Raw genomic sequence first — 56,477 nt, 5'->3', positions numbered from 1 at the left:
CGGACTCCCTGCTGACGCGGACCTCGTCGTCGAGGCCGTCCCCGAGGACGCCGGGCTCAAGGCCCGTGTGCTCGCGGCGGCCGAGCAGGCGGTGGGCGCGACGACCGTGCTGGCCACCAACACCAGCTCGCTCTCGGTCACCGAACTCGCCGCCGTACTCACCCGGCCCGGCCGTTTCCTCGGCATGCACTTCTTCAACCCGGTGCCCGCTTCCGCGCTGGTCGAGATCGTCGTAGCCCCGCACACTGAGGCCGCCGTCGTCAGCGCAGCCCTCGACTGGACGCACGCCCTGGGCAAGAAGGACGTGACCGTCAAGGACTCGCCCGGCTTCGCCAGCAGTCGCCTCGGACTCGCGCTCGGTCTGGAGGCGATCCGCATGGTCGAGGAGGGCGTCGCCGAGCCGGAGGCGATCGACGACGCGATGAGCCTCGGCTACAAGCACCCCATGGGCCCGCTGCGGCTCACCGACCTGGTCGGTCTCGACGTACGCCTGGCCATCGCCGAGTACCTGCACTCCACCCTCGGCGAGCGCTTCGCACCGCCACAGCTGTTGCGCGACAAGGTCGCCCGCGGTGAGCTGGGCCGAAAGACGGGACAGGGGTTCTACGCGTGGAAGTGAGCGAATCTCCGGACGGCGTCGGCTATCGCCTGGACGCCGGTGTCGCCACCATCGAGTTGCGCGGGCCCGCGCTCGATGTCGCCCTGCGGAGTGGGCTGTTGGCCGCCGTACGCCAGGTGCGCGATGACGGGGACGCCGTCCGTGCCGTGCTGCTCACCGCGCGGGGCAAGCACTTCTGCGTGGGGCAGGACCTCAAGGAGCACGCCCGCGCGCTGGAGGCCGAACCCGAGTCCGCCTTCGCCTGTGTGCGGAATGAGTACAACCCCCTCGTGGAGGCGCTGCACGCGCTGACCCAGCCGGTCGTCGTGGCCGTCGAGGGCGCGTGTGTCGGGGCCGGGCTCGGGCTGGCGCTCTGCGCGGATGTGCGGGTCGCGGCCGAGGGGGCACGGTTCGCGACCGCGTTCACCGGGATCGGGCTGGCCGCCGACAGTGGGCTGAGCGGTGCGCTGGCGCAGGCGGTGGGTCCGTCGCGGGCCGCCGCGCTGATGCTGCTCGGGGACCGGTTCGGCGCGGAGGACGCGCTGCGGTGGGGGCTGGTGCACCGGGTCGTGCCGGACGGGGACGCTACGGCGGAGGGGCTGGCCCTGGCCAGGCGGCTGGCCGCCGGGCCCACCGTCGCGTACGCGGAGGTGAAGGCGCTGCTGCGGGACGCGCCCGGCGCGAGCCTCGCCACCGTGCTGGAACGGGAGGCGGCGGCGCAGGAGCGGCTGGGGGCGACGCGGGACCACCGGGCGGCCGTAGCGGCGTTTCTCGCTCGTGCGGAGCCGTCGTTCGAGGGCCGGTGAGAAGGCTGGTGACCAGCCTTTCACTCGGCAGGTCTTGCCTCGCAGGGGGAAACCCATCAGACTAGGTACCGAACGAATGGTCGGTAGGGAAGTTGGTGTGTCGATGACCAGCACAGGCACGGAGGCGTCAGCCGCCGGCTGGGACGAAGCGCGGCTCTCGGAGCAGTTCGATGCCACGATCGCGAAGGACCAGCGGATCGAGCCCCGCGACTGGATGCCCGACGGCTATCGCAGGACCCTGATCCGGCAGATCGCGCAGCACGCGCACTCCGAGATCATCGGGATGCAGCCGGAGGGCGACTGGATCACCCGCGCGCCCTCCCTGCGCCGCAAGGCGATCCTCTTCGCGAAGGTGCAGGACGAGGCCGGACACGGACTGTATCTCTACTCGGCCGCCGAGACCCTGGGCGCGGACCGCGCGGAGCTGACCGACGCGCTGATCGAGGGCCGGCAGAAGTACTCGTCGATCTTCAACTACCCGACGCCGACCTTCGCCGACGTCGGCGTGATCGGCTGGTTCGTGGACGGCGCGGCGATCTGCAACCAGGTGCCGCTGTGCCGCTGTTCGTACGGGCCGTACGCGCGGGCCATGGTGCGGGTGTGCAAGGAGGAGTCCTTCCACCAGCGCCAGGGCTACGAGTTGCTGCTCACGATGATGCGCGGCACGGACGGCCAGCGGGCCATGGTCCAGGACGCGGTGGACCGTTGGTGGTGGCCGTCGTTGATGATGTTCGGCCCGCCCGACGACGACTCGCCCAACTCGGCGCGTTCCATGGCCTGGAAGATCAAGCGGCACAGCAACGACGAACTGCGTCAGCGCTTCGTCGACATGACGGTTCCGCAGGCGGAGAAGCTCGGAGTCACCCTGCCCGACCCGGAGTTGAGCTGGAACGAGGAACGTGGTCACCACGACTTCGGCACCCCGGACTGGTCCGAGTTGCAGCGCGTGATCAGCGGCGACGGACCGCGCAACGTCGAGCGGGTCTCCCGCCGCCGGGCCGCCCACGAGGAGGGCGCCTGGGTCCGGGAGGCGGCCACCGCGCACGCGGCCAAGCAGGCCGCCCGTACACAGGAAACGGCCCGTACGCAGAAGACCGAAGGAGCGGCGGCATGACGCAGGAGTGGCCCCTGTACGAGGTGTTCGTCCGCGGCAAGCGCGGCCTGAACCACGTCCATGTCGGCTCGCTGCACGCCGCCGACGACGCCATGGCGCTCACCCACGCCCGCGACCTCTACACGCGGCGCAACGAAGGTGTGTCCATCTGGGTCGTGCGCTCCGAGCACATCGCCGCCTCGACCCGCGACGAGAAGGACCCGTTCTTCGCGCCGAGCGCCGACAAGGTCTACCGCCACCCGACCTTTTACGACATCCCCGACGACGTCCCCCACATCTAGGAGCAGGGAATGAGTGACGACCACGTCTATCTGTCCCTGGCCGAGGGGCACGACGACAGCGACGCCCGCTGGGCGTTCGGCACCGGTTTCGAGGACCCGCTGCACGGCGTCGACCAGACCGTGCCGGAGGGTACGGACTCCGCTCAACTGGCCGCGTTCTGCCTGGCACTTGGTGACGACGCACTCGTGAGCGCGCAGCGGCTGGCCCAATGGTGCACGGCCGCACCGGAGTTGGAGGAGGAGGTCGCCCTGGCCAACATCGGGCTCGACCTCCTCGGCCAGACCCGCCTGCTCTACGCGCGTGCCGGCCAGGTCGACGGCACCGGACGCGGCGAGGACGCGTACGCCTACTTCCGTGACGCGGACGACTTCCGCAACGTACGGCTGGCCGAACTCCCCAACGGAGACTTCGCGTTCTCGATCACTCGACTCCTGGTGCTGTCCTCCTGGCGACTCGCCCTCTTCGAGCGACTCGCCACCACGGCATCGGACCCCGTGCTCGCCGCCATCGCCGCCAAGGGCGCCAAGGAGCTTGCGTACCACCGCCAGTACGCCGCCGAGTGGGTCGTCCGGCTGGGCGACGGCACGGAGGAGTCGCAGCGCCGGACGCGGGACGCGCTGGCCGCCATCGCGCCGTACGTGGACGAACTCTTCGCGGACGACGGTGAGTTGAGGACCGAGGTCCTGGCCGTGCTCCGCCAGGTCACCGATGCCGCCGGGCTCGTCCTGCCCGAGGTGGCACCGGTTCCCGGACACGGCCGCGACGGCGACCGCACCGAACACCTGGCCCCGCTGCTGGCCGAACTCCAGAGCGTGGCCCGCGCCCACCCGGAGGCGACATGGTGACCGCACTCGTGTCGGTGGACAGCCGGCGGGCCTGGCGCATCGCCGCGCAGGTGCCCGACCCCGAGATGCCCATGCTCACCCTCGCCGACCTCGGTGTACTGCGCGGGGTGGAGATCGGCGCGGACGGCACGGTCGTGGCGAGCCTGACGCCCACCTACTCCGGCTGCCCCGCCATGGCCGAGATGCGCGCCGAGGTGGCCGCGCGGCTGCGGGACGCCGGGTTCGCCAAGGTGGAGATCCGGACCGTGCTCGACCCGCCGTGGAGCACCGACTGGATCACCCCCGAGGGCCGCCGCAACCTCTCCGAGCACGGCATCGCCCCGCCCGGCGCGGCACCCAGCGGCCCGATCAAGCTCACGCTGTCGCCTACCCGCCGTACGGTGCCCTGCCCCCGCTGCGGATCGGCGGACACCGAGGAGACCTCGCACTTCGCCGCGACCTCCTGCAAAGCCCTGTGGCGGTGCCGCGTCTGCCGCGAGCCGTTCGAGTACGTCAAGGAGATCTGATGGCGAGCCCCCAACGCCTGCTCGCGGCGAACCCCCAACTCCCGCCCGTGGAAAGGACGGTGGACCAGTGACCGCCCCGGCCCCGACCACCCCTGCCCGCCCGGCGCGTCGCCGGCCGGCCTTCCACGCCCTGCGGGTCGCCGCCGTCGAGTCGCTGTGCGAGGACGCCGCCGCCATCAGCTTCGACATCCCCGAGCACCTCGCCGAGGAGTTCGCGTACCGGCCCGGGCAGTCGCTCACGCTCCGCCGCGAGGTCGAGGGACGCGACGAGCGCCGCTCGTACTCGATCTGCTCCCCGGCGGGAGCGCGCCCGCGCATCGGCGTACGGGTCGTCCCCGGCGGCCTGTTCTCCTCCTGGCTGGTCAACGACGTACGCCCCGGAGACACCGTCGAGGTGATGGCCCCCACCGGCGCCTTCACCCCCGACCTGACCCTCCCCGGCCACCACGTCCTGATCGCGGCCGGCTCCGGAATCACCCCGATGCTGTCCATCGCGGAATCCGTCCTCGCCGCCGACACCCGCTCCCGCGTCACGCTCTTCTACGGCAACCGGCGCAGCGACACCGTGATGTTCGCGGACGACCTCGCCGACCTGAAGGACCTGTACCCCGGCCGTTTCCAGCTGGCGCACATCCTGTCCCGCGAGCCGCGCGAGGCGGAGATCCTCTCCGGCCGCCTCGACGCCGACCGGCTCACCACGCTCGTGGACGCCCTCGTCGACGTGGAGACCGCCGACCACTGGTGGCTGTGCGGCCCGCACGGCATGGTCCGCGACGCCCAACAGGTCCTCACCGGCCTCGGCGTCCCCGCCGGACGCGTCCACCAGGAACTGTTCTACGCCGACGACGAGCCCGTGCGGACCAACGAACACATCGACAAGGCCTACGAGGGCCCCGTCAGCCAGGTGAGCATCACGCTCGACGGCCGCACCACCAACTCCGCTCTGCACAAAGACAGTTCGATCCTCGACGGCGCCCAGAAGACCCGCCCCGACCTGCCCTTCGCCTGCAAGGGCGGCGTCTGCGGCACCTGCCGCGCACTGGTCACCGAGGGCACCGCGGACATGCGGCGCAACTACGCCCTCGAACCCGCCGAGGTCGACGCCGGGTATGTCCTCACCTGCCAGACCTTCCCCGTGTCCGACACTCTCGCCGTCGACTACGACAGCTGAGGCCGGCCATGACCCTTCACTTTGAGGTCACCGAGGGCGTCGGCACGATCCGGCTCGACCGGCCACCGATGAACGCGCTGGACACGGAGACACAGGACGGCCTGCGCGCACTCGCCGAGGAGGCCTCGCGTCGCGACGACGTGCGGGCGGTGGTGATCTACGGCGGGGAGAAGGTGTTCGCTGCCGGCGCGGACATCAAGGAGATGCAGCGGATGGACCATGCGGCGATGGTCGTGCGGTCGCGGGCGTTGCAGGAGTCGTTCACGGCGGTGGCCCGCATTCCGAAGCCGGTGGTCGCGGCGATCACGGGCTACGCGCTGGGCGGGGGTTGCGAGTTGGCCCTGTGCGCGGATTTCCGGATCGCGGCGGACAACGCGAAGTTGGGGCAGCCGGAGATTCTCCTCGGGTTGATTCCGGGGGCGGGTGGCACGCAGCGGCTGGCGCGGCTCATCGGCCCCTCGAAGGCGAAGGACCTGATCTTCACGGGTCGGATGGTCAAGGCGGACGAGGCGCTCGCGCTGGGGCTCGTCGATCGACTCGCCCCCGCCGCCGAGGTGTTCAGCGAGGCGCATGCGTGGGCGGCGAAGTTGGCGCAGGGTCCGGCGATCGCGTTGCGTGCGGCGAAGGAAGCGATCGACACCGGTCTGGAGACGGACCTCGAGACCGGGCTCGCCGTCGAACGCACGTGGTTCGCGGGGCTGTTCGCGACCGAGGACCGTGAGCGCGGGATGCGCAGCTTCGTCGAAGAGGGCCCCGGCAAAGCCAAGTTCAGGTGATGCAGGCGACGTGAAGCGCGGGCCGGGAGTGATTCCCGGCCCGCGCTTCATTCATCGGTGTTCAGCTACTGGCATCGGAGGTCAGTCAACGGAGGTCAGCCGAGCAGCTTGGTCTCCAGGGTCGCGGCGTTGTACGAGCCCCAACCGCTGGTGAAGTCCCAGCCGCTGGCCGCGGAGTAGGCGCCGTTGCTGCCACTGGTGATGTCGTGGAAGCCGGTGCCGCTCGCCGTGTACAGCGCGGGGTTGGCGAAGCCGAGGTTGGCCTTGCCGGCCGCCGCGGCCCGCTGGTTGTAGAGCGCGCCGAAGGCCGCCCACTCGGGCGCGGCGGCGCTGGTGCCGCCGACCGTGCCCCAGCTGCCCTGCGAGTAGATCGAGACACCGGGGCTCGGGTTCGCGAGCGCCGACACGTCGGGAACCTGCCGGTAGCCGCCGCCCGCGGTCTTCTGCACCGCGGTCTGCCAGCTCGGGATCTTGAAGACGGAGGACTTGCCGCCGCCACCGCCCGACCAGGCCGTTTCCTTGCTCCACGCGTTGGCGGAGGTGACGGTCAGCGTCGTGCCGCCGACGCCGGTGACGTAAGGGTCGCTCGCCGGGTAGTCGACGGTGGTGGTGCCGTCGCCCGCGTCGTCCGAGCCGTCGTCGCCGGAGGCGGCGTAGAAGCCGAGGCCCTCGGCCGCGCCCGCCTTGAAGACGGCGTCCACAGCGTTGATGTTGGAGGTCGTGCGCTGGCTCTCGGACGCGCCCCAGCTGATGGAGGTGGTCGGGATGCCGCTGTCGACGATGGCCTGGTAGGTGTCGACCTCACCGGCGTCGGAGTTCGGGCCCTCGAAGACCGTGACGTTCGCCTTCGGGGCGATCGCGTGCAGGACCTCGATGTCCAGCTCGACCTCGACCTGACCGTCACCGAGCGCGCCGGAACCGCCGTCCACCTTCGACACGGTCGGAGTGGGGGAGCCCAGGCTGTAGTTGGTGTCGTACTTGGTGATGTTGGACTGCGCGAAGCCGTCGAACTCGAGCAGCGCGATCTTCTGGCCGCTGCCGGTGTACGTGCTGGAGACGTTGTAGCCGCCCTTGATCTGGGCCGGGGTGTAGCCGCCGCCGGGGCCGTTGTGCGGGTTGACCTTGGCGGACCCCTGGTGGTGCAGCTGGGCGCGGTTGTTGAGGCCGGTCACGTCGCTGACCAGGCCGGCGATGCCGGTCGGCAGGGTCGGCGCGGTCTCGTTGGCGTAGAACGCGCGGCCCGACTTGGCGTCCTTCCACGTCGACAGCTTGGTGCCGAACGCCTTCTCCAACTGCGCGGCGGTGCCACTGGCGTCGACCAGCAGGTTCCCCGAGTGGACCTTGCCGACAGTGAGACCCTGGGCGCGCAGGAAGTCCTTGACCTGCTTCACCTCGGCGTCGGTCCGGCCGAAGCGGGCCGCGAACTGAGCCTTCGTCAGATAGTGGCCGTAGGAACTCGACCGCGGATTACTGACGTTGGCGATGAAGGTGTCGAGTGACTTGTCGTTTCTCGGGGTCAGGCTGATGGCCACCGATATGCGCTTGGCGGCGGAGACGGCGCCGGTGCGGGCCGCGTCGTGGTTCAGGCCCTTGAGGACATCTCCCGCGATGGCGGCGCGAGTTGTGTGCGGCTGGGCGGCGGCGTAGGCGCTGGGGACGGCGGCGGCGAGCAGAGCCGGTACGGCGACCAGACCGACCAGTTTCAGTCGTGACATCACTGAGGTCCTCCGAGGAGTGGGGGGTTGGCGTCCCGGAAGGGGAACGGCTTCACCGTAGGAACACCGGCCCCACCCGCATAAGCGGGGGAACCCTTGCGTTGTGTGTTAACTGCGCATGTCACGTGAACCGCGGATGACAGGTCAGCGGCGGTTTTTGAGTGTGCGGGGAGTCCGGATCCGACCGGACTGACTGACCGTCACCGCCGGTGTCGTGAGCTGCTGTTGGTCGTCGTCGCCGATGCCCACGGTCGCCGCGCCGGACGCGATGACGGCGACCGCCATGGCGTGGGCGAGCGCGGTGCGCGAACGGACCCCGACCTTGCGGTAGATCCGCGACAGCGTGCCCTCCACCGTCTTGACGCTGATGAACAGCTCCGCGGCGACCTCCCTGTTGGTGGCCCCGCCGCCGACCAGTTCGGCCACCCGCGTTTCCGTGGGCGTGAGTTCGGGCCGCCCCTCACCGTCCCGGTCACCGGCCTCCAGCCGCGCCAGTTCGTCCCTGGCCCGCGCCGCCAGCGGAACGGCGCCGATCCGCGTCGCCGTCTCCAGCGCCTCGCCGAGGGCGGTCCGTGCCGCGTTCCGGTGCCGGGCCCGACGCTCGACGGCACCGAGCGCGATCAGAGCACGCACCAGGTCTACGGGCAACGGGAGTTGACGCAACCGGTCCACGGCGGCGTGCAGCCGTACCGCCCCCTCCTTCGCCCGACCGAGCCCCGCCTCGCGCAGCCCCTCCGCCCGTTCCAACGCCGCCAGTACGCTCCCGGGCGCATCGACGGACACCCGCGTCCGCGCCTCGTCGATCACGACACCGGCCGCGTCCGTCTCGCCCAGCACGACCAGGGCCTCGGCCAGGTCGCTGTACCAGTGCAGCAGGGGCGGATCGGCGGCGGACATGGCCGCGCCGAGTTCCTTCACGCGGTGCAGCGCCTCGACCGCGGCGGCGGCCCCACGCGGGTCACCGGTCAGCAACTCGGCCTGCCCCAGCACCGCGAGCGCCCGTAGCAGGAACAGCCGGTCGCCGTCCGCCTCCGAGGCCCGCACCGCCTGCTCGGCGAGGTGCCGCGCCTCGTCGGCGGTCCCGCCCACGGTCGCCGCGAGCGCCGCCGCGTACAGCGCCGGAGCGGCCTGTACGCCGGTCTCGGCCACGGCGCGTGTGCAGCGGGCGGCGGTGGTCAGCGCCTCCCGGCAGTGTCCGGCGCGTACTTGGATCCGGGTGAGCGCGACCAGGGTCGCCATGACCTCCTCGACCCCGGCGAACTCCCCGATCTCCGTGAGGAGTTGAGTGACCCGCTCCTGGGCCTCGGTGACCTTGTCGGAGTCCAGGGCGAGGATCGCCCGCATCCGGATCAGCCCCCAGCTCTCCGGCCCGGCGTCGGCGCCACCGGTCAGTGCGAGCGCCTCCTCCAACGCGACGTCGGCGGCGACCGGTTCACCGCCCAACGAGCGCACCCGGGCGAGGGTGGCGAGCGCCCCGATCCGGGTGTCGGTGTCACCGGCCACGGCCGCCTGCCGCGCGGCGCGCCGGGCATGCCGGGCCGCGTCCTCCAACTCCCCGCACAGCAGGCCCCGTACAGCGGCCCAGTGGTGCAACCACGCCTCGGCCTCCGGATCGCCGTCCGCGTCCCGGAGCCCCTCCTCGATCAGGGCCTGCGCACCCTTCAACGCCTGCCCGGCGTTGCGCAACAGGACCAGCCGCGCCCGCACCCGCTGCCGTGCGGAGCCCGAGCCGGTGAGCACGGTCTCGGCCGCCTGCCCCGCCTCCTCCAACTGCCCGGCGTCACAGGCGTATTCGGCCGCCATGAGGAGTCGATCGGCGTGCTCCGTGGGACGGCCGCCGGGTGTGCGCCGGGCCGCGAGCCCGGCCAACTCGAAGGCGGCGTCGGGCGCGCCGTCGCGACGGGCGTACTCGGCCGCGTACATCAGCGTGCGGGCGGTGGCCTCGTCCTCGTACGGGTGGGCGAGCGCCAAGTGCCGTGCGTGCTCCACGGGTTCGGTGACCGGACGGGTCAGCAGCGCGTGCGCCTCTCGGCGGTCCTGCTCAGGAGCGTCGGCGTAGACGGCGGCCCGGACCAGCGGGTGCCGGAAGCGTACGGTCCCCTCGGCGTCGGCGGTCGCTATCCCGAGCCGCTCCGCCTGCGCGAGGTCGGCGGCGGGGTCGTGGAGTCCGGCGGCGCGCAGCAGCGTGAGGGTGGGGCGGGCGGCGGCGCTCGCGACGAGGAGGGTGCGGCGCGCGGACTCGGGCAGTGTGCGCACTTGGTCCAGGAGCAGGGTGCGCAGCCGTCGCGGTACGGGCAGGGGCCGGCCGAGGCCGACGGCCGCTCCGTCGCGCGGGGCCGCCTGGCCCAACTCCCGGGCGTACCAGGGGTTTCCGGCGGCGGTGTCCTGCACGGCGCGCAGTACCGCCGGTGGCAGGTCGGTGGGGAGGAGCTGCGTTATCTCGTCGTCCGTCAGGGGTGGCACGGGCAGTTCGACGGTGCCGGGTGGGCAGCAGCGCGGCCGTTCGGGCTGCTCGCCCTCGGCCACCCGCTCGGCGGCCACCACCCGTACGTCGAGGCCCTCGACCCGCCGTACGGCGAAGGCCAGCACCTCGGCGGTCGGCTCGTCGAGCCACTGGAGGCCGTCGAGGACCAGCAGCACGGGGCCGGTGGCGGCGAGGGTGCCCAGCACGTCGAGAACGGCGACACGGAGCGCGAGCCGGTCCCGGTCGCCGATCGGTGGCTCGCCGCGCAACAGGGCTGTCCGCAAAGCCACTTGGGGCTCGGGTGCCAAGGTCGCCAGGCAGCTCTCCGGCACCCGTGCGAACAGGTCGACGAGCCCGGCGAAGGGGAGACGCGCGTCCGCCTCGGCGGGGGAGCAGTGCAACACCGTTCCGGACGGCTGGAGATGAGCGGCCGAGGACGCCATCAGGGCGGCCACCAGCACGGACTTGCCGATCCCCGCGGGGCCGTGGAGAAGCACTCCGTGACGGTTTGTCAACTCGGCCCGGACGGTGTCGAGCAGCTCGCTGCGCCCGGTCAATGACCGTACTTCCACGGCGAGTCCAGGAACGGACCACAACCGGAGCCGAGGGCGGGGCAGGCGGACCGGCGCGTGAGGCGCGTGAGGCGGGTGTGTCGGGGCCCCGGATATTTCGGCATGTGTTCATGACAACCGGTACGGAATCGGCTTGTCAATGACGGTCGGTGTGTCGCGGGTCCGCGAAGGAACCGCGGCAGCGGTCCGGCAGTCGGCTTCGTCGAGCAGTTGGCGCATGATCTCGATCTGCGTCTCAGTAGTGACGTACTTCCTGCGATGAAAGACGCCAAAAATGTGCGAAACAGCTATCCGCCCGTACAAAAGCCTGGTCAGCGGATGTGACCGAGGAAGCGGGAGAGAACGATGACTGATCACGGAGCCGACCTGGTGATCCGGGCCGAAGCGATCCACACCCTGGTGCCCGGCCAGGCGCCGCAGCGGGCGCTCGCCGTGCGGGGCGACCGCATCGCCGCCCTCTCGCCCGACCCGAACGGACTCGACGACTGGGTGGGCCCGCACACCACCGTCCACGACCTGCCCGGCACCACGGTGCTGCCCGCCTTCGACGACACCCACACCCACCTCATCTATGCCGCGCTCGGCGCGCACGACGTACCTGTCCACCAGGCCCACGACATCCCCGAGTTCCTCGACCTGATCCGGCAACGCGCGAAGGTGACCCCCGAGGGCGAGTGGATCCGCACCACCACCAACTGGCAGGAACTCAACCTCGCCGAACGCCGTATGCCCACCGCGGCCGAACTCGACCGGGCCACCGACCGGCACCCCGTCCTGGTCAAGCGCGGCGGCCACAACGACATCGTCAACAGCTACGCGCTGCGCCTGGCGGGCATCACCGAGGACACCCCCGTACCGCCGGGCGGTGTCATCGGCCGCGATGCCGACGGCAAGCTCAACGGCAGGCTGATCGACAACGCCATGGGACTCGTCGAGCGTCTGATCCCGGGTCCGGACCGGAGCCGGCGCATCGACGGGCTGCGCCTGGCGACCGCCCAGTACGCCGCCACCGGCATCGGCACCGTGCGCGACTGCGCGGTCAGCCCCGAGGACTACGCCGTACTCCTGGCCGCCCGCGAGGCCGGAGCGCTCAGCATCCGGATCCGCGCCCTGATCTCGGCGCTCGGCATGACCAGCGCGGCCCAGGTGGAGGACCTCCTCGACGTCATGGAGGACTGGCGGGACGGTTCTGACCCGTGGCTGCGGGTGTGGGGCGTGAAGTTCGGGCTCGACGGCGGACTCGAAGCCGGCGCCACAGAGGAGCCGTACGCCTGTGACCACGCCTTCTCCGGGACGCTGATCTGGGAGCCCGACGCGCTGGTCGAGGCCGTCGAGGCCGTGGTCCGGCGCGGCTGGCGGGTCGGCACCCACGCCTACGGCGACCGCGCGGTCCGCACCCTCCTGGACGTCTATGAGTGCGTCCTCGCCCGCAACCCCGGCCTCCCCGCCGGCACCCTGGTGATGGAACACGGCGGGCTCGCCGGTCCCGAACAGCGCGCCCGCGCCGTCGAGTTGGGCATCCCGGTCACCATCCAGCAGCCGCTGCTGCACGACACCGCCGAGGTGGAGGAGGGCTTCTGGGGCCCGGAACGCGTCGCCCGCCTCTTCCCCGCCCGCGGCTGGATCGACCTGGGCGCCCAGGTCAGCGCCGGATCGGACTTCCCCGTGGGCCAGTTCGGCGCAATGCGCTCCGTCTACGGCATGACCACCCGCCAGACCGTCATCGGCGTCAAGGGCCCCGAGCACGCCATCACCTACGACGAGGCCGTCACCCTGCACACCGTCAACGCGGCCCGCCTGTGCGGCGATCAGGATCTGCGCGGCACGCTCAGCCCGGGCCGCCTCGCCGACCTCACCGTCTGGGACCAGGATCCCGCCCGCTGCCCGAGCGGCGCCCTGCGCGATCTGAACCCCGTCCACCCGATCGTCGGCGGCCGGCTCGTCACCCCGTAGCGGGCCGCGCGGAGCGGAAGCGACTGGGAAACGACCGGAAACTCATGACTCGCCCGGCACGCAGCGACACGGCGCCCGGGCGAGCAAACGTTCCGTCAGGCGGCCGGCGTCGTCCGGATCGCCGCTATGTCGAACTGCAGCCGCACCTTCTCGCTCACCATCGCGCCGCCCTCGGCCAGCCGGGCGTTGTAGATCAGGCCCCAGTCGGAGCGGTCGATGGTGGTGGTGCCGTCGAAACCCGCGCGCTCGTAGCCGAACGGGTCGGTGACGTGACCGATATAGGTGAGTTCCAGGACGATGGGACGCGTGACGTCCTTGATGGTGAGGTCGCCGAGCATGCGATAGACATCGTTGCCCGCCATTTGCACCGCGGTGCTGGCGAACCGCATCTGCGGGAACGTCGCCGAGTCGAGGAAGTCACGGCCGACCAAGTGGCCGTCGCGTTGTTCCACACCGGTGTCGACAGTGCCGGTGGACACCACGATCTCCGCCTTCGAACGGGCGGGGTTGCGGCCGTCGAAGTAGAGCCGGCTTTTGTATTCGGCGAAAGACCCGCGCACGGTCGTCACCATCGCGTGCCGGACGGAGAAGCCGATCCGGCTGTGCGCGGGGTCGATCATCCACTCTCCGGTCAGCTCGGCCAGGGTGGGATCGGGCAGGCCGGAGGAGGTGAAGGCCGGTGGGGCGGCGGGGCGTTGCGGGGCGGCGGGGGGTGCCGAGCGGCGGAGGGGCGCAGCACGGTTGAACAGGTTCATGTATCACGTAGTTACTGCACGCCTGATATCGCCGCAAGCCTTGATAGGGAACCGACAGCAGCGCGAATCGGCACCCACACGCTTAAATACCGCCACCTCGCGGGCCGTTACCACATTTCCCACACACATTCGTCACCCGGAATACGGCGAACACCAATGGAGCGCACTGTTCAGCACGCCCCTGCTCAGCGCACGGGGAATCCGAACGAATAGCCCTGCTGCTTCAGCCACGGCAGGATCTCGCGCAGCGCGGCCACGGTCTCCGAGCGGTTGCCGCCGGCGTCGTGGAACAGGATCGTCGGCCCGTTGGACAGTTCGGACTTGACGGTCGCGATGATGGCGTCCGTGCCCGGGAGTTCGAAGTCCTTGGAGTCGACGTTCCAGCCCAGCGGACGCATCCCCTGCGAGGCGGCCAGGTGCCGGCTGTACGGCGTGAAGGCGCCGCCCGGCGCACGGTAGTACTCCGGCCGGACACCGCCGGACGCCTTGGTGATCATGCTCGCGGCGTTCAGGATCTCCTGCGACTGGTAGGCCTCGGACTTCTTGTCCATCGTGGTGTCGTGCGACACCGTGTGGTCGCACAGCCGGTGCCCGGCCGCGACGACCGCCTTGACCAGGTCGGGGTGGGCCTCGGCCTGCGGGCCCACCATGCAGAAGGTGGCCTTCACCCCGTACTCCTTGAGTACTTGGAGCACCTCCGGCGTCCAGGTCGGGTCCGGCCCGTCGTCGATCGTGATGTTGACGGCGTGGGCGCCCTTGTCGGAGGCGTGCACGATCTCCTCGGACACGGTGGTCATCCGGGCGGGACCCGAACTCCCGGCGGAGGGACGCGAGTTCCCGGCGCCCTGCCTGTCGACGACACCGGCCTGCGCGGTCCACACCGAGGTGGCCGCCGCCACCGCGGTCACACCGACCGCCGCCGCGAGTACCCGCCCGTACCAACCCCGCCCACCGTGCCGCGCCATGTCAGCCCTGCCCTTGTCCTGTTTGATCGACTCCGTGCACTCGTCAGGACGGCGTAAAGGCGGGGAAGGATCCGCCTGTTACGGATCACGGACAATTTCGCGGGAGTTCCGAGACGCAGGCTCAACGAGCGGACGCCCAGGAGGTTTCGCTAGCGCAGGGCGAGACGCCCCCGGAAGTCCTCCGGCACCGGGGCGAAGCGCAGCGCCATCGAGAGGTTCTCGGGGTGGTCGACGGTCAGCCGGTACCGGGTGCACAACAGCTGGCACAGGCCCATCAGTTGGACGGTCCCGATGTTGGCGCCGACGCACTTCTTGGGCGCCCAGCCGAACGGCACATAACAGGTACGGTCCGCCGGACCGTGCGGGGCGCCCGGCAGGAAACGGTCCGGGTCGAAGACGTCCGGCTGCTTCCAGACCCGCTCGTCACGGTGGATGAGATGCGGGCTCAGCAGATACCAATCACCGGGCTCCAGCCGGGTCTTGCCGAAGTCGAAGGGGAAGTGGTTGCGCCGGACCAGCAGCAACGGCGGGCTCCACAGCCGCAGCACCTCCTTCACGAACCGATGGGTCACCGGGGCCGCGTGCGTGGGTGCCGTACGGAACTCCACCGGGTCCACGGCGGACAGTTCCTCGGTGAGCCGCTCCTGCCACTCGGGGTTGCGGACGAACTCGTACAGCAGACTCGCGGCGGCGGTGCCCGGCGGCCCACCGATCGCGGTCAGTACGGCGGTCACGACATCCAGCGCGCGGTCCATACCGAGTTCGGGCAGCATGTCGACGAACGGATCGGCGAGATCCGGCTCCCGCCGCCGCTTCCCGTGCGCGCGTTGCCGCAGCACCCGGCGTACCACAAGACCGGACCGTAGTTGTACGACGATGAACCGCAGATGATGCCAAGTCCCGCCCGGATCCGGTGAGATGAGCCGCAGCAGCTTCATCTCCAGGTCCCGGCGCACCAGTTCGGCCTCGCCCGAGGTGAGGCCCGTCAGCGCGACCGGCAGCATGGACCGCAACGCCACGTCCTGGGTGAGCATCACCAGGTCGACGTCCTCCCCGAGCCGCTCGTCGATGATCCGCTCCATGCGGTCGATCAGGCTGCCGTGGTGTTCCGCCGTGGCGAGCGTGTGCAGTTGGGTGAGCCACGCCGAACGGACTTGGCTCCACCGCACCTCGGGACTGTGCCGCCGCCGCACCATGTCGATCAGCCGGTCGTGCATCACGAACCGGCGCCAGTTCGTGGCGCTGACGTGGCGCGCCGCCTCCGGCTCGAACACACCGAGCCGGGTGTCGTCGACCCAGAAGATCCCGTCCTCGGTCGCGCTGCGCATCCGCATGAAACGCAGGAAGTCCTCGGGGTGCTGCGGAGTGGTCATCGTGAACGTTCCCCCTCGTGGGGCGCGGGGCGCCGACCGTGCGGCGGCTCCCCGCGCCGGGCCGGTCAGATGTGGTGGTAGAGGTACCAGAAGTACTCGTACTGGCCTCGGATGTTGAGGACCGACTTCGCCTTGAGATACAGGGCGCGCATGCGCGTTCACCTCCTTCCGGGACAGCCGGTGCGGGCGCTCAGCACCGCGGTGAAACGCGGCGGAGCCAGCGCCGGGCCCACCTGAGGACCGGCGCCGTCATGGGTGACCGACAACTGCCAGTCATGGGTGATGAGGTGGACGAGGTCTTCGAGGAGCCGCATGGTGACGGTCGCCCCGGCGCAGGTGTGCGGCCCGTGCCCGAACGGCAGATACGCCGCCTCCGGCGCGCCCTCCGCCCAGCGCTCCGGCACGAACTCGTCCGGCCGCTCCCAGTACCCGGGATGCCGGTGCACCAGATAGGTGCATACGGCGAGCCGGTCGCGCGGGGTCACCTCCTTCCCGCCGAGCGCCAGCACCCGGCTCGGCGTCCGCGCGAACAGCCATGCCACCGGCCACAGCCGCAAGGTCTCCCGCACCGTCCAACTCGGCTCCGCCGCAAGGGAGTCGGGATGGGTACCGAGCGGATACACCGACCAGCCGAGCGTGAAGCCGACCGAGCCGACGGTGGCGAACAGGAAGGAGAGATACACCTCGGCGAGATCCCTCGGGTCCGCCCCGGGCTCGCTCTCACCCACGATGACGTCGAGCAGATCCCGTGGCTCGCGTGAACCGGCCGACTCCCGCTGCCGGGCGCGTATTTCGGTGTGCAGCACGCTCAGCGCGCGGCGCCGGAAGAGCAGCCGGGACGCCGGCGAGTGACGGTGCCGCGCGCCCGCCAGGACCGCCCGGTGCACGATCTGCTCGACGGTGACGTGCAGTTGGGGCGGTGCGTCCCGGTGCAGCAGGACGTCTCGCAGATGGCGGAGGACGAGCAGGTTGCCGGCGTCGGGCCATATGGCCCTGGGGGTGAGGAGTTCGGCGACGAGACCGGGCAACTCCGCTCGCCGCGCGAAGTGATGACGGAGCATCAGGGCGCGGGCCGCGCGGCCGATCCGGATCTGCGCGGCACGGGGCCCGAAGTCGCCGTGCCGGGTCCGGTAGAAGTCGGACGTCTCGACGACGGCCGCCTCGCGGTTGCCGAGCACCGCCCGGGCGGACTCCGGCCCGGCCACACACACCGTGCCCGCGGCCGACCGCCACACGTCGTGAACCCCGTCGAACTCCCCGCTGAACAAGGCCAACGGGTCGCGGGGGCGAGCTCGCCGGCGAGCGCGGGCGGCCCCGCCGTACTCCTGACGCGTCCCGGACGACTCCATGGCTGCCCCCTTCGCGAGTGCGGAAGGGCGGCCCACGTGGTGCGGTACGCGTGACGCCCCGACCGATGGGAACAGCCTGCTGGCGGGTCGGCGACGTGTCGCGTGCTGTGCCGGTGAGCGGAACAGCGGGGTGTGCCCACATGTGGCGCCGGCACATGTGGCGCCGCCATATGTGGGCACCCGCAGCGGACGTCCTGCCCGCCGCGATGAGTTTCGGCCGCACCCGGAGTCTGATCCGGTGAGCGCTGTACTACGTCGTACGACGCTGCCCGGAACAACTCCGGAACGACACACCACGGAGGATCCCATGACGACCACACCCGGCACCGCGAGCAGTGACCTCCCCGGCAAGCCGCCCGTCGTAGACATGGCCACCTGGAACGCGGCGCGCGACGAGCTGCTGATCCGCGAGAAGGTGCACACCCGTGAGGGCGACGCGATCGCCGCGGCCCGGCGGCGGCTGCCGATGGTCGAGCTCGACGGGAAGGTCGAGGTCATCGGCGCCGACGGACCGGTACCGTTCCTCGACCTGTTCCAGGGGCGCGACGAACTTGTGGTGTACCAGCACATGTGGCACGACCACGCACCGCACCAGGGCCAGTGCGAGGGCTGCACCACCACGGCCTGGCACATGAAGGACGCCGTCTACCTCAACGCCCGGGGTGTCTCGTACGCCGTCCTGACCACGGGCGCGTGGGAGGAGGTCGCTCCCTACGCCGAGTTCATGGGTTACACCCAGCCCTGGTACTCGGTGCGGGGCCTCGACGCGCCGATCGGCGGCGGGATGGGACACATCCTCGCCTTCCTGCGCGACGGCGACCGCGTGTTCCTCACCTACTCCACGACGGGCCGCGGCAACGAACCGGTCAACGGCTCCCTCGCCCTGCTCGACATGACGCCCTACGGCCGCGGCGAGGCCTGGCAGGACAACCCCGAGGGCTACCCGCCCGGCCGCGACGCCTGCTGGTACTGGCGCTCGGACGCCGACGGGAACGCCACCTGGGGCGGGACCAGCCGTCCCGTCCCGCAGTGGATCCGTCCCGGCGCGACCCCCGTGGAGACCCTCGGCCGCCACGGCGACTGCCACTGACGCGCCCACGCTCCCCTTGACGCCCGTTACCCCCACACCTAGCCTCGACTAAACACGTCTAGACAGGTAGGTCGACGATGGCGGACTCCTCCCAGACTTCCCAGTCCCGGCAGCTCCAGGTCGAGACGCACGGCCTCGATGTGATCGGCGACGCCGAACGCAAAGGCACTCCACGCACCTTGTTCTGGCCGTGGTTCGGGGCCAACGTCTCGATCCTGGGCCTGAGTTACGGTGCCTTCGCGCTCGGTTTCGGGATCTCGTTCTGGCAGGCGCTCGTCGCCGGCGTGATCGGGATCGTCTTCTCCTTCCTCCTCTGCGGCTTCATCGCGGTCGCCGGCAAACGCGGCTCCGCGCCGACGATGGTCCTCAGCCGCGCCGCCTACGGCGTGCGCGGCAACCGGCTGCCGTCGGTGATCTCCTGGGTCCTCACCGTGGGCTGGGAGACGGTCCTCACCGCCCTCGCGACGATGGCCACCGCGACGGTCTTCAGCAGGCTCGGCTGGGGCGGCGGCACCGAGACCAAGGTGGTCGCGCTGATCCTGGTCGGCGCGCTGACCGTCGTCGGCGGAGTGATGGGCTTCGACCTGATCATGCGGCTGCAGACGGTCATCACGGTCGTCACCGGCGTACTCACGATCGTCTACATCGCGCTCGTCGCCGACCACATCCACTGGAGCACGGTGAGTGCCGTACCGGCGGGCTCCGCGCAGGAGTTCATCGGCGCGCTGGTGTTCATGATGACCGGCTTCGGCCTCGGCTGGGTCAACGCCGCCGCCGACTACTCCCGTTATCTGCCCCGGAGTTCGTCCGGCAGAGGTGTGATCGGCTGGACCACCTTCGGCGCCTCCGTCGCCCCGCTGCTCCTGCTGGTCTTCGGCCTGCTGCTGGCCGGTTCGTCCAGCACGCTCAACAAGGCGGTCGCCGCCGACCCGATCGGCGCGCTGACGACGATCCTGCCCACCTGGTTCCTGGTCCCGTTCGCCGTGGTCGCCGTCCTCGGCCTGGTCGGCGGCGCGGTCCTCGACATCTACTCCTCCGGCCTGGCCCTGCTGTCGGCCGGACTCCGGGTACCGCGCTATCTCGCCGCGCTCGTCGACGGCGTCCTGATGATCGCGGGCTCCGTCTACATCGTGTTCTTCGCCGACGACTTCCTCGGCCAGTTCATGGGCTTCCTCACCACCCTCGGCGTCCCCATCGCCGCCTGGTGCGGCATCATGCTTGCCGACCTCCTCCTCCGCCGCCGTGACTACGACGACGGTGACCTCTTCCGCCCGACCGGCCGCTACGGCGACGTAGTGCTCACCCCGCTCCTCCTCACCCTCGCCGCCACCGCGATCGGCTGGGGCCTGGTCACCAACACGGCCGCCAGCTGGCTGACTTGGCAGGGTTATCTGCTCGACCCGTTCGGCCTCGGCGGCAAGTCCGGCTCCTGGGCCTACGCCAACCTCGGCGTCCTGGCCGCCCTCGCCCTCGGCTTCCTCGGCACCCTCGCGCTGGGCCGCGCCCGCGTCCAGCGGCAGGAAGCCGAGGCCGCGAGCCCGGAGGCGGTGCCCGCCGTATGACCACCGCACCCGGCCACCTCGCCGTCATCGACATGCAGCGCGTCTTCGCCGAACCCGTCAGCCCCTGGGCAACGCCCCGTTTCGACGAGGCGGCGGCAGGCGTACGACGACTGCTGCCGGCCTTCGGCGAACGCGTCACCTTCACCCGCTTCGTGGCACCGGAGAAACCCACCGGCGCCTGGCGCGCCTACTACGACCAGTGGCCCTTCGCCCTCCAGCCACCGGACGCCCCGCTCTGGGAACTGACCGACGAACTCGCCGTCCAGGCACGGTACTTGGTGGACGCGTCCACCTTCGGCAAATGGACCCCGGAACTCGCCGAACGCGTCGCCCCCACCGGCCGCCTTGTCCTCGCCGGGGTCAGTACCGACTGCTGCGTCCTGTCCACGGCACTGGCCGCCGCCGACACCGGAGTTGAGGTGCTCGTCGTGGCCGACGCCTGCGCGGGCGTCGACGACGACTCCCACGCCAAAGCGCTGCACGTCATGGACCTCTACCGGCCCCTGATCCGGTTGGTCACCGTCGCCGAGGCGGTCGGGGAAGCGTCATGACCGGCGTCCGGCTCAAACACCAGCGCATCACCGACGTCCTCGCCAAGGAGATCCGCAGCGGCCACCGCCCCGCCGGTGAGCAACTCCCCGGCGAACACGCCCTGGCCCAGCGCTTCGGCGTCAGCCGTACGACCGTCCGCGCGGCCCTCGCCGAACTCAGCGAGGCCGGCCTGATCGCCACCCACACCGGCAAGGGCTCCTACGTCCTCTTCGACGGCCGCCCGCTGGACGACCGCCTCGGCTGGGCCCACGCACTGGCCACCCAGGGCATCGACACCCGGGTCCGGACCCTCAGCGTGGACGCCCGGCGGGACGAGCGCCTCGCCCGTCAACTCACCCTGAAAACCACCGAGTTCGTGTGCGTGGAGCGGATACGGGAACTGGCTGCGGACGCGGTCGTCGTGTCGTACGAACGCAGCTTTCTGCCGCCCGTGCCCGGGGTGCGCGAACTGCCCGACCGCGGGCTCGGGCAGGAGTCGCTGACCGAGGTGATGCTGCGGGCCGGGCTGCGGCCCGACCACGGTGAGCAGCGGGTGAGCGGGCGGCGGATCGACGGGCGGGAGGCGGAGCTGCTGCGCCGCGAGGCGGGTGACTGGTTCCTCGACACGCGGCGGACCAGCCGGGCGGCCGACGGTTCCTTCGTCGAACATGTCGTGAGCCTCCTCGACCCCGACCACTTCCAACTGACCCTCGAATTCGGCTGACCCGCAGCCCAGCAGCAGCCGCCCTCTGCCCCGGAAAGTACCCATGACCCTCCAGAGCCGCGCCACCGGAGCCCTCCACGGGCTAGCCCTCGGGGACGCCCTCGGTATGCCCACCCAAATGCTCTCCCGCCCACAGATCACCGCACGCTACGGCCCGTTCCTCACCGGCTTCCATCCGGCCGACCCCGACCACCCTCTCGCCGCCGGGATGCCGGCCGGTGCCGTCACCGACGACACCGAACAGGCCCTGCTCCTCGCTCAGTTGCTCCTCGACGGCAAGGTCCGCGTCGACCCGGCGGAACTCGCCCGGCGCCTGGTCGCCTGGGAGGACGACATGCGGGCCCGCGGCTCGCTCGACCTCCTCGGACCGTCCACCAAGCGCGCGGTGGAACTCGTCCTCACGGGTACCCCGGTCGACGAGGTCGGGCGCTACGGCACCACCAATGGCGCGGCGATGCGGATCGCCCCCGTGGGCATCGCGGTGTCGGTCGCCGACCCGGCGGAGTTGGTGGACCGGGTGGTCGAGGCCAGCAGCCTCACCCACAACACCGGGGTCGCGCTCGCCGGTGCCGCGGCCGTGGCCGCCGCCGTGAGCGCGGGAATTGACGGGGTGTCGGTTCCCGAGGCGGTCGAAGTGGCCGTGTCGGCGGCCCGGTTGGCGGCGGGGCGGGGACACTGGGTGGCCGCCGCCGACGTCGCCGAACGGATCGTATGGGCGACCGGGCTGGTGCGAGGCCTGACCGAGGCCCAAGTCTGCGAGCGCGTCTACGCGTTGGTCGGGACGAGTCTCGCCACGCAGGAGTCCGTGCCCGCCGCCTTCGCCGTACTCGCCGCCTTCCCCGACGACCCATGGCGGGCCGCGTTGCTTGCCGCGTCCGTCGGCGGGGACTGCGACACCATCGCCGCGATCGCGGGTGCAGTCGGCGGCGCCTGCCACGGAGTGGACGCCTTCCCGGCCGACGCGCGGGAGACGCTCGTACGCGTCAATCCGAAGCTCCAACTGGACGCGACAGCCGCCGCGTTGCTCGAACTCCGGGCCCGGCCGTGAGCGGCAGGCTGTGGCACCTCGGCAATGTCGTCGTCGACCTGGTCCTCGATGTCCCCGCCCTCCCCGAGCGCGGCGGTGACGTTCTCGCCACCCGCACCGAACGCACCCCGGGTGGCGGCTTCAACGTCATGGCAGCCGCCGCGCGTCAGGGACTTCCGGTGACCTACGCCGGAGCACACGGCACCGGACCTTTCGGTGACCGGGCCCGCGCCGCGCTGCACGCCGAGGGCATCGACGTGCTGCTCGCACCGCGGACTTCACAGGACACCGGCTTCGTGGTCTGCCTGGTGGACGCTCAAGGCGAGCGCACCTTCGTCACCAGCCCCGGCGCCGAGGCCACCCTGAGCACTGCGGACTTTGCTGAACTCCGGCCCGGCGCGGGCGACTTGGTATACGTCACCGGATACAGCCTGCTCTACCACAGCAACCGCACCGCTCTGCTCGACTTCCTGCCCCGACTGGACCCGGCCGTCACGGTGATCACCGACCCGGGCCCACTGGTCCACGAAATCCCCGCTGAGGCCGTGGAGTTGCTGCTCGCCCGCTCCGACTGGTGGAGCTGCAACGCTCGCGAGGCCGCGCTGCTCACGGGTGTCGACGACCCGACCGAAGCCGCCCGCGTCCTCCAATCCCGGCTGGGACGTGGCTCGGTGCTCGTCCGTACCGGGCCCGACGGATGTCTCCTGCGCCAGGGTGAACGCCTCGTCACCGTCCCCGGGTTCGCCGTGGACGCCGTCGACCTCAACGGCGCCGGCGACGCACACACCGGAGTGTTCATGGCCGCCCTGGCCCGCGGCCTTGACCCGGTGGCCGCCGCTCACCGGGCCAACGCGGGCGCCGCCCTGGCCGTCACCGCGTCGGGCCCGGCTACGGCGCCGGACGCGGCACGGTTGGACGCGTTCCTGAAGTAGCCCTACGTCTGGGTCAGTTGCCGTCCCGGCGGGAGACCTCGACGTTCTCCAGGATGCCGATCGCGTCCGGCACCAGGACGGCAGCCGAGAAGTAGGTGCTCACCAGGTAGGAGATGACCGCCTGTTCGTTGACGCCCATGAACCGTACGTTGAGGCCCGGTTCGAGCTCGTCCGGGATGCCCGTCTGGTACAGGCCGATCACGCCCTGGTCGTCCTCGCCGGTGCGCATCGCGATGATCGACGACGTACGGGACGCGCTCACCGGGATCTTGCCGCACGGCAGCAGCGGCACCCCGCGCCAGGCGGGCAGATGGTGGCCGCCGACGTCGATGCCGCTGAAGTAGACGCCCCGCTTGTTGCACTCCCGGCCGAACGCGGCGATGGCCCGCGGATGGGCGAACAGGTAGCGGGTGTCGCGCCGCATGCTGAGGAGTTCGTCGAGGTCGTCGGGGGTCGGCGGCCCGGAGTGGGTGGAGATCCGCTGGTCGTAGTCGGCGTTGTGCAGCAGCCCGAAGTCCCGGTTGTTGACCAGCTCGTTCTCCTGCCGCTCACGCAACGCCTCGACGGTGAGCCGGAGTTGCTGCTCCGTCTGGTTCATCGGCTGGTTGTAGAGGTCGGCGACGCGGCTGTGCACCTTCAACACGGTCTGGGCGACGCTGAGTTCGTACTCGCGCGGGGCGAGGTCGTAGTCCACGAACGTGCCCGGCAGATCCGGCTCGCCGACGTGTCCGGCGCTGAGGGCGATCGCCGCCTCACCGAACGGGTTGACCGGGCCGTGCTCGTCCGAACCCACCGACGCGACGTGCGCGCTCAGCTCAGGGTGCCGCTCCGCGACGGCCTGGTACGCCGAGTGCGGCAGCGCCAGCACCGTGGTGGCCGTCGCCGCGCGGGCCGTGAACTCCCAGCTGCCGTCGGGGTCGGCGAGCACCTGGCCGCCGAAGGTGTCGCCGTCGGCCAGCAGACCGGTGACCGCCTCGTCGCCGTAGGGCCCCTCACCGAGCTGCTCGACCTTGCCGTGCGCGATCAGGAACACCTGGTCGGCGGGGCGGCCCGCCTCCACGATCAACTGGCCCGGTGCGAACTCGCGTTGCTCGAACCGCGCGGCCAGCGCGCCGAGCGCGTCGGCGTCCGCGAAGCCGCGCAGCAGCGGGAGTTCGCTCAACTCGGCCGGGACGACCCGCACTTGTGCGCCGGTCTGCACGAACGTCACCCGTCCGTCGCCCCGCGTGTACGACAGCCGGCGGTTGACGCGGTAGGTGCCGCCGGGCACGTTCACCCAGGGCAGCATGCGGGTCAGCCAGCGAGAACTGATGCCCTGCATCTGGGGTGCGGACTTGGTCGTGGTCGCCAGAGTGCGTGCCGCGGCGGTACCGAGGCTCTGCTGTTCCCGCTCCTCGGCGCCCGCCTCGGGCGCGGTACCGGTGTCGACCGACATGGTGCCTTCTCTCCTGTCGCACGGGTGACGGGACGACTGCGTCCGTTGACGGGACGACTGCGGCCGTCACATTCCGTGCGTACAGCTACCCGTTGTCGGTCACGACGAGTGATGACTTCGGACGGCGGTCGAGGCACATGCCAACCGCACGTGCTCCCGCACCACCCCCGGATCACTCGCCCTCACCCGTTCGGCGGTATCCGATCCGGGGCGGCTCAGAGGGTCTTGCCGGGGTTGAGGATGCCCCGGGGATCGAACGCCTCCTTCAGTCGGCGCTGCAACGCGTGGGCGGTGGGCCCGAGTTCGTCCGCCACCCACTGCCGTTTCAGCACGCCCACACCGTGCTCGCCGGTCAGCGTCCCGCCGAGTCGCAGCGCCAGCGCGAAGATCTCGCCGGCCGCCTCCCAGGCCGCGTCCGGCAGCCGGTCCAGGGACGGATCGACCACGATGATCGGGTGGAGGTTGCCGTCGGCGGCGTGCGCGAGCGTGTAGACCGGCACGTCGTGCCGGGCGGAGATGGCGCGGATCTCGCGGACCGCCTCCGCGAGCCGCGAGCGGGGCACGGCGATGTCCTCGATCAGCGGCCGGCCCAGCCGCTCCAGCGCGGGGAGGGCGAGCCGCCGGGCGGTGAGCAGGGATTCCGCCTCGATCGGGTCGGCGGTGGTCTCCACGCTCGTGGCCGTCGGCGCCAGCACCCGTGCGACCTGCTCCGCCTCGATGGCCGCCCCCGCCCCGTCGCACTGCACCAGCAGCAGCGCCGACCCGCGCTCGCCCAACGCCGGATCGACGGCCCGCAGCACCGGCCCGTCGAGCAGCTCCGCGAGCGCCGGCACGACTCCGGCCCGCCCGATCGCGTACGACGCCTCGGCCGCCGCGTCGAACGAGTCGAAGTAGGCGGCAAGTGTCGCGGTCGCCACCGGCATCGGACGCAGCCGCAGCGTCGCCGAGGTGATGACGGCGAGGGTGCCCTCGGAGCCGGTCAGCAGCGCGGTGAGGTCGTAGCCGGTGACCCCCTTGACGGTACGGCGGCCGGTCGTGACCACCGTCCCGTCGGCGAGGACGGCCTCCAGACCGAGCACGCTGTCGCGCGTCACCCCGTACTTCGCGCACCGCAGTCCGCCCGCGTTGGTCGCGATGTTTCCGCCGATCGTGGAGATCGCCGCACTCGCCGGATCGGGCGCGTACCGCAGGCCGTGCTCACCCGCGGCCCGGTCCAACTCGGCGGTGATCACGCCCGGTTCGACCACCGCGAGCTGGTCGTCGGCCGACAGTTCGAGGATGCGGTTCATGCCGGACAGGTCCAGCACGAGCACGCCCTCACCGGCCGACGCCCCGCCCGACAGACCGGTGCCCGCACCACGCGGCACCACCGGCACCCGCAGCGCGTTCGCGTGCCGGAGGGTGACGGTCACGTCCTCGGTGCGCCGCGCGTGCACCACGGCGAGCGGGACGCCGTCCGGCCGGGTGCCCGAACGGTCCGTGGTGTGCGCGGCCAACGTGCGCGGGTCCGTGGCCAGTTGGTCGGGCGGCAGATCCCGGGCGAGCAGACCGAGCAGCCGGGCGGCGGCGGTGGGGGTGGTGGGGGGAGCTGTGGTCACCGGTTCCGTACCTTCACTGTGCGTGCCGACATGGGGTCCGTCATCAGGCGAGTTACGGGTTCAACGCCTTCGTTCCGATCGCGAGCAGGGAGACGTCCTCCTGGGGTGCGTGCACGGGCGCGCACTGGATGTCCCGGAAGTGCCGCTCCAGCGGATTGCCCCGCGCGAGCCCGGGATTGCCGAGCAGCCGTACGGCCAGCTCCACCGCCCGCACGCCGTGCCGGTCGGCCAGCACCCGTGCCCCCAGCGCCTGTTCGGGGGTGTACGAGGAGTCGCCGGAGTCCACCCGGGCGGCCCCGTCGAACACCAGGTGCTCGGCGGCGGCGAGCAGTACCTCGATCTCCCCGGCGGTCCTGCGGAAGCGTTCCGTGCGGGCCACCGGATGACCGAGGTTGGCGGGCACGCGCGCGTGGGCGAACGTGTGGAAGAAGGACTGGGCCGCCCGTGCCACCCCCAAGTAGAGGGCTGCGAGGGGGAGATGGAGAGCGGCGCCCGCCCGGTTGTCCTGCTCGGCCGACGCACCGTGTGGGCCGATGCCGATGACGTGCTCGTACGGGATCTCCACGTCCCGGAACGTCACGTCGTGGCTGCCGCTGGCCCGCAGCCCCAACTGGTCCCAGCGGCCGGTGATTTCGATGCCGGGGGAGCCGCCGGGCACCAGGAAGGTGCCGACGCGCGGCTCCGGTTCGTCGGTGGTGGCCCACACCAGGAACCAGTCCAGGCCCTCCGCGCCGGTCACGAAGCGCTTGGTGCCGCTCAGCGACCAGCCGTCCGAGGTGCGCTGGGCGAGCGTCGAAGGGAGGCCGCCGCGCGCGGGGGAGCCCAACTCCGGCTCCACGCGCGCGTGGTTGACGAGCACCGGCCGCTCGAAGGACTCCTTGACGATCCGCGCGTACAACTCCTCGGGCCAGTGCGGCTGTACGGCCTGCCGGGCGTGCGTGTTGAGGGTCATCGCCGCGATCAGGGCGACGGACGGGTCGCCCTGGCCGATCCGGTGGAGGATGCGCGCGCTCTCCTCGACGCGCGCGCCCCGGCCGCCGTAGGACTCGCCGATGGTCGCGGTGAGGAGTCCGGCCTCGTGGGCGATGCGGAGGGAGTCGGCGGGGAAGGCGCCCGACTGGTCGTAGCCGGCGGCCAGTTCGGCGATGCGGGCGGTCACAGGGCCTTCTTCAGGTCGGAGTTGAGTGCGGTGGTCCAGAAGGACTTCACGTCCAAGTGCTTCTTGAGCGCGCCGAGTTCGGTGAAGGCGTCGGCCACCTTCTGCTGGGAGGCGATCGTGTCGGCGCCGACCGTCCGGGCCTGCGTGGGCCGTTGCTTCTGCGCGGCGACCAGGTCCGACTTGGCCTGCGCCACGGGCTGGTGGGTGGCCTCGGCGGTGACCTTCGCGAAGCCGTCCTCGTGGCCGTCGCGGACGTAGGCGTAGGCCTTGGAGATCCGGGCGATCAGGTCGGCCGCGGCGGCTCGTTGGGCGGGGCTCTTCAGGACGCTGTCGCGGGCGGACCAGAGGAAGTTGCCGGAGAGGATGTCCGCCCCGGAGCCGACCGTCGTCGCGCCCTGCTGGTGGGCGGTGATGACCGACGTGCCGTAGGAGGCGAAGGCGTCGATGGAGCCGCCGTTCAGGGCCGCGAGGCCGTCGTTGGGGAGCAGTGGCTTGGCGTCGATGTCGGACCACGTCAACCCGGCCCGCTTCAGCAGCTCGTAGAGGAAGTAGTGGGCGGTGGTGTTCTGGACGTAGCCGACCTTCTTGCCCTTCAGGCCGGCGATGTCGGTCATCTTGGAGCCCTTGGGGACGATGACTTCCTGGTTGAGGGTGGTGCCGCGCTGGACGGCGACGACCTTGAAGTTGGGCTTGCCGTCGGCGGCCGAGAAGATGGGCGGGATCTCGCTGGAGGAGGCCAGGTCCAGTGCTCCGGCGCGCATGGCCTGGAGTTGCAGGTCGCCGCCCTGAAAGAGATTCCACTTCACTTTGTAGGGGGTGTCGTCGAGGTGGGCGTACTTGAGGACGGCCTCGCTGACCTTCCAGCCGGTGTCGCCGACCTTGAGGGTCACGGAGGAGACGTCGGACGAGGAGTCGGCGCTCGCGTCGCCTCCGCAGGCGGCGGCGAACGGGAGCAGCAGAGCGAGGGCGGCGGCGGACGCGCGCAGGGAACGGCGGAACAACACGGAGTCTCCATAGGGGAGTTCGCAATCAGGAAGGGGAAGTGGTTCAGGCGGCCTGTGAGGTCGTCGCCCGGTGGGCGAGCTCCTGGCGGACCAGGGGCAGCACGTGCCGGGCGTAGTCGATCGCGTCGTTGAGCGGGTCGTAGCCGCGGATCGACAGCAGGTCGCAGCCGATGTCGACGTAGTCGAGGAGGGCCTGCGCGACCGTCTCGGGCGTGCCCACAAGGGCAGTTGACGCGCCGGCCGCATTCGTGGCGACGGCGGGGGCGGTCCACAGGCAGCGGTCCTGGACCTCGCCGCGCTCGGCGATGTCGAGGAGACGCTGGGAGCCGACGTTCGCGGGGCGGCCTGTGGTGCGGTAGTGGCGGAGCAACTCGGTGTTCTTCGCCTGGTCCTTGAGGACACCGAGGGTGCGGTGAGCCTTCTCCCAGGCGAGTTCCTCGGTGGGCGCGATGATCGGGCGGAACGACACCCAGATACGGGGATGCGGGCGCCCGGCGGCATCCGCGACCGCGTTGACGGCGGCGATCTGCTCGGCCGTCTCCTTGAGCGGCTCGCCCCACAGACCGAAGATGTCACCCTGCTGCCCGCCCACCCGGTACGCGTCCTGGGACGAGCCGCCGACGGAGATCGGGACGAGCCCGTTCACCGGCTTCACGTCGGAGTAGTAGCCCTCGAAGGTGAAGTACTTGCCCTCGTGCGAGACGGGCCCGTCGGCCTCCCACACCTTGCGCAGGATCTGGATGTACTCGTCCGAACGCTCGTACCGCTCGGCCTTGTTGAGGTAGTCGCCCTCCCGGCGCTGCTCCTCGTCGCTGCCGCCGGAGATGATGTGCAGCGTCAGCCGGCCGTTGCTGATCTGATCCAGCGTGGCCAGGGCGCGGGCCGCGTGCGTCGGGAAGATGACGCCGGGCCGGTGCGCGAGGATCGGGCGGATGCGCTCGGTGTGGGTGGCGACGAACTGGGCGATCTGGAAGGCGTCGGGCGAGGCCGAGTGGTAGGCGACCAGCGTGTGGTCGAAGCCGCCGTCGTCGAGCGCTCGGGCGTACTTGCGGAGGTGGTCGACGTCGAGGCCGGTACGGCTCGACGCGGCGGGACCCGAGGCCCCGGAGTCGGTGTGGACGGCACTGATGAACTCGACAGGCATGAGCGAACTCCTAAACAGGAAAGGTCACTTGAGCAGAGAGGTGTCCGCGGACTTGGCCACGTCCACGTTCGGGTCGAGGACCCCGATGCTGTTCATGAGGTCGGCGACCTGCTGGACGGTCGTGTTGACGTCCGAGGTGATCGGCAGCACCTGGCTGTACGCGGCGGAGGCGAGCGTCTTCGCCACCGTGGCGTCGGCGCCGTTGCGCTGCTCGATGGCCTTCGCGTACGCGTCCTGGTGGGTGCTGGTCCACTTCAGCGCCGTGCTCAGCCGCTGGAGGAAGTCCGAAAGGGCGGTCTTCTTCGCCGAGTTGGCGAGGGCCTTCTCGGAGGCGTTGATGAAGCCGTAGCCGCTGACCCGGCCGTCCGCGCCGTCGACGAGGAGCCTGCCGCCCTGCTCCAGGCCGACCGCCTGGTAGACGCCGAACGTCGCCCAGATCTTGACCTTGCCGGAGGCGAAGGCGGCCTGCGCGTCGGTCGGCAGCAGGTACTGCACCTTGACGTCCTTGTAGTTGAGCCCGTTCTGCTTGAGGACGTTGGCGAGCAGGTACTCCGAGATGCTGCCCTTCGCCGAGGACACCACGACCTTCTGGCCCTTGAGGTCCTTCACGCTGTCGATGCCGGAGTCCTTGCGGACGACGATCCCGACGTGCGTGCCGTCGTTCTTGAGGGCGGCGATGTTCTTGATCTTGACACCGCCGCTGAGCGCCTGGAGCGCGGGCAGGTCAGCCGAGTACCCGGTGTCGGCGGCGTCCGCCTGCACAGCCTGGTAGAGCGGGGCCGCACCCTGGAACTCGGCCCATTTCACCTTGTACTCGGCGCCCTTGAGCGCGTCGGAGGCGGCGATGATCGTCTGGAGGGTCTTGGCCTGGTCGCCGATGGTGAGGGTGACCTGCCCGCCGGCGGAGGTGTCCGCCGAGGAGTCGGCGCCGCAGGCGCTCAGCGCCAGCAGGGCGGCCAGGCTCAGGGTCGCGGCGGCGATTCTGCGGATCACGAGGGGGTTCCTTCCAAAGTGCGGGTCACGCCGAGCCAGTTCAGGAGGCGGGCGCGCAGGGTCACGAACTCGGGGGCGGTCAGATCACGGGGGCGGGGCAGGTCGACGGTCACCTCGTGGGCGATACGGCCCTCGTCCATCACCAGGACCCGGTCGGCGAGCAGCAGCGCCTCCTCCACGTCATGGGTGACCAGGAGGATCGCGCACCCGTGCAGCCGCCACAGCTCGGCGACCAGCGCCTGCACCTTGCCCCGGGTCAGCGCGTCCAGCGCGCCGAACGGCTCGTCCAGCAGCAGGAGTTCGGGCTCACGGACCAGGGCACGGGCGAGCGAGACCCGCTGGGCCTGACCGCCGGACAGCGTCTTGGGCCAGACGGTCGCGCGCTCCGCGATGCCGACCTCGTCGAGCGCCTTGAGCGCGAGCGCCCGGTCCGGACGCCCCGGCAGCCCGAGCACGACGTTGCGCCACACCTTCAACCACGGCAGCAGCCGCGGCGACTGGAAGGCCGCGCTGCGCCGCGCGGGCACCGTCACCTCGCCGCCGATCTCGTCATCCAGCCCGGCGAGAATCCGCAGCAGCGTCGACTTGCCGCAGCCGCTGTGCCCGAGCAGGGCCACGAACTCGCCCTCGCGGATGTCCAGATCGAGCTCGTGCAGCACGGTGTTGCCGTCGAAGGCCCGCGAAAGCCCCCGAATCTCAACGGAGTTGGCCATGTCTACGCCTCACCCTCGAAGTTGGCCCGCCAGGTCAGCAGCCGACGCGACAGGATCCGTACGGCGAAGTCGCAGGCCAGCCCGAGCAGCGCGTATACGACGAGGCACAGCACGATGACGTCCGTACGGAAGTACTGCTGGGCGTTGCTCATCAGATAGCCGAGCCCCGCGTCCGCGTTGACCTGCTCGGCGAAGACCAGCGCCAGCCACGCGGTGGACAGCGCGTACCGCAGGCCCACGAGTGCCCCGGGCAGCGCGCTCGGCAGGATCACGTACTTGATCAGCCCGAACCGCCCGAGCCCCATCATCCGTGCGGCCTCGACGAGTTGGGCGTCGGTGGAGCGGATGCCGCCGTAGATGTTGAAGTACAGCGGATACGTCACACCGAGCGCCACCAGCGCGATCTTCGGGGTCTCCTCGATGCCGAACCAGACGATGAACAGCGGGATCAGCCCCACCCAGGGGATCGCCCGGAACATGCCCATCGAGGAGTCGATGACGTCCTCACCGAGCCGGAACAGCCCGGCCACCAGCGACAGGACCAGGGCGACGGTCGCGCCGATGAGGAAGCCGATGGCGGCACGGCGGCCCGACGCGGCGATGGCGCTGGGCAGTTCGCCGTTCTTCGTCAGGTCCACCGCCTGGCGGATGACGTCGACGGGGGAGGCCAGCACGGACTCGGGGAGCACCCCGGTGGCGGAGGTCAGGAACCAGAGGAGGACTAGGCCGACGGGTCCGGCGGCCCGGCGCACCGAACGGGGCACGGTGAAACGGCGGTTGACCTTCGTGGTCCCGCGGATGGTGACCCGGGTGGACGGCGCGGGCACGACTTCCTTCTGCTGCGGCAGCACCGCCGCGTCCAGTGGTTTCGTCGTCATGGCCGGTCTCCCGTCGCCGCCGGGCGCGCGGGATCGGCGGACCAGGCGGACCAGGAACCGGGGAACAGTGTCGCCTCGAACCCGGCGATCTCCAGCGCCGCGATCTGATGGGCGGCGGTGACCCCGGACCCGCAGTACACGCCGATGCGCGCCGCGTCCCCGGCCCCCCGCTCCTCGAACCGCTTGCGCAGCAACTCCGGTGCCAGGAAGGTCCCGTCCGCCGCCAGGTTCTCCCCGGTCGGCGCGGACAAGGCTCCCGGGATGTGTCCGGCACGCGGGTCCACGGGCTCGACCTCACCCCGGTAGCGCTCACCGGCACGGGCGTCCAACAGCAGCCCGGTTACGGCGAGTTCGGCGGCCCCGTCGGCATCGGTGATGGGCAGCGCACCCGCGCGGAGCACGACATCACCCGGCGCCGGATCGGCGGGAATCCCGGACTCCAGCGGCAGCCCCGCCGCCCGCCAGGCGCCCAACGCTCCGTCCAGCAGGGTCACTTCGGTGACGCCCGCGTACCGCAGCAGCCACCAGGCGCGGGCAGCGGCCGTGTTGCCCAGGTCGTCGTAGACGACGACGGACCGGCCGTCTCCGATGCCCCAACGGCGGGCGGATTCCTGGAGTTCGGTGAGGTCGGGGAGCGGATGCCGGCCGCCCTCCGGGCTCGCGGGCGCGGCCATCTCCGTGTCCAGGTCGACGTAGACCGCGCCCGGGATGTGACCGTCCGCGTAGTGGTCGCGGCCGTGCGGATCGCCCAGCGCCCAGCGGACGTCGAGCAGCACAGGGGGCCGCTCGGAGCCGAGGAGTTCGGCCAGCTCGGGGACCGTGGTCGTCACGCGGCTGCTCATGTCAACACCTCGGCGATCAGGGGCAGTTCGCGGACTTCGGAGGTCGCCGATGCCTCGGGGGCCAGCCGGAGCCGTTCGAGGAACAGGACGACCGTGGCGGCGGCGGTGCGGTGCAGGGCGTCGTTGAGGACGTCGTGCCGGCCACCGTGGAAGACGACCGTGTGCACGCCCGGGTGACCGTCGTAGACGCTCAGTGCCCGGTCGAGCGGGCTGATAGTGTCGTCCTTGCCGTGCAGGGCCAGGACCGGGACGCGCACCAGGTCGAGGCGCGGTTCGGGCAGGTCGAGGGTCTCGCCGATGGCGCCCCGGCGGAAGTCGGGGTCGTTGGTGAGCCGCCCTTGATGGGTGGGGCAGGCGGTGCGCGCCGCGGCCTCCTCCTCCCAACTCCCCGCTGTCCAGGCGCCGGTGGGCAGCCCGGCCAGGATCAGCGCGTCGACGCCCGCGGTCTGCTCGGCGGCGAGCCGAAGGGCGTAGCGCGCGCCCGTGTCGGAACCGACCAGCACCTTCGGGCCGGGCAGCGACTCGTCGGCGAGCAGCTTGGCGGCCTGCTCCAGTACGGCGGGGTCGGCGGTCGGGTCGCCGAGGGCACGGACGCGGTAGGCGTCGAAGCCGAGCCGGCGGCCGAACCGCTCGTAGACACCGCCGTGTTCGCCCCGCCCGCCCAGCACGATCAACGTGCCGCGCGCGGCGAGGCCTTCGGGTTCGTCCCAGGACGAGAGGGAGGAAGAGGGCATGGGGTGACAACTCCCAACGAGGGGAAAGGGGAGGGGAATTGAGCAAGGGGGAATTGGCGAGCAGGCCGGAGCCGCCGTCACGTGTCAGTGCGCAGGGCGGACGTGATCAGCGATAACTCGGGAAGGGTGCCGCGGAAAGGCGGTGGGTCAACGACAGCGCGCGCTGCACGCCACGCCGAAGTCAATGACTCGGCGCTGCGTCAGAAGGGCAGCGAAAGCGGTCGTGTGCAGCATGCGCCCATCATGACCGGCCGCGACCGATCGCGTCCAACGATGATTCCGCATCGAAATCGATCAGTTATCGCGATCGATGCGGATCGAGACGTGGAACGGCTACCGTCACCGGCATGCCCCAACCTGTCCTCGACATCGTGGCCCTGCGCAGCCTGACCGCGATCGCCGACTGCGGCGGCTTCCACCGGGCGGCCCGGGCCCTCGCCCTGAGCCAGTCCGCGGTCAGCCAGCATGTGCGCAGGCTGGAGAAGACGCTGGGCCGGCCGATCGTCGAGCGGGACGGGCGCGGCACCCGGTTCACCCCCGAGGGGCGACTGCTCCTGGAACAGGCCCGCCGCATCCTCGCCGTGCACGACGAGGCCGTACGCACGCTGCTGGATGTGGACGGCGACACCGTCACCATCGGCTCCACCGAACACGCGGCCGACCAGTTCCTGCCACGGCTGACCGCGGCCGTCCAGGAGGTGCGGCCCGGCTGCCGGGTCCGCTTCCGCATCGACCGCTCGGCCCGCCTCGTCGAGGCGGTGGAACGCGGCAGTGTCGACGTCGCGGTGTACGTCACCGAGGCCGCCGCCACCGAGGGCACACCGGTCGGCGGCCTCCCGCTCACCTGGCACGCCACGCCCGGCTGGCAGCCACCGGCCGCGCCCGCGCCCGTCCCGCTGGTCGCCATCGAGGACCCGTGCGCGATCCGCCGCCGCGCGATCTCGACCCTCGCCGCGCACGGCGTCCCCGCGGCGGTGGTCGGCGACGCCGGCTATCTCGCCGGGGTCCTCGACATCGCCCGCACCGGACAAGGTGTCGCGCTGCTCGCCGCGTTCGGCACGTCTCCGGACGGCCTGGCCCCCTACGACGGGCTGCCCTCCGTCACCCCGATCCCCATGAGCGCACTCGCCCGCCCCGGCGCCGACCCGGCGACGGTCGAGGCGGCCTTCGCGGCCGTACGGGATCTGCTGCGCTGAGCTGTCGGGGAGGCGATCAGCCCTGGGTGTCGTCGTCCAACATCCGTACCAGGACGCCCCGTTGGAGAGGGAGCACCTCCGCGTGCAGGTCGCGGCCCTTGCGTGTCAGAGCGACCCACACCCCGCGTCGGTCCTCGACGCACACGGAGCGTTCCACGAGGCCGTCCTTCTCCAGCCGTCCGATGAGGCGGGAGAGGGCGCTCTGGCTGAGGTGGACCCGGCCGACCAGGTTCTGCACCCGGCAGTGGTCGCCCTCTTCGGGCGCTTCGGAGGCGAGCATGTCGAGCACCTCGAAGTCGCTCGCGCCCAGGCCGTGCGGGTGCAGTACGCGGTCGATCTCGCACATCGTCCGCGCGTGCACGGAGAGAATGTCCCGCCACTGTTCCTCCAGCTGCCGGGCGCCGGCCGTCTTGACTGCCATACCCGCACGGTAACACTGATCCGGTCATTTATTGAGTGCGCAACTAGTGCGTGTGCAAGTAGCGGGCCCGGGTGTGACGGCCGGTACGGAATCGGCGTCAGGCGGCCGGATTCTGCGTGAGCCCGACGAAGTTCCCGTCCGCGTCCTTCACGAACGCGATGAGCTTGCCGCCGCCGACGTCCTGGACGTCCTGCACCAGCTCGGCCCCCGCCTCCACCATGGCCGCGAGCCGTGTCCGAATGTCGTCCACGGTCCAGTACGGCACCGGTCCGGTCATGCCCTTGGCGTGCCCGTTCGGGTCGAGACCGACGTCCTGCCCGGCGGCCTTGTAGCCGACGTAGTACGGCTCGTCCGCGTACGGCTCGACCCCCAGCAGCGCGCCGAACAGGGCCTTCGCGGCGTCGAGGTCCTTGACGGGGTAGATGATCGTGTTCAGTCCTTCGGTCATGGCGAACTCCTCCGAGAAGCGTGGTCCGGCGGATTTCGCCGGTGAATTCAGGCTAGGGCGGGGGAGAGGTGAGGGCTTCTTCAATCCTGACCGGATGGCGCCGTCGAACTCGGCATCGGAAGTGGAAGCGCGGCCTCCCGCCGCTGTGGGCGGCTGTCGGCGTACCGACACGGCGGGCCACGTGCGTCCCCCCTACAACCATCCGCCCCGGAGGAGGGTCCAACTCCCGCCCGGTGCTTCTCATTTGCCGGGCTCTCTGCTGTCTCAACTGGGGGATGTCATGAGTTCAGTCTCCGTAGGGCGTCTACTGCGTCGCGGAGCTTGTGCCGGGGCCGTGGGGGCGCTGGTCCTCTCCGGTCTCGGAAGCGGGGCCGCCTTCGCCGACGACGAACCGCAGACCGACCAACTGTGGATCCAGGCGCCGTACGACCAGACGGTGACCGTCGCTCCGGACGGCGGCACTGCGCAGTACCGGACGCTGGCGCTCGGCCTGTACCACGACAACGACAACTTCACGGTGACGGACGGACACCTGACCGTCGACATCTCCGGGCTCGCCGGGGTCGCCGAGGTGGTCTGGCCCGACACCTGCACGCCGAACGGCGCGGGCACCGTCGCGGTGTGCGACACCGGGGACGTGCCCACGGGCTACAGCGCCGAGGTGCAGCTCAAGGTGCGGGCCGTCGCCGGCGCCGCCCTGGGAGCGCGGGGCACGATCGAGTACTCCGCCGAGGCCACCGGCGGCCCCGACGGCACTCTCACCGCTCCGGAGGGCTACGAGACCCCCGTCACCGTCCGCTCCGGCCCGGACCTCGGCACCGCCGCCCCGCAGGACACGACCGGCGTCGCACCCGGCACCGACCTCACCGTGCCGTTCGCCGTCACCAACACCGGCAACGAGACCGCCCGCGGCTTCACCGTGCAGATGTACGCGACGTACGGCCTCGACGTCGTCACCCGCTACCCGCAGTGCACCTACACCGAGCCGGACGCCGGCGGCACATACATGCCCATGACGCACGCGACCTGCACCTTCGACACCGACATCGCACCCGGCGCCACCGTGGAACTGCCCGCGCCGCTGCGGCTCACCGTCAACGACCACGCGCTCTTCGACCGGTTCGACTACGACGTCGAGCCCGTCGACGGCATCACCGACCTCGACAGCTCGGACAACGGCCGCGCCTGGAGCATCGAGGCCGACAACACCGCCGACTTCGCCGCGCACGGCACCGAGGTGAGCGGCGCGGCCGGCGACACCGTCACCACCGCCATCCGATTCACCAACGACGGCCCGGCCTGGGTCGCCAACGCCGGCTCCGGCGACCCGGTCGCCGTGGTCGACTACTACCTCCCCGAGGGCACCACCGCCACGACCGTGCCCGAACACTGCAGCGGTGCCCATTCGCCGGGCGACGACTCGACCATCGGCCACTTCGCCTGCTCCCTGCCGATCTGGGTCAAGTCCGGCACGGACGTCAGCTTCCCGTTCCAGCTGCGCATCAACCGGGTCGTTCCCGACGCGACCGGCCACGTCATCGTCCATGCCCACGCCGACAAGCCCACCGTCTTCGACCCGAACAGCGCGAACAACACGGCCGACGTGATCCTCAACCCGACCGCCTGACCGCGAGGAGGGGAGGGGGCGCGTCCGCGGATCGCCCCCTCAACTCCCCCCGAGAGCCCGCCCGTTCACGTCGACTCCCGCTTCACCAACTCCGTCGGCAGTATCACCGCCGCCGTGTCCTCGCCCCCGATCTGCGCCAGCAGCACCCGCACCATCTCCGCGCTGATCCGGTCGAACGGCTGCCGCATCGTGGTGAGTTCGGGGCTGGACGCGAGCGCGGCGGGCGAGTCGTCGAAACCGCCGACCGCCACGTCCTCCGGTACGTGCCGCCCGGCCCGCTCCAACGTGGTGAGCACACCCCGCGCCATCAGGTCGGAGGCGACGAACACCGCGTCCAGGTCCGGGACTTGGGCGAGCAGCCGCTCGGCACCCTTCTCGCCGCTGAGCCGGCTGTAGTCGCCGGAGACGACGAGACGGTCGTCCACCTCGATGCCCGCCTCGGCGAGCACCTCCTTGTAACCGGCGAGGCGCTCGACACCGCCCGGGGTGTCCAGCGGCCCGGTGACCGTGCCGATGCGGCGGCGGCCCAGGGAGAGCAGATGCCGGGTCATGTCACGGGCGCCTTCCCGGTCGTCGGCGGCGACATAGCTGATCTTGGAACCGAGCCCGATCGGCTTGCCGCACGCGACCAGCGGCACGCCCGCCTCGCTCAGCTCCTCCGCCACCGGGTTCCCGGAGTGACTGGAGACCAGCAGTACCCCGTCGACGTGCCCGGAGGTGATGTACCGCGTGATGCGCCGGCGCTCGTCCTCGGTGCCGGCCAGCATCAGCAGCAGTGGGATGTCGTGCGCGGCCAGTGCCTGCGTGCAGCCGCGCAGCAGAATGTTGAAGTTCGGGTCCTCGAAAAACTTCTCCTGCGGTTCCGTCAGCAGGAAGCCAACGGAGTCCGAGCGCCCGGTGATCAGTGACCGGGCGTGCCGGTTCACGACGTAACCCGTCCTGCGGATGGCCGCGTTGACGGCCTCCTGCGCGGCCGGGCTCACATAGTGCCCGCCGTTGAGGACACGCGACACCGTGCCCCGCGAGACGCCCGCCTCGCGCGCCACGTCATGGATCGTCGGTGGTCTGCGCCGACCCCCCGTATTGGTCATGGTCAAGACTCTACGGCTCCCGGGCCCGGGGCCAGAAGCGCCGGTATGGGAGCGTTCACAGCAGAGAAACGTCAAGGACACTTGTCAGCGGTCGCGGGCGTGCGGTTATGTTGGGGTCGCGCCCCAGGGCGTGCTGTGTGCACGTTCCCAAATGATCGACTACGGGAGAGATCCATGCCGGAGACCACACCCAGGGGCCTCACCCGCCTCGCCTTCGGTGGGGACTACAACCCCGAGCAGTGGCCGGAGAGCGTCTGGCCGGAGGACGTCCGGCTGATGCGGGAGGCCGGCGTCACCATGGTGAGCGTCGGGATCTTCTCCTGGGCACTGCTGGAACCCGAGCAGGGTGTGTACGACTTCGGCTGGCTCGACCGCCTCCTCGACCTCCTGCACGAGCACGGCATCCGCGCCGACCTCGGCACGCCCACGGTCGCCCCGCCCGCCTGGTTCTACCGCGCCCACCCCGAGGCCCTGCCCGTCACCGCGGACGGCACCCGTTACGAGTTCGGCTCACGCGGCGCGATCTGTCACAGCAACGCCGACTACCGTGCCGCCGCCGCGACCATCACCACCCAACTCGCCCAGCGCTACGGCGCCCACCCCGCCCTCGCGATGTGGCACGTCTTCAACGAGTACGGCGTCCCCGTCTCCGCCTGTTACTGCGACTCCTGTGCCGCCCACTTCCGCCGCTGGCTGACCAAGACGTACAAGACCGTCGACGGCGTCAACGAGGCCTGGGGCACCGCCTTTTGGGGCCAGCGCTACGGAGACCTCGACCAGATCAACCCGCCGCGGCTCACCCCGACCGCCGTCAACCCGGCCCAGGCGCTGGACTATTCGCGGTTCGCCGACGCCACGATGCGCGAGAACTTCGTCGCCGAACGCGACATCCTGCACCGCCTCGCGCCCGGCATCCCGGTCACCACCAACTTCATGACCGCCCTCAGCCAGTGCGAGTCCGTCGACTACTGGGCCTGGGGCCGCGAGGTCGACCTCGTCACCAACGACCACTACCTGATCACCGACGGCCGCCGCACCCACGTCAACCTCGCGATGGCCGCAGACCTCACCCGCTCCGTCGCGGGCGGCGCCCCCTGGCTGCTCCTCGAACACTCCACCTCGGGCGTCAACTGGCAGCCCCGCAACCCCGCCAAGGCCCCCGGCCAGATGGCCCGCAACGCCCTTTCCCACGTGGCACGCGGCTCGGACGGCGCGATGTTCTTCCAGTGGCGGCAGTCCCGGCGCGGCGCCGAGAAGTTCCACTCCGCGATGCTCCCGCACGGCGGCACGGAGACCCGCGTCTGGCGCGAGGTCGTCGAACTCGGCGCGTCCGTCGAGGAGTTGGGCCAGATACGCGGCACGCGCACGCAGGCCGACGTGGCCGTCGTATGGGACTGGCAGTCGTGGTGGGCGCAGAAACTGGAGTGGCGCCCCAGCGAGGACCACGATGCTCGCGAGCGCGCCGACGCCTTCTACGAGGCCCTCTACGACCGCCACCTCACGGTCGACTTCGCGCACCCGGAAGCCGACTTGTCGGCCTATCCCCTTGTCGTCGTACCGGCGCTGTATCTGATGACGGAGGCGGCCGGCCGCAACCTGGAGCGGTACGTCGAGAACGGCGGCACCCTCGTCGTCTCCTACTTCTCCGGCATCGTCGACGAGCACGACGCCGTCCACGAGGGCGCCTACCCCGGCGCGCTGCGGGACGTACTCGGCCTGACGGTGGAGGAGTTCTCGCCGCTCCTGGCGGGCCAACAGGTGCGGATCACCGGACCCGACGGCTCGGAACTCACCGGTGACGTCTGGACCGAGTTCGTCGTTCCGAACGGCGCCGAGACCGTGTGGACGTACGCCGAGGGCCTCACCGCCGACCACCCGGCCGTCACCCGGCACCGCCTCGGCGAGGGCACCGCCTGGTACGTGTCGACCCGGCTCGACGCCCACGGCCTGGACGCCCTGCTCGGCTGGGCGACCGAGGACGCCCGGATCACCCCGCGCGCCGACCTGCCGTACGACGTCGAAGTCGTACGCCGGGAAGGGGAGTTGGGCAGCTTCCTCTTCGCGATCAACCACAGCGCCTCGGACGTCAAGGTGCCGCTCGGCACCGACGGCACCGAGCTGCTGACCGGCGAACGCGCCGCGGGCGGTCTCGCGGTCCCCGCCGGAGCCGTGCGGGTCGTACGACTCGACGGCTGAGCCCGAACTCCCCTCCGCCCGCGCGAGCCGCGAGCCGCGGGTGGAGGGGGACGTCCTCGTCCGGCGCGCGTACGTTCTTGTTCGGCTGCGACGGTGCAGTTCGGCCAACACCGTTTCCGGAAGCCGGAGTTCGTTCCCGGCGGTCCCGCCCGTTGCCCCACGCCCCAGCGGCGACGGCCGTGCCGAACAGGAACGGTCGGTCCCGGACAAGGGGCACCGAGTCCGGGACGCGGCGGGCCGGGCTGCGGGAGAGTGGGAGCACGCGGCAAGCGGCGCGCAGGACGGAGGGTCACGAGATGCTGAGGACTCCGGCAGGTCAGCGACGGTTGGACATCCTGGAGTGGCTGAGAGATCCGGCCGCCCACTTCCCGGAGCATCGGTTCGTCCCCGAGACCGGTGTCACCTCGGAGGCCGTGGCCGCCAAACTGGGCGTGTCCCGCCAGGTCGCCGACACCCACCTCGAACTCCTCGCGGGCATGGGCCTGTTGCGGGTGCGGCGGATCCGGCTGCGCACCTACTACCGGCGCGACGAGGTCTGTATCGCCGAGGTGGCCCGGATGTTCGAGAAGGGCTGGTAGACCCGGCCCCGCCTCGGCTCCCGGCGGACCTCACACCTTGTCCTGCCGGGAACGCGTCGGCGGTTCCTCCTGCTCGGCGTCCGTACCCTTCGGAGTCTCCGGCTCCGTGCGGAACGCCGCCTCCGGGTCCCCGAACCGCTCGCACAGCAGCCTGCCGACCAGCGCGCCGCCGTAGAGCACGAAGCCCACGCCGACCAGCCAGGACTCCACCACCAGGACCGTGCCGACCGGGCCGTAGCTGACCGCGTTGGTGACCAGGAGCGGGGTGAACACCAGGTACGAGAACCAGCGCAGGCCGACCAGGCCCGCCATCGTGGCGAGCGCGCCCGGGAGCAGATAGCGCCACGGGATCTGGCGGTTGAGCAGGAAGTGCGGGCCCCACCAGAAGAACAGCAGGCCGGCCGCCATGCTGAGCAGGATGCGGGGCGTGCCCTCCAAAACGTTGCGGGTCTGCACCTGCGCGTACAGATAGCCCATCAGCATGACCAGCCAGATCAGTTGGCGCCGCCAGACGCGATGCCACGGGGCGTCGGTCGGGCGCCACACGTGCTCGTAGCCGCTCTGCACGCTCGACGCGAAGGACAGGCCGAACAGCGCGAGCAGCGCCACGCTCCACGCGCTGGTGGCGCCGATGACCTTGCGGGGCGGGGTGAACACGTCGGTGAGCGCGCGGGCCGAGCGGCCGGACAGGTCCATGCCGTCCACCAGCCACAGCGCGAACCCGCCGTGCCCGATCGGATCGGCCGCGGCCACCACGATCAGCAGCGGTGCGAGGGTGACCAGGGCCAGCGTCGCGAACCCCATCGCCCGGTGCAGCAGCTCCAACTCCCTCCCGCGCCGGTTGAGTTCGGCCAGTCCCAGGCCCTGCCACAGCTCGCGCACCCGTCTCACCGGGGACGTCCCGCACGGTGGGTGGCCGTCCATGGCATGAGGGCCCCCTTCTCGCCGACCGGCAGCGGGATCCGGGTCACCGGCAATACGCTCGGCAAACGTGACCGAGCGCCGCGACGACCGGGAAGAACAGCAAGCGTACGCGCGCCGGACCGAACCGTGGAGGCTTTCGTGGACCGACCCCAGGCCCTGCTCGCCCGCCGTTACGTCGCGATCGGCGGCCGTGGCCCGGAGGACGTGGTGGCCGACGCCCGCGGCCGGGTGCTGACCGGCGTCGAGGACGGCCGCATCCTCCGCCTCGACGGACTGACCGACCCCGAGGCGGTCCGGGTGGAGACCCTCGCCGACACCGGCGGCAGGCCGCTCGGCCTCGAACTCCTCCCGGACGACGGCCTGTTGGTGTGCGACGCGGAACGCGGGCTGCTGCGCGTCGATTTGGCGGACGGAACCGTACGCGTCCTCGCCGACTCGGTGGCGGGGGAGCCGCTGCGGGGCGGCAGCAACGTGGTCGCGCTGTCGGACGGCAGCGTGTACTTCACTGTCTTCAGCCTCCGCTACTCGATCGATCAGTGGATCGGCGACATCGTCGAACACACCGGCACGGGACGGCTGTTGCGCCTCGCACCCGGCGCCGACAGTCCCGAAGTCCTCCTGGACGGACTTCAGTTCGCCAACGGGCTCGCCTCGAGCGCCGACGAGTCGTTCCTGGTCGTTGCGGAAACCGGCGCCCGCCGTCTGACCCGTTACTGGCTCACCGGACCGAAGGCGGGCCGCGGCGAGTGCTTCGTCGACGACCTCCCAGGAATGCCCGACAACCTCTGGCGCGGCGGCCCGGACGGGCCGATCTGGGTGGCGCTGGCCGGCCCGCGCGTCGCGCCGCTCGAACTCCTCCACCAGGCCTCACCCGCCGTACGGCAGGCCGCGGCCCGTGTCGCCGTGCACATGCCCTTCCGGCCCACCGGCACGATCGGAGCCATGGCATTCGACGACGACGGAGCCGTCGTCCATCACCTCGCCGCGCGCGGCTCGTCGTACCGGATGGCCACCAGCGTGTGCGAGGCCGCCGGGCACCTGGTGCTGGGCAGCGTGTGGGAGCGCGGGATCGCGCTGTGCGAGCCGCCCGTCCCGAAGTGACCCCGGCAGGCCCCCGGCGTTACCCTGATGCCCGGCCGCGATCACCTCTCGCGGCGCGGCGGTGGGGCCCGCCGTACCCGAACCGCGGCAGAGGTGCCGCCAACGGTCCCTACTTGTAGTGGCGTGTGCCCTCAGGGCCCCCGACGAGTAGGAGACGTACGGCCATGTCAGCCCCCGAAGCCGAGAGTCTCCGCGCCCGGTCCCAGGCGCCGCGCCCGTCCGTCTGGCGTGGTCAGGGCCCCGTCGTCGCGGTGGTCGCGCTCGGCGGCGCGATCGGGGCCGTGGCCCGGTACGCGGCCTCGCTCCGGTGGCCCGCGCAGGGCGGCGGTTTCCCGTGGACGACCTTCGGGATCAACGTCGTCGGGTGCGCCGTGATAGGCGTGTTCATGGTGGTCGTCACCGATGTGTGGGCCGCCCACAGGCTGGTGCGGCCGTTCTTCGGCACCGGTGTGCTCGGCGGCTTCACCACCTTCTCGACGTACGCCGTCGACATCCAGAAACTGGTGGACGCGGGCCATCCCCGCACCGCGCTGGCCTATCTCGCCGCGACCCTGATCGCGGCGCTCGCGGCCGTGTGGCTCGGGGCGACGACGGTCCGTCGTGTCCTGAAGCGGAGGCAACGATGACCAGGCTGACCGGCGGCGCCCTGCGCGTGACCGTCTTCATCGGCGAGAACGACACCTGGCACCACAAGCCCCTCTACACGGAGATCGTGCACCGCGCGCACGCGGCCGGTCTTGCCGGCGCCAGCGTCTTCCGGGGCATCGAGGGCTTCGGCGCCTCCTCCCTGATCCACACCACAAGGCTGCTGTCGCTGAGCGAGGACCTGCCGGTGGCGATCGTGATCGTGGACACCGAGGAGCGCGTACGGGCGTTCCTGCCGGAGCTCGACGAACTCGTCGGCGAGGGGCTGGTGATCCTCGACGAGTGCGAGGTCATCCGGTACGTGGGCCGCGCGGACGACTCCGGTGATTCGGGCCGGAAAGGTAAGAGGTCGTTGTGAACTGGGTGCTGGTCGTCGCGGGAGCCATGGTCGGTGCTCCGCTCCGCTATCTCACCGACCGCGCGGTGCAGACCCGGCACGACTCCGTGTTCCCCTGGGGCACCTTCGCCGTGAACGTCTCCGGCTGTCTGATCCTCGGCGTGCTGACCGGTGCGGTGTCCGCCGGTGCGGCGGGCTCGCATCTCCAACTCGTCATCGGGACAGGGCTTTGCGGGGCCCTGACGACGTACTCGACCTTCTCGTACGAGACACTGCGGCTGACCGAGACAGGGGCGGGGCTCTACGCTGCCGCCAACGTCGTCGGCAGCGTGACGGCAGGCCTCGGTGCGGCATTTGTCGGGGTGTCGATCGCGCAGGCCCTGTGGACGTAAGGGTTCGGGCAGCTCCCGTGTCTGGGCAGGACCGTTCCCGGCGCTATTGTCTACAGCACTGTCGACCAACTCCCAAGAACTGGATCTCATGAGCGTCATCAGCGTCGGTCAGGCCGCCGTCCTCGGAGTCGTCGAGGGGGTGACCGAGTTCCTTCCGGTCTCCTCGACCGGCCATCTGAAGATCGTCGAGGGGCTGATGAACATCCCCGTCGACGACGACTCCGTCGTCGGGTTCTCGGCAGTCATCCAGGTCGGCGCCATCGCCGCCGTCCTCGTGTACTTCTTCAAGGACATCGTGCGGATCGTGACCGCGTGGGGCCGTGGCCTGCGCAATCGTGAGGAGCGCTATCACCACGACTACAAGTTCGCCTGGTGGGTGATCTACGCGACGATCCCGATCGTGATCGTGGGCCTGGCCGCGAAGCCGCTCATCGACGGGCCGCTCGGCTCGCTGTGGGTGGTGGCCGCCTCGCTGATCGTCGGCAGTGGTGTCATGTGGGTGGCCGACCAGATGGGTCGGCACAAGCGCGGTGAGGACGACACCACCTTCAAGGACGCGATGCTGGTGGGCAGTTCGCAGATCCTCGCGCTGCTCTTCCCCGGTTTCTCGCGCTCCGGCGCCACCATGTCCACCGGTCTGATCCTCGACCTGGACCGCGTCGCCGCGACCCGGCTCTCCTTCTTCCTCGGCATCCCCGCGCTGACCGGCGCCGGCATCTACGAGCTGAAGGACGCGCTGGGTGCGGGCGTGGGCGCCGCTCCGCTGGCCGTCGGCACGATCGTGTCCTTCGTGGTCGCCTACGCCTCCATCGCCTGGCTGCTGAAGTTCGTCGCGAAGCACTCCTTCAACGCGTTCGTGATCTACCGGATCATCATCGGCCTGCTGCTGTTCGGGCTGCTCGGCACGGGTGTGCTCAACAGCTGACGGTCACTGGCACCGTGCGGACGATCATCACAGCGGGCGTGAAGCCGGATTTTCAGGCTTCGCGCCCGCTGAGTCTTTCTTTTCCGATCGCTTGACAGCACTGTCCCGCCACCCGCAGGATCACGTCCGTGAACCTGTCAGACAGCCAGACAGGTGGAGTCGGGCCGCGGCGCGTCAGCGCCATGGAAGCGGTGCTTGTCCACCTCCGCGGCGCCATCGAGCGCGGCGACTACGCCATCGGCGACAAGCTCCCCTCCGAGGCGGAGCTCTGCCGCACCCTGGAGATCAGCAGGCCCGTGCTCCGCGAGGCCCTTCGTGCCCTCCAGACCATGGGACTGACCGTCTCCAAGACCGGCAAGGGCACCTTCGTGGTGGCCAACGCCGTGGAGGACCCCACCTTCGGCGACTACGCGGCCAGCGACCTGCTGGAAGTGCGCCGCCATGTCGAGATCCCGGTGGCCGGGTACGCGGCGCTGCGCCGCACCCCGGAGAACCTGGACCACCTGGCCCACCTCCTGGACCGCATGGAACGGGAGACCGACACCACCGCGTGGGTCGCGATGGACACCCTCTTCCACCTCACGGTGGCGGAGGCCGCTCAGAACCCGGTGTTCCGCCGGGTCATCGAGGAGATCCGCGACGCGCTGGCCCGGCAGTCCGCGTTCCTCAACGAACTCGGCGGCCGGCGCGAGCAGTCCAACCGCGAGCACCGGGCGATCGTCGAGGCGCTGATCGACGGCAGCGAGCCGGACGCCGTCGAGGCCATGTCCCACCACCTCGACCGGGTCGAGACGACCCTCACCGACATCGTGCGCCCCGCGCGCACGAACACCCCCAAGGAAGGCGGACCCGAGGCGTGAGCGAGCAGTCCCTGCACGACAGCGTGCAGAAACGATCCGGCCATGTAGACGCCGGCGACGCGGGCTACAGCAAGTCCCTGAAGTCCCGGCACGTCAACATGATCGCCATCGGCGGCGCGATAGGCACCGGCCTCTTCCTCGGCGCCGGCGGCCGCCTCGCCGACGCCGGCCCCTCCCTGTTCATCGCGTACGCGGTCTGCGGCCTCTTCGCCTTCCTCGTCGTACGCGCCCTGGGCGAACTCGTCCTGTACCGGCCCTCGTCCGGCGCCTTCGTGTCGTACGCCCGCGAATTCCTGGGCGAGAAAGGCGCATACATAGCGGGCTGGATGTACTTCCTGAACTGGGCCACCACCGGCATCGCCGACATCACCGCCGTGGCCGTCTACACCCACTACTGGAGCATGTTCTCCGACATCCCCCAGTGGGTGATCGCCCTGATCGCGCTCGCCGTGGTCCTCACGGTCAACCTGATCTCGGTGAGGATGTTCGGCGAGCTGGAGTTCTGGTTCGCGATCATCAAGGTCAGCGCGCTCGTCGTCTTCATGCTCATCGGCATCTTCCTGCTGGTCACCCAGCACCAGGTCGACGGCACCACCCCCGGCCCGTCCCTGATCACCGACAACGGCGGCATCTTCCCCAACGGCCTGCTGCCCATGCTCCTGATCATCCAGGGCGTCGTCTTCGCCTACGCCTCCGTCGAACTGGTCGGCGTCGCCGCCGGAGAGACCGAGAACCCCGAGAAGATCATGCCGAAGGCGATCAACTCGATCATGTGGCGCGTCGGCCTCTTCTACGTCGGCTCGGTCGTCCTGCTGTCGATGCTGCTGCCGTGGAACAAGTACAGCGCGGGCCAGAGTCCCTTCGTGACCGTGCTGTCGAACATCGGTATCCCGGCGGCCGGCGGTGTCATGAACCTCGTCGTCCTCACCGCGGCCATGTCCTCGCTCAACTCCGGCCTGTACTCCACCGGCCGCATCCTCCGTTCCATGGCCATGTCCGGCTCCGCCCCCAAGTTCACCTCGGTCATGAGCCGCAGCCAGGTCCCCTACGGCGGCATCCTGCTCACCAGCGGCATCTGCGTCCTCGGCGTCGGCCTCAACTTCGTGGTCCCGGCGGACGCGTTCGAGATCGTCCTCAACTTCGCGGCGATCGGCATCCTCTCCACCTGGGGCATGATCATGCTCTGCCACTTCCTCTTCTGGAAGAAGACCGAAAAGGGCGAACTGACCCGCCCCAGCTACCGGTTGCCGGGCTCTCCCTGGACCGAACTCGTGACGCTGGCCTTCCTCGCCTCCGTCCTGGTCCTCATGTACGCCGACGGCGGCGCCGGACGCACCACTGTGCTCTGTCTGCCGCTGATCGCCGCCGCGCTCGTCGCCGGATGGTTCGCCGTCCGCCGCCGCGTGGCCAGCACGTCCTCCACCGCACCCGACGCGTGAGACCCACGTCGTCCTGACCCCGACAGGCAATGATGTACAGCAGTTCCCTCGCGGACCCACCCCTCATCCGTGAACCCCTCCACGCACCCGTCGCCCACCTCATACGCGGCGGAATGATCGAGGGCATCCACTACGGTTCCGTCGTCGTCCTCGATGCCGACGGCCAGGTCCAGCTCCAGATCGGCGACATCGAGGCGGCGTTCTATCCGCGCTCGGCGATCAAGCCGGTGCAGGCCGTCGCCATGGTGCGGGCCGGGTTGCCGCTCGACGGTGAGCTGCTCTCGCTCGCCGCCGCGAGTCACTCCGGCGAGGAGCGTCACCTCGCCGGGGCTCGGCGGATCCTCGAACTCGCCGGGCTCACGGAGGAGTCGCTGCGCAACGTTCCTGACCTGCCGTTCGATCCCGTCGTGCGGGATGCCTGGGTGCGGGAGGGGCGGGCGCCGTCCCGGCTTGCGCAGAACTGTTCCGGGAAGCATGCGGCGATGCTCTACGTGTCGAAGCTCAACGGGTGGTCCCTGGACGACTATCTCTCTCCTGAGCATCCGCTTCAGCAGGCCATCGCGGAGATCGTCGAGGATCTCACCGGGCAGCGGATCGCTCGGGTGAGTGTGGATGGGTGCGGGGCCCCTTTGTTCTCCATCTCCCTGCATGGGCTTGCGCGGGGTGTATCACGGATCGTGAGTGCGGCGCCGGGTACGCCTGAGGCGCGGGTTGCTGATGCGATGCGGGACTATGCGGAGATGGCGTCCGGGGCGGGGCGGGATGTGGCTGCGTTGATGCGGGCCGTTCCTGGGCTGTTGGCCAAGGACGGGTTCGAAGGGGTTCAGGTTGCTGCGTTGCCTGATGGGCGGGCTGTTGCTGTGAAGGTGTCGGACGGGGCCAATCGGGCGCGAGTGCCTGTCGCTGCGGCTGCGCTTGTTCGGGCCGGGGTTGAGGAGGGGCTGCTCACAGAGTTTGCGGGGGAGCCGTTGCTCGGTGGTGGCGAGCCGGTGGGGTGTGTTCGGCCTGTGCGGGCTTTGGACCCGGTGTTGCCGTTTTCTGCGTGTGCCTAGATCGGTTGTTGGGTCGCTGCGGGTCCGTTGTGGCTGGTCGCGCCCGCGCGGCGGAGCCGCATATCGACACAGCCCCGCGCCCCTAAAAAACACCTGAACGCTGTTGGAAGAGGGACCCATGTCTGCCATTACCCGTCGCGAACATGATCTGCTCGGGGATCGGGATGTACCCGGTGATGCCTACTGGGGTGTTCACACCCTGCGGGCCACGGAGAACTTCCCTATCACCGGGACGCCGATCTCCATCTACCCGCACTTGATCAATGCTCTTGCCGCCGTGAAGGAAGCCGCCGCTCTCGCCAATGAGGAGTTGGGGCTGCTCTCGGCGGAGAAGACGGCCGCGATTGTCGCCGCCTGCCAGGAGATTCGGGACGGGAAGCTGCACGACCAGTTCGTCGTGGACGTCGTCCAGGGTGGGGCCGGTACCTCGACCAACATGAACGCCAACGAGGTTGTCGCGAACCGGGCGTTGGAGTTGCTGGGGCATGGCAAGGGTGAGTATCAGTACCTGCATCCGAACGAGGACGTCAACCTCGGTCAGTCAACCAATGACGTGTATCCGACCGCCGTCAAGATAGCGACCGTCTTTGCCGTACATGGGTTGATCGCGTCAATGTCTGTACTGCAGGACGCCTTCGCCCGTAAGGCTGTTGAGTTTCGTGACGTGCTCAAGATGGGCCGTACACAGTTGCAGGACGCGGTGCCGATGACGCTCGGTCAAGAGTTCTCGGCGTATGCGGTCATGATTGACGAGGATCGTCAACGTCTTGACGAGGCTGTCCAGTTGATCCATGAGATCAATCTGGGGGCCACGGCCATCGGGACCGGGCTCAACGCGCCTGCCGGGTATGCGGAGTCGGCTCGGCGGCATCTCTCGGAGATCACCGGGCTGCCGTTGGTGACGGCGGCCAACCTGGTCGAGGCCACGCAGGACTGCGGGGCGTTCGTGCAGATGTCGGGTGTGCTCAAGCGCGTTGCGGTCAAGCTCTCCAAGAGCTGCAACGACCTGCGGCTGTTGTCCTCGGGGCCGCGTGCGGGGCTCGGGGAGATCAACCTGCCGCCGGTGCAGGCCGGTTCGAGCATCATGCCGGGCAAGGTCAACCCGGTGATCCCCGAGGTCGTCAACCAGGTCGCCTTCGAGGTGATCGGCAACGACGTCACCATCACGATGGCCGCCGAGGCCGGACAGCTCCAGCTCAACGCGTTCGAGCCGATCATCCTGCACTCGCTGTCGGAGAGCATCACGCATCTGCGGGCTGCCTGCCTCACGCTCGCCGAGCGGTGCGTGGACGGCATCACCGCCAACACCGAGGCGCTGCGCGCGAGCGTCGAGAACTCCATCGGCCTGGTGACCGCGCTCAACCCGCACATCGGGTACACGGCCGCCACCGACATCGCCAAGGAGGCCCTCGCCACCGGCCGGGGTGTGGCCGAACTCGTCCTGGAGAAGGGCCTGTTGCCCGCCGAGACACTCGCCGCCCTGCTGCGGCCCGAGGTCCTGGCCGGCAGCGGACCCGTAGCCGTCTGATCCGCCCACGCGCACCAGGACCCGCCCGGAGGCACAATGGTGATCATGTCCCCATCGATGACCTTCCAGCCGGTCCTGGAGCGCATCGCCGGTGAGATAGAGCGGATGCCCGGCCGTGGCCGGGCCGCCGACTACATCCCGGCGCTCGCGGCCTGCGACCCGCGCCGCTTCGGCATGGCCGTGGCGGAGCTGGACGGCACGGTGTACGGCGTGGGGGACTGGCGGCAGCCGTTCTCCACGCAGTCCATCACCAAGGTCTTCACCCTCGCCCTCGACCTGGCCCGCGAGGGCGACGAACTGTGGGAGCACGTGGGCCGCGAGCCCTCCGGCAACCCCTTCAACTCCCTTGTCCAGCTGGAGTACGAGAGCGGCATCCCGCGCAACCCGTTCATCAACGCGGGCGCGCTCGTCGTCACCGACCGGCTCCAGACCCGTACCGGAGACGCGGCCGGAGAGCTGTTGGCCTTCCTGCGTGCGGAGAGCGGGAACCCGTCCCTCGACTTCGACAAGGAAGTCGCCGCCTCCGAGTCCGCGCACGGCGACCGCAACGCGGCCCTCGCCCACTTCATGAAGTCCTACGGCAACATCGACAACGAGGTGCCCGTCCTCCTCGACCAGTACTTCCGGCAGTGCTCGGTCATGGCGTCCTGCGCCGATCTCGCCCTCGCCGCCGGTTTCCTGGCCCGGCACGGCAGCCGCGCCGACGGCTCCCGGCTGCTCACCCTCACCCAGGCCAAGCAGGTCAACGCCGTGATGCTGACGTGCGGGACGTACGACGCGGCGGGCGAGTTCGCCTACCGGGTGGGCCTGCCCGGCAAGAGCGGAGTGGGCGGCGGCATCATCGCGATCGTCCCCGGCCGCTGCACCCTCGCCGTATGGAGCCCGGGACTCGACGAACGGGGGAACTCGGTCGCCGGGGTCGCCGCCCTGGACCGCTTCACGACACTCACCGGGGTCTCGGTGTTCTGACCGCACCTCGAATTCATCGGTACCGAGGCCCGATCACACGGAGGTCACGCGCAGGCCGCCGTCCGGAGAGCGGCACGTCGCTTTCCCGCCATCCGGCGTTGACACGCTGACCGAGTGTTGGCCATGGCTTTTCCCGTCGATCTCCGCCGCTGCCAGGTACTCGGCCTGGCCGGTACCGCCGTGCTCGCCCTGGGCGGTGAGACGGCCGGAGCGCTCCCGGCCGCGGACCTCTTCTCGCCGGCCTCCGCGCAGGCGGCGCTCGGGCTGGTCGGGGTCTACTTCGGTGTCGTCCTGCTGATAGCGGCGTGGCTGCTGCTGGGCAAGCTGGTCCGCAGCGCCGAACCGCCCACCCCGCGCTCCCTGTTCCTGGTCCTCGCCGTGTGGGCGGCCCCGCTGCTGCTCGCGCCGCCGCTGTTCAGCCGGGACGTGTACAGCTACCTCGCGCAGGGCGCCATGGTCGACGCCCACATGGACGTCTACGCGCACGGCCCCGCCGCGCTCGGCGGTCCCCTCGCCGACGAGGTCGCCCCGCTGTGGCAGCACACCGGCGCGCCGTACGGCCCGGTGTTCCTCGCGATGGCCTCGGCGCTCTCCGGACTGACCCGCGGCGAACTCCCCGCCGGGCTCTTCGGGATGCGGCTCGTCGCCCTCCTCGGAGTGGGCCTGATGGCCGCCGCGCTGCCCCGGCTCGCCCGGCACAGCGGCGCCGACCCGGCCGCCGCGCTCTGGCTCGGCGCCCTCAACCCGCTCGTCCTGCTCCATCTCGTCGCGGGCGCCCACAACGACGCGATCATGCTCGGCCTGCTCGGCATCGGCCTGGTCGCCGCCCTGGGCCGCTGGCCGATCCTGGGCGCCGTACTCGTCACGCTCGCCGCTCTGGTCAAGGCACCGGCCGCGCTCGGTCTCGCCGCGGTCGTGCTGCTCCAGATCCGCGCGGGCCATCGCCCGGCGAAGGCCGTCACGACGACCGTCGTCGCGTCCGCCGCCACCACGGTTGCGGCAACCGCCGTCGCGGGCACGGGCTACGGCTGGATAGGCGCCCTCGACACACCCGTCTCGGCGCACAACTGGGCCCTCACCAGCCTCCTCGGCCGTGCCACCGGCGCCCTGCTGAAACACCTCGGCAGCGATCTCGCGCCCTTCGCCGTCCCGGCCTGGCACGCCCTCGGACTCGCGGTCACCGGCGCGGCCATCCTCGCCATATGGTTCCGCCTGCGCCCCAGCCCGGTCTACGCCCTCGGCCTGAGCCTCGCGGTCGTCGCCGCCTTCGGCCCGGCGATCCGCCCCTGGTACGCCCTGTGGGGCCTCTTTCTCATCGCCGCCGCCGCGCCGAGCACGTCCGTACGACACCGGGTGGCCGCCGTCACGGGAGTCCTCGCCCTCGCCGTCCTCCCGAGCGGCGGCCCCGCCGACATCGGACAACTCGTGCTGGCCGTCTCCGGCGGTGTCCTCGCGATCGTCGTCCTCTGGCAGGCCCGCCAGGCGGCCGAGGCCCCGGCCCTGGGACGTACGGCATGAGAACACTCCACACCGACCGCGGCCGACTCCTCCTGGTACTGACCCTCGCCGCGACCGTCACCGTCTTCACGGCCACCGTCCCCCTGCTCCGCGACTGGTTCGACCTGCGCGTCTACTACGGCACTGTCCACACCTGGCTCCACCACGGCGGCCGGATCTACGACTACCAGGTGCCGGGGACGACGTACGGCTTCACCTACCCGCCGTTCGCCGCCGTCAGCATGGCCCCGATGGCGTACGTCGGTCTCGGCACCGCGATCGTCGGCGCGCTGGTGCTCAACCTGGCGGCTCTCGGCGTAGTCCTTCGGATCCTGGCCGGGCCCGGGTGGCGGCGCTACGGCTGGTTCGGGTGGGCGCTGGTGGCCTGCGGGCTGGCGCTGTTCGAGCCGTTGCGCGACACCTTCAGCTTCGGGCAGGTGAACATCCTGCTGCTGGCCCTCGTCCTCGGCGACGGCTGGCTCCTGTCCACCGGGAGGGGCCGCTGGGCGGGCGTCGGCATCGGCCTCGCGGCGGCGATCAAGCTCACGCCGGCGCTGTTCATCGCCCTGTTGCTGCTGGCCAGACGCTGGAAAGCCGCCGCGGTGGCGACGGCTGTGGCGCTCGGGGCGACCGGGCTCGCGGCGTTGGTGGTCCCGGACGCGTCGAAGTTCTACTGGACCGACGCGTTGTGGGACACGACCCGGGTGGGCCGCCTCGACTACGTCTCCAACCAGTCCCTGCAAGGCGTCCTGGCCCGGCTCGGCGAGACGGGCCGCCCGCTGTGGGCGACGGTCGTCGTGCTTGTACTGGCCGTGTGGGTGGTGCGAGCGCGCCGTGCGATCGTCGTCGGGGACTGGACGGCCGCGTTCGCGCTGACCGGGCTGACCGCGTGTCTGATCAGCCCGATCACCTGGGTGCACCACCTCGTGTGGCTGCTGCCGGCCTTCGCCGTACTCGTCCGCGCCGGGCACCCGCGGATCGCGGGCGCCCTCTACGCGGTGATGTGCACGAGTGTGGTGTGGCTGTGGTTCGACGACTCCTCGGGCATCGACGGCTTCCTCGGCAGCAACACGTACACCTGGGTCACACTCGGCCTGCTGCTGTGGCTGCCGACGGGTCAGACCGGCGGGAGCCGCCTGATCTTGAACCGCATCGCGGCCACCACCGCGCCCGCGCCCAGCACCGCGGCGGCCACGATCGCGGCGGTCTCGGCCCAGCCCGGACCCTCGTCCGCTACGGCCGCCGCGGCCACCGGTACGGCCGCGGGACCCGGCCTCGGCCCGGCCCGCAACGCGTCCAGCGACCCCACCGGATCGACCCGCCCGGCTGCCGCGAACCCCCAGTCGAGCAGCTCGCGCGCCTCCTCGTACACGGTGAAGCCGCCGCCCGCCTGAGGGTTCATCACGGTCACGACGAGCGAGCGCCCACCCCGACGCGCCGCCGCGACAAGGGTGTTGCCGGCGTGCGTGGTGTAGCCGTTCTTGACGCCGATGAGCCCCGGATACGGCTCCACGCCGTCGTTGCCGGTCAGTAGGCGGTTGGTGTTCTGGATCCCGTACGACGAACCCTCGCCCGGGAACTGGGCCTCGGCAGTTGAGCAGTAGCGAGCGAAGTCCGCGTTGCGCAGTCCGGCCCGGCCGAACACCGCGAGGTCGAAGGCGGAGGACACCTGGCCGTCGGTGTCGTAACCGTCCGGCGAGATGACATGGGTGTCGAGCGCGCCGAGGGCCCGTGCCTTGGCCTGCATCCGGGTGGCCGTGGTGTCCCAGCCGCCGTTGAGGGCGGCCAGGACGTGCACGGCGTCGTTTCCGGAGTTGAGGAAGACCCCGCGCCACAGGTCTGCGACGCGGTAGGTGTGGCCCTCCTCGACCCCGACCAGGCTGCTGCCCTCGCCGATGCCGGACAGGTCCTGCTCGCTGACGCGGTGTTGGATGCCGCCGGGGAGGACGGGGAGGACAGTCAGCGCGAACAGTGTCTTCAGGGTGCTGGCGGGTGGGAGTTTGCGGTGGGCGTTGTGGGCGGCGAGGACCTCGCCGGTGTGGGTGTCTGCGACCAGCCATGACAGGGCGGAGATGTCTGGGACCTGGGGTGTGCCGGGGTGTGGGCGGACCTGGGTGTCGGGGCGGTTCAGGAGCGCGGGGGGTGGTGCCGCTGTGCCGGGATCCGACCCGGTGTTTGCTGCCGCCGCGACCGGGGTGAACGCGAGGACGCCCGCGAGGCAGAGGGCGCAGGCCGGCACGGTGATCCGGGGTGGGAATCCGATTGTCATACCGCAAACGTAGAAACGGCGGGGCCGTAGAGGGTGTTGGCTGGGCCGTGCAGGGTGAGTCAGTACCCGGATGCGCTAGTGATTCGTCTGACGGCCGGTGGGGGCTGGTCGCGCAGTTCCCCGCGCCCCTTAAGGCGTGACCGGCCCCGTCAGTTTGAAGGCAGCGTGGGCTGGATTTGGCGTAGGAACGTTGCGTTGTCCGGGGTTTCTCGCATCCGCTCCAGCAGGGTTTCCAGGCTGCCCTGGGCGTCCCTGTTCTGGAGGACTCGGCGCAGGCCCCGTACCGCCGTCAACTCGGCCTGGGTGAGGAGGAGTTCCTCTCGGCGGGTGCCGGACGGGGTGATCTCGATGGCCGGGAAGATTCGGCGGGAGGCCAGGTCGCGGCTGAGGCGGAGTTCCATGTTGCCGGTGCTCTTGAGTTCCTCGAAGTAGACGTTGTCGGCGAGGGAGCCGGTCTCCACCAGGGCGGTGGCGAGGATGGTGAGGGAGCCGCCCTCCTCGGCCAGGCGGGCGGCGCCGAAGAACTTCTTCGGGCCGATCAGCGCGGTCGAGTCGACGCCGCCGCTGAGGGTGCGGCCACCGGAGGCCGCCGCGTTGTTGTGCGCCCGGCACAGCCGGGTCAGTGAGTCGAGGAGGATCACTACGTCCTCGCCCGCCTCGACGAGCCGCTTGGCCCGTTCGATCACGAGCTCGGCCAGCGCGATGTGCTGCTTGGGGGCCTTGTCGAAGGTGGAGGCGTACACCTCGCCGCGCACGGAGCGCCGCATGTCGGTGACCTCCTCGGGGCGTTCGTCGAGCAGGACCACCATGAGGCGGGCCTCGGGGTGGTTTCCGGCTACGGCCGCCGCGATCTGCTGGAGCAGTACGGTCTTGCCGGTTTTGGGCGGGGCCACGATCAGGCCGCGCTGGCCCTTGCCGACGGGGGCGATCAGGTCGGCGACGCGTCCGGTCAGGCCGGCCGCCGGGTGTTCGAGGTGCAGCCGCTCACGCGGGTGCAGCGGGGTGAGGTCGCGGAAGTGGCGTCGGCCGCGCAGTTCGGCGGGCGTGTGCCCGTTGACGAACGCGACCTCGGTCAGGGCGCGTTGGCCGCCGCGGACGCCTTCCACGAGGTCGCCCTTGCGCAGGCCGTGACGGCGGATCAGCGCGGGGGAGACCTGGAGGTCGGTGGGCGAGGACTGGCAGTTCAGCGCCCGCAGGTGCCCCTTCCCGTTGCCGTCGATGTCGAGGACGCCGGTGGCGGTCTGGATGCGGGGCTGTTCCTGTACTGGGGGTTCAAGTGTGGTGGTCATGATGGGTGGTCCTTTCAAGGACGAGTGCATGTGCTTGTGGTGTGTCATGCGGAAGGAAGGGGGAGAAGCCGCGGGCGGAGGGC

At 70.7% G+C, this 56,477-nt stretch carries 53 protein-coding genes and 1 pseudogene (1 of these 54 running past the window's edge); 31 read left to right on the top strand and 23 right to left on the bottom strand.

Features of this window, described 5'->3' with window-relative positions:
- From SPR02S_RS16330 to SPR02S_RS16295, 8 genes are all read left to right on the top strand, one after another.
- Nucleotides 1–619, top strand: the 3' portion of a protein-coding gene (locus SPR02S_RS16330; RefSeq protein WP_026150596.1) for a 3-hydroxyacyl-CoA dehydrogenase family protein. It extends 248 nt beyond the left edge of the window; the window shows 619 of its 867 coding nt (coding positions 249–867); its start codon lies off the left edge, out of view; it ends in the stop codon at nt 617–619.
- Complete coding sequence (locus SPR02S_RS16325) at nt 616–1,404, top strand: enoyl-CoA hydratase/isomerase family protein (protein WP_019058052.1); 789 nt, start codon at nt 616–618, stop codon at nt 1,402–1,404. Before SPR02S_RS16330 ends, SPR02S_RS16325 begins: the two co-directional genes overlap by 4 nt.
- Nucleotides 1,405–1,507: 103 nt before the next feature.
- Nucleotides 1,508–2,518, top strand: a complete 1,011-nt coding sequence (paaA, locus tag SPR02S_RS16320; RefSeq protein ID WP_019058051.1) for a 1,2-phenylacetyl-CoA epoxidase subunit PaaA — start codon at nt 1,508–1,510, stop codon at nt 2,516–2,518.
- The gene (gene paaB / locus SPR02S_RS16315) at nt 2,515–2,799 is read left to right on the top strand and encodes a 1,2-phenylacetyl-CoA epoxidase subunit PaaB (protein ID WP_019058050.1); all 285 of its coding nucleotides are present in this window, start codon (nt 2,515–2,517) and stop codon (nt 2,797–2,799) included. The genes paaA and paaB overlap by 4 nt, the downstream gene beginning before the upstream one ends.
- A 9-nt stretch (nt 2,800–2,808) precedes the next feature.
- Nucleotides 2,809–3,645 (top strand): 1,2-phenylacetyl-CoA epoxidase subunit PaaC, encoded by an 837-nt coding sequence (gene paaC, locus SPR02S_RS16310; RefSeq protein ID WP_019058049.1) that lies wholly within the window; start codon nt 2,809–2,811, stop codon nt 3,643–3,645.
- On the top strand, nt 3,639–4,151 hold the full coding sequence (gene paaD / locus SPR02S_RS16305) for a 1,2-phenylacetyl-CoA epoxidase subunit PaaD (RefSeq protein WP_019058048.1): 513 nt from the start codon (nt 3,639–3,641) through the stop codon (nt 4,149–4,151). The genes paaC and paaD overlap by 7 nt, the downstream gene beginning before the upstream one ends.
- Before the next feature lie 67 nt (nt 4,152–4,218).
- On the top strand, nt 4,219–5,322 hold the full coding sequence (paaE, locus tag SPR02S_RS16300) for a 1,2-phenylacetyl-CoA epoxidase subunit PaaE (protein ID WP_019058047.1): 1,104 nt from the start codon (nt 4,219–4,221) through the stop codon (nt 5,320–5,322).
- Nucleotides 5,323–5,330: 8 nt separating this feature from the next.
- Nucleotides 5,331–6,098: an enoyl-CoA hydratase/isomerase family protein gene (locus tag SPR02S_RS16295; RefSeq protein ID WP_019058046.1), complete on the top strand. Its 768-nt coding sequence runs from the start codon at nt 5,331–5,333 to the stop codon at nt 6,096–6,098.
- A gap of 95 nt (nt 6,099–6,193) precedes the next feature.
- Here SPR02S_RS16295 and SPR02S_RS16290 read toward each other — a convergent pair whose 3' ends face one another.
- Together SPR02S_RS16290 and SPR02S_RS16285 are read right to left on the bottom strand one after the other, a co-directional pair.
- Complete coding sequence (locus SPR02S_RS16290; RefSeq protein WP_019058045.1) at nt 6,194–7,813, bottom strand: S53 family peptidase; 1,620 nt, start codon at nt 7,811–7,813, stop codon at nt 6,194–6,196.
- Nucleotides 7,814–7,957: 144 nt separating this feature from the next.
- Entirely contained in the window at nt 7,958–10,834 is a 2,877-nt protein-coding gene (locus SPR02S_RS16285; protein WP_019058044.1) for a helix-turn-helix transcriptional regulator, read from the bottom strand.
- Nucleotides 10,835–11,194: 360 nt separating this feature from the next.
- Here SPR02S_RS16285 and SPR02S_RS16280 point away from each other — a divergent pair, with 360 nt between their 5' ends.
- Nucleotides 11,195–12,802: an amidohydrolase gene (locus tag SPR02S_RS16280; RefSeq protein WP_019058043.1), complete on the top strand. Its 1,608-nt coding sequence runs from the start codon at nt 11,195–11,197 to the stop codon at nt 12,800–12,802.
- A 95-nt stretch (nt 12,803–12,897) separates the two neighbouring features.
- Here the strand turns inward: SPR02S_RS16280 and SPR02S_RS16275 are convergent, their stop codons facing one another.
- The 5 genes from SPR02S_RS16275 to SPR02S_RS55790 all read right to left on the bottom strand — a co-directional run bounded on the left by SPR02S_RS16275 (nt 12,898) and on the right by SPR02S_RS55790 (nt 17,244).
- Nucleotides 12,898–13,557, bottom strand: a complete 660-nt coding sequence (locus tag SPR02S_RS16275; protein ID WP_019058042.1) for a YceI family protein — start codon at nt 13,555–13,557, stop codon at nt 12,898–12,900.
- A gap of 185 nt (nt 13,558–13,742) precedes the next feature.
- Complete coding sequence (locus tag SPR02S_RS16270; RefSeq protein ID WP_019058041.1) at nt 13,743–14,522, bottom strand: polysaccharide deacetylase family protein; 780 nt, start codon at nt 14,520–14,522, stop codon at nt 13,743–13,745.
- A gap of 149 nt (nt 14,523–14,671) precedes the next feature.
- Entirely contained in the window at nt 14,672–15,895 is a 1,224-nt protein-coding gene (locus SPR02S_RS16265; RefSeq protein WP_019058040.1) for a cytochrome P450, read from the bottom strand.
- 65 nt (nt 15,896–15,960) lie between these two features.
- On the bottom strand, nt 15,961–16,047 hold the full coding sequence (locus tag SPR02S_RS66540) for a hyalucidin A family RiPP precursor (protein ID WP_461696010.1): 87 nt from the start codon (nt 16,045–16,047) through the stop codon (nt 15,961–15,963).
- A 6-nt stretch (nt 16,048–16,053) separates the two neighbouring features.
- Nucleotides 16,054–17,244 carry a cytochrome P450 gene (locus SPR02S_RS55790; protein ID WP_026150594.1) on the bottom strand — a complete coding sequence of 397 codons (1,191 nt, stop codon included), beginning with the start codon at nt 17,242–17,244 and terminating at the stop codon, nt 16,054–16,056.
- A gap of 307 nt (nt 17,245–17,551) precedes the next feature.
- Here SPR02S_RS55790 and SPR02S_RS16250 point away from each other — a divergent pair, with 307 nt between their 5' ends.
- The 6 genes from SPR02S_RS16250 to SPR02S_RS16225 all read left to right on the top strand — a co-directional run bounded on the left by SPR02S_RS16250 (nt 17,552) and on the right by SPR02S_RS16225 (nt 23,110).
- Nucleotides 17,552–18,334: a DUF899 family protein gene (locus SPR02S_RS16250; protein ID WP_019058038.1), complete on the top strand. Its 783-nt coding sequence runs from the start codon at nt 17,552–17,554 to the stop codon at nt 18,332–18,334.
- 77 nt (nt 18,335–18,411) lie between these two features.
- On the top strand, nt 18,412–19,896 hold the full coding sequence (locus tag SPR02S_RS16245; protein WP_019058037.1) for a purine-cytosine permease family protein: 1,485 nt from the start codon (nt 18,412–18,414) through the stop codon (nt 19,894–19,896).
- Complete coding sequence (locus tag SPR02S_RS16240; RefSeq protein ID WP_019058036.1) at nt 19,893–20,447, top strand: cysteine hydrolase family protein; 555 nt, start codon at nt 19,893–19,895, stop codon at nt 20,445–20,447. The genes SPR02S_RS16245 and SPR02S_RS16240 overlap by 4 nt, the downstream gene beginning before the upstream one ends.
- Complete coding sequence (locus tag SPR02S_RS16235) at nt 20,444–21,151, top strand: GntR family transcriptional regulator (protein WP_019058035.1); 708 nt, start codon at nt 20,444–20,446, stop codon at nt 21,149–21,151. The genes SPR02S_RS16240 and SPR02S_RS16235 overlap by 4 nt, the downstream gene beginning before the upstream one ends.
- A 43-nt stretch (nt 21,152–21,194) precedes the next feature.
- A complete protein-coding gene (locus tag SPR02S_RS16230; protein WP_019058034.1) occupies nt 21,195–22,199 on the top strand; it encodes an ADP-ribosylglycohydrolase family protein in 1,005 nt (334 codons plus the stop codon).
- Nucleotides 22,196–23,110, top strand: coding sequence for a PfkB family carbohydrate kinase (locus tag SPR02S_RS16225; RefSeq protein ID WP_019058033.1), 915 nt, complete (start codon nt 22,196–22,198; stop codon nt 23,108–23,110). The genes SPR02S_RS16230 and SPR02S_RS16225 overlap by 4 nt, the downstream gene beginning before the upstream one ends.
- 13 nt (nt 23,111–23,123) lie before the next feature.
- On the opposite strand, the gene SPR02S_RS16220 is transcribed toward SPR02S_RS16225, so the two are convergent.
- The 10 genes from SPR02S_RS16220 to SPR02S_RS16175 all read right to left on the bottom strand — a co-directional run bounded on the left by SPR02S_RS16220 (nt 23,124) and on the right by SPR02S_RS16175 (nt 33,610).
- Nucleotides 23,124–24,545 (bottom strand): family 2B encapsulin nanocompartment shell protein, encoded by a 1,422-nt coding sequence (locus tag SPR02S_RS16220; RefSeq protein WP_019058032.1) that lies wholly within the window; start codon nt 24,543–24,545, stop codon nt 23,124–23,126.
- A gap of 215 nt (nt 24,546–24,760) precedes the next feature.
- Entirely contained in the window at nt 24,761–26,143 is a 1,383-nt protein-coding gene (locus SPR02S_RS16215) for an FAD-binding oxidoreductase (protein ID WP_019058031.1), read from the bottom strand.
- A 52-nt stretch (nt 26,144–26,195) separates the two neighbouring features.
- On the bottom strand, nt 26,196–27,302 hold the full coding sequence (locus SPR02S_RS16210; protein ID WP_019058030.1) for an acyl-CoA dehydrogenase family protein: 1,107 nt from the start codon (nt 27,300–27,302) through the stop codon (nt 26,196–26,198).
- Nucleotides 27,299–28,306, bottom strand: coding sequence for an ABC transporter substrate-binding protein (locus SPR02S_RS16205; protein WP_019058029.1), 1,008 nt, complete (start codon nt 28,304–28,306; stop codon nt 27,299–27,301). Before SPR02S_RS16205 ends, SPR02S_RS16210 begins: the two co-directional genes overlap by 4 nt.
- 43 nt (nt 28,307–28,349) lie before the next feature.
- The gene (locus SPR02S_RS16200) at nt 28,350–29,450 is read right to left on the bottom strand and encodes an LLM class flavin-dependent oxidoreductase (RefSeq protein ID WP_019058028.1); all 1,101 of its coding nucleotides are present in this window, start codon (nt 29,448–29,450) and stop codon (nt 28,350–28,352) included.
- 24 nt (nt 29,451–29,474) lie between these two features.
- Entirely contained in the window at nt 29,475–30,443 is a 969-nt protein-coding gene (locus SPR02S_RS16195; RefSeq protein WP_019058027.1) for an ABC transporter substrate-binding protein, read from the bottom strand.
- The gene (locus tag SPR02S_RS16190; RefSeq protein WP_019058026.1) at nt 30,440–31,156 is read right to left on the bottom strand and encodes an ABC transporter ATP-binding protein; all 717 of its coding nucleotides are present in this window, start codon (nt 31,154–31,156) and stop codon (nt 30,440–30,442) included. Before SPR02S_RS16190 ends, SPR02S_RS16195 begins: the two co-directional genes overlap by 4 nt.
- 2 nt (nt 31,157–31,158) lie before the next feature.
- Nucleotides 31,159–32,034, bottom strand: coding sequence for an ABC transporter permease (locus SPR02S_RS16185; RefSeq protein ID WP_019058025.1), 876 nt, complete (start codon nt 32,032–32,034; stop codon nt 31,159–31,161).
- Nucleotides 32,031–32,876 carry a sulfurtransferase gene (locus SPR02S_RS16180; protein ID WP_026150593.1) on the bottom strand — a complete coding sequence of 282 codons (846 nt, stop codon included), beginning with the start codon at nt 32,874–32,876 and terminating at the stop codon, nt 32,031–32,033. Before SPR02S_RS16180 ends, SPR02S_RS16185 begins: the two co-directional genes overlap by 4 nt.
- A complete protein-coding gene (locus SPR02S_RS16175) occupies nt 32,873–33,610 on the bottom strand; it encodes an alpha/beta hydrolase (RefSeq protein ID WP_019058023.1) in 738 nt (245 codons plus the stop codon). Before SPR02S_RS16175 ends, SPR02S_RS16180 begins: the two co-directional genes overlap by 4 nt.
- Before the next feature lie 347 nt (nt 33,611–33,957).
- Here SPR02S_RS16175 and SPR02S_RS16170 point away from each other — a divergent pair, with 347 nt between their 5' ends.
- The gene (locus SPR02S_RS16170) at nt 33,958–34,806 is read left to right on the top strand and encodes a LysR family transcriptional regulator (RefSeq protein ID WP_019058022.1); all 849 of its coding nucleotides are present in this window, start codon (nt 33,958–33,960) and stop codon (nt 34,804–34,806) included.
- Nucleotides 34,807–34,822: 16 nt separating this feature from the next.
- Here the strand turns inward: SPR02S_RS16170 and SPR02S_RS16165 are convergent, their stop codons facing one another.
- Nucleotides 34,823–35,227 carry a MarR family winged helix-turn-helix transcriptional regulator gene (locus SPR02S_RS16165; RefSeq protein WP_019058021.1) on the bottom strand — a complete coding sequence of 135 codons (405 nt, stop codon included), beginning with the start codon at nt 35,225–35,227 and terminating at the stop codon, nt 34,823–34,825.
- Nucleotides 35,228–35,324: 97 nt separating this feature from the next.
- Nucleotides 35,325–35,675, bottom strand: coding sequence for a VOC family protein (locus tag SPR02S_RS16160; RefSeq protein WP_019058020.1), 351 nt, complete (start codon nt 35,673–35,675; stop codon nt 35,325–35,327).
- A 334-nt stretch (nt 35,676–36,009) separates the two neighbouring features.
- Here SPR02S_RS16160 and SPR02S_RS16155 point away from each other — a divergent pair, with 334 nt between their 5' ends.
- A complete protein-coding gene (locus SPR02S_RS16155; RefSeq protein WP_019058019.1) occupies nt 36,010–37,302 on the top strand; it encodes a COG1361 family protein in 1,293 nt (430 codons plus the stop codon).
- Nucleotides 37,303–37,367: 65 nt separating this feature from the next.
- On the opposite strand, the gene SPR02S_RS16150 is transcribed toward SPR02S_RS16155, so the two are convergent.
- Nucleotides 37,368–38,399 (bottom strand): LacI family DNA-binding transcriptional regulator, encoded by a 1,032-nt coding sequence (locus tag SPR02S_RS16150; RefSeq protein ID WP_026150590.1) that lies wholly within the window; start codon nt 38,397–38,399, stop codon nt 37,368–37,370.
- Between the two features lie 168 nt (nt 38,400–38,567).
- On the opposite strand from SPR02S_RS16150, the gene SPR02S_RS16145 reads away from it, so the two are divergent.
- On the top strand, nt 38,568–40,589 hold the full coding sequence (locus SPR02S_RS16145; RefSeq protein WP_019058017.1) for a beta-galactosidase: 2,022 nt from the start codon (nt 38,568–38,570) through the stop codon (nt 40,587–40,589).
- 296 nt (nt 40,590–40,885) lie between these two features.
- The gene (locus SPR02S_RS16140; RefSeq protein WP_026150589.1) at nt 40,886–41,167 is read left to right on the top strand and encodes a helix-turn-helix domain-containing protein; all 282 of its coding nucleotides are present in this window, start codon (nt 40,886–40,888) and stop codon (nt 41,165–41,167) included.
- Between the two features lie 30 nt (nt 41,168–41,197).
- On the opposite strand, the gene SPR02S_RS55785 is transcribed toward SPR02S_RS16140, so the two are convergent.
- Nucleotides 41,198–42,091 (bottom strand): YhjD/YihY/BrkB family envelope integrity protein, encoded by an 894-nt coding sequence (locus tag SPR02S_RS55785; protein ID WP_245607566.1) that lies wholly within the window; start codon nt 42,089–42,091, stop codon nt 41,198–41,200.
- Nucleotides 42,092–42,229: 138 nt separating this feature from the next.
- On the opposite strand from SPR02S_RS55785, the gene SPR02S_RS16130 reads away from it, so the two are divergent.
- From SPR02S_RS16130 to SPR02S_RS65965, 12 genes are all read left to right on the top strand, one after another.
- Nucleotides 42,230–43,192 carry an SMP-30/gluconolactonase/LRE family protein gene (locus tag SPR02S_RS16130; RefSeq protein WP_019058014.1) on the top strand — a complete coding sequence of 321 codons (963 nt, stop codon included), beginning with the start codon at nt 42,230–42,232 and terminating at the stop codon, nt 43,190–43,192.
- Between the two features lie 164 nt (nt 43,193–43,356).
- A complete protein-coding gene (gene crcB / locus SPR02S_RS16125) occupies nt 43,357–43,818 on the top strand; it encodes a fluoride efflux transporter CrcB (RefSeq protein WP_019058013.1) in 462 nt (153 codons plus the stop codon).
- On the top strand, nt 43,815–44,195 hold the full coding sequence (locus SPR02S_RS16120) for a DUF190 domain-containing protein (RefSeq protein ID WP_019058012.1): 381 nt from the start codon (nt 43,815–43,817) through the stop codon (nt 44,193–44,195). The genes crcB (SPR02S_RS16125) and SPR02S_RS16120 overlap by 4 nt, the downstream gene beginning before the upstream one ends.
- Nucleotides 44,192–44,566: a fluoride efflux transporter CrcB gene (gene crcB, locus SPR02S_RS16115; RefSeq protein ID WP_019058011.1), complete on the top strand. Its 375-nt coding sequence runs from the start codon at nt 44,192–44,194 to the stop codon at nt 44,564–44,566. The genes SPR02S_RS16120 and crcB (SPR02S_RS16115) overlap by 4 nt, the downstream gene beginning before the upstream one ends.
- A gap of 88 nt (nt 44,567–44,654) precedes the next feature.
- Nucleotides 44,655–45,491: an undecaprenyl-diphosphate phosphatase gene (locus tag SPR02S_RS16110; protein WP_019058010.1), complete on the top strand. Its 837-nt coding sequence runs from the start codon at nt 44,655–44,657 to the stop codon at nt 45,489–45,491.
- A 182-nt stretch (nt 45,492–45,673) separates the two neighbouring features.
- Nucleotides 45,674–46,351: a FadR/GntR family transcriptional regulator gene (locus SPR02S_RS16105; protein WP_019058009.1), complete on the top strand. Its 678-nt coding sequence runs from the start codon at nt 45,674–45,676 to the stop codon at nt 46,349–46,351.
- Nucleotides 46,348–47,790 (top strand): amino acid permease, encoded by a 1,443-nt coding sequence (locus SPR02S_RS16100; protein ID WP_019058008.1) that lies wholly within the window; start codon nt 46,348–46,350, stop codon nt 47,788–47,790. Before SPR02S_RS16105 ends, SPR02S_RS16100 begins: the two co-directional genes overlap by 4 nt.
- A gap of 32 nt (nt 47,791–47,822) precedes the next feature.
- The gene (locus tag SPR02S_RS16095; RefSeq protein WP_026150588.1) at nt 47,823–48,842 is read left to right on the top strand and encodes an asparaginase; all 1,020 of its coding nucleotides are present in this window, start codon (nt 47,823–47,825) and stop codon (nt 48,840–48,842) included.
- Between the two features lie 118 nt (nt 48,843–48,960).
- Nucleotides 48,961–50,370, top strand: a complete 1,410-nt coding sequence (aspA, locus tag SPR02S_RS16090) for an aspartate ammonia-lyase (RefSeq protein WP_019058006.1) — start codon at nt 48,961–48,963, stop codon at nt 50,368–50,370.
- 36 nt (nt 50,371–50,406) lie between these two features.
- Nucleotides 50,407–51,339, top strand: a complete 933-nt coding sequence (locus SPR02S_RS16085; protein WP_019058005.1) for a glutaminase — start codon at nt 50,407–50,409, stop codon at nt 51,337–51,339.
- Nucleotides 51,340–51,462: 123 nt separating this feature from the next.
- Nucleotides 51,463–52,857, top strand: coding sequence for a polyprenol phosphomannose-dependent alpha 1,6 mannosyltransferase MptB (gene mptB, locus SPR02S_RS16080; protein WP_019058004.1), 1,395 nt, complete (start codon nt 51,463–51,465; stop codon nt 52,855–52,857).
- Nucleotides 52,854–54,230 carry a glycosyltransferase 87 family protein gene (locus SPR02S_RS65965; protein WP_019058003.1) on the top strand — a complete coding sequence of 459 codons (1,377 nt, stop codon included), beginning with the start codon at nt 52,854–52,856 and terminating at the stop codon, nt 54,228–54,230. Before mptB ends, SPR02S_RS65965 begins: the two co-directional genes overlap by 4 nt.
- Nucleotides 54,231–54,289: 59 nt before the next feature.
- Here the strand turns inward: SPR02S_RS65965 and SPR02S_RS60210 are convergent.
- Nucleotides 54,290–55,105: pseudogene (locus SPR02S_RS60210) on the bottom strand (D-alanyl-D-alanine carboxypeptidase family protein); the annotation flags it as partial.
- 149 nt (nt 55,106–55,254) lie between these two features.
- Complete coding sequence (gene rho / locus SPR02S_RS16065; RefSeq protein WP_019058001.1) at nt 55,255–56,394, bottom strand: transcription termination factor Rho; 1,140 nt, start codon at nt 56,392–56,394, stop codon at nt 55,255–55,257.
- Nucleotides 56,395–56,477: the final 83 nt, after the last annotated feature.

Source organism: Streptomyces prunicolor NBRC 13075 (genome assembly GCF_000367365.1).
GTDB classification, from domain to species: Bacteria; Actinomycetota; Actinomycetes; order Streptomycetales; family Streptomycetaceae; genus Streptomyces; species Streptomyces prunicolor.
Note: the sequence above shows the minus strand (reverse complement) of the source record. Positions and strands in the feature narration are given on the sequence as shown.

Coding starts and splice junctions, on each gene's coding strand:
- paaA (WP_019058051.1), top strand. CDS start 1,508: ATGACCAGCACAGGCACGGAGGCGTCAGCCGCCGGCTGGGACGAAGCG.
- paaB (WP_019058050.1), top strand. CDS start 2,515: ATGACGCAGGAGTGGCCCCTGTACGAGGTGTTCGTCCGCGGCAAGCGC.
- paaC (WP_019058049.1), top strand. CDS start 2,809: ATGAGTGACGACCACGTCTATCTGTCCCTGGCCGAGGGGCACGACGAC.
- paaD (WP_019058048.1), top strand. CDS start 3,639: ATGGTGACCGCACTCGTGTCGGTGGACAGCCGGCGGGCCTGGCGCATC.
- SPR02S_RS16295 (WP_019058046.1), top strand. CDS start 5,331: ATGACCCTTCACTTTGAGGTCACCGAGGGCGTCGGCACGATCCGGCTC.
- SPR02S_RS16290 (WP_019058045.1), bottom strand. CDS start 7,813: ATGTCACGACTGAAACTGGTCGGTCTGGTCGCCGTACCGGCTCTGCTC.
- SPR02S_RS16280 (WP_019058043.1), top strand. CDS start 11,195: ATGACTGATCACGGAGCCGACCTGGTGATCCGGGCCGAAGCGATCCAC.
- SPR02S_RS16275 (WP_019058042.1), bottom strand. CDS start 13,557: ATGAACCTGTTCAACCGTGCTGCGCCCCTCCGCCGCTCGGCACCCCCC.
- SPR02S_RS16270 (WP_019058041.1), bottom strand. CDS start 14,522: ATGGCGCGGCACGGTGGGCGGGGTTGGTACGGGCGGGTACTCGCGGCG.
- SPR02S_RS16265 (WP_019058040.1), bottom strand. CDS start 15,895: ATGACCACTCCGCAGCACCCCGAGGACTTCCTGCGTTTCATGCGGATG.
- SPR02S_RS66540 (WP_461696010.1), bottom strand. CDS start 16,047: ATGCGCGCCCTGTATCTCAAGGCGAAGTCGGTCCTCAACATCCGAGGC.
- SPR02S_RS55790 (WP_026150594.1), bottom strand. CDS start 17,244: ATGGAGTCGTCCGGGACGCGTCAGGAGTACGGCGGGGCCGCCCGCGCT.
- SPR02S_RS16250 (WP_019058038.1), top strand. CDS start 17,552: ATGACGACCACACCCGGCACCGCGAGCAGTGACCTCCCCGGCAAGCCG.
- SPR02S_RS16245 (WP_019058037.1), top strand. CDS start 18,412: ATGGCGGACTCCTCCCAGACTTCCCAGTCCCGGCAGCTCCAGGTCGAG.
- SPR02S_RS16240 (WP_019058036.1), top strand. CDS start 19,893: ATGACCACCGCACCCGGCCACCTCGCCGTCATCGACATGCAGCGCGTC.
- SPR02S_RS16235 (WP_019058035.1), top strand. CDS start 20,444: ATGACCGGCGTCCGGCTCAAACACCAGCGCATCACCGACGTCCTCGCC.
- SPR02S_RS16230 (WP_019058034.1), top strand. CDS start 21,195: ATGACCCTCCAGAGCCGCGCCACCGGAGCCCTCCACGGGCTAGCCCTC.
- SPR02S_RS16220 (WP_019058032.1), bottom strand. CDS start 24,545: ATGTCGGTCGACACCGGTACCGCGCCCGAGGCGGGCGCCGAGGAGCGG.
- SPR02S_RS16200 (WP_019058028.1), bottom strand. CDS start 29,450: ATGCCTGTCGAGTTCATCAGTGCCGTCCACACCGACTCCGGGGCCTCG.
- SPR02S_RS16190 (WP_019058026.1), bottom strand. CDS start 31,156: ATGGCCAACTCCGTTGAGATTCGGGGGCTTTCGCGGGCCTTCGACGGC.
- SPR02S_RS16185 (WP_019058025.1), bottom strand. CDS start 32,034: ATGACGACGAAACCACTGGACGCGGCGGTGCTGCCGCAGCAGAAGGAA.
- SPR02S_RS16180 (WP_026150593.1), bottom strand. CDS start 32,876: ATGAGCAGCCGCGTGACGACCACGGTCCCCGAGCTGGCCGAACTCCTC.
- SPR02S_RS16175 (WP_019058023.1), bottom strand. CDS start 33,610: ATGCCCTCTTCCTCCCTCTCGTCCTGGGACGAACCCGAAGGCCTCGCC.
- SPR02S_RS16170 (WP_019058022.1), top strand. CDS start 33,958: ATGCCCCAACCTGTCCTCGACATCGTGGCCCTGCGCAGCCTGACCGCG.
- SPR02S_RS16165 (WP_019058021.1), bottom strand. CDS start 35,227: ATGGCAGTCAAGACGGCCGGCGCCCGGCAGCTGGAGGAACAGTGGCGG.
- SPR02S_RS16160 (WP_019058020.1), bottom strand. CDS start 35,675: ATGACCGAAGGACTGAACACGATCATCTACCCCGTCAAGGACCTCGAC.
- SPR02S_RS16145 (WP_019058017.1), top strand. CDS start 38,568: ATGCCGGAGACCACACCCAGGGGCCTCACCCGCCTCGCCTTCGGTGGG.
- SPR02S_RS16140 (WP_026150589.1), top strand. CDS start 40,886: ATGCTGAGGACTCCGGCAGGTCAGCGACGGTTGGACATCCTGGAGTGG.
- SPR02S_RS55785 (WP_245607566.1), bottom strand. CDS start 42,091: ATGGACGGCCACCCACCGTGCGGGACGTCCCCGGTGAGACGGGTGCGC.
- crcB (WP_019058013.1), top strand. CDS start 43,357: ATGTCAGCCCCCGAAGCCGAGAGTCTCCGCGCCCGGTCCCAGGCGCCG.
- SPR02S_RS16120 (WP_019058012.1), top strand. CDS start 43,815: ATGACCAGGCTGACCGGCGGCGCCCTGCGCGTGACCGTCTTCATCGGC.
- SPR02S_RS16110 (WP_019058010.1), top strand. CDS start 44,655: ATGAGCGTCATCAGCGTCGGTCAGGCCGCCGTCCTCGGAGTCGTCGAG.
- SPR02S_RS16105 (WP_019058009.1), top strand. CDS start 45,674: ATGGAAGCGGTGCTTGTCCACCTCCGCGGCGCCATCGAGCGCGGCGAC.
- SPR02S_RS16095 (WP_026150588.1), top strand. CDS start 47,823: ATGTACAGCAGTTCCCTCGCGGACCCACCCCTCATCCGTGAACCCCTC.
- aspA (WP_019058006.1), top strand. CDS start 48,961: ATGTCTGCCATTACCCGTCGCGAACATGATCTGCTCGGGGATCGGGAT.
- SPR02S_RS16085 (WP_019058005.1), top strand. CDS start 50,407: ATGGTGATCATGTCCCCATCGATGACCTTCCAGCCGGTCCTGGAGCGC.
- mptB (WP_019058004.1), top strand. CDS start 51,463: ATGGCTTTTCCCGTCGATCTCCGCCGCTGCCAGGTACTCGGCCTGGCC.
- SPR02S_RS65965 (WP_019058003.1), top strand. CDS start 52,854: ATGAGAACACTCCACACCGACCGCGGCCGACTCCTCCTGGTACTGACC.
- rho (WP_019058001.1), bottom strand. CDS start 56,394: ATGACCACCACACTTGAACCCCCAGTACAGGAACAGCCCCGCATCCAG.